Here is a 57,418-nt window from a genome sequence, read left to right as displayed (position 1 = left end):
GGTGCAGACGCACCTCGTCGAGACCCGCAAGAGCCGCGATCGGCTTGTTCCCGCCGGACGCGAGGAGGAAGGCAACCCCGACACCGACCACGCGCCGAGCAGCGACACCGATCGCCTGCGCAGAGCTCTCGTCGATCCACTCGGCGTCGTCCAGGACGCACAGGACCGGTTGCCCGGACTCCGACGCCATCCCGGCGAGCAGTGAGACCAGACCGAGACCGACAAGTGCCGGATCAGCGGCCGGCCCCGGGGCCAGCCCGAGAGCTGCGGCGAGAGCGGCCGCCTGGGGCGGGGGCAGGTCGGCGATTCGATCCACCAACGGACCACAGAGCTGCTGGACCGTGCCGAAGGAGAGACCGGACTCGACCTCGACCCCGGTGGAGCGGAGCACGAAGCAGTCCGACGCGTCAGCGACTGCGTCGTCGAGCAGGTGGGTCTTGCCGCTCCCACGGGCGCCGCGGACGACGATCGCACTCCCCCGTCCCTCGCGGGCGCCGGCGATCAACGCCGCCAATGCCGCTCGTTGTTCCTGGTGCCCGACCTGACACCCTCGGTACGTCCTCGCCGGCCGTGCCCCAGAGGGGGTCTCGGGACCGCGTCGTACCGTCGTCGGACTCGCCGTCATGGTCATGGTCATGGTTCGCCTCCGCAGCTGATGTGCACCCCATGCTGCGTTCCTGCGCGGCCCGGCCGAGTCCCGTGTTCGCGTAGTCCTGCGAGCGAGTGCACGTGGCCGCTGACTACGCGACCTGTACGCGCGACCTGGCGCCCTGCGCGACTCCGGACGGGGGTCGGACGACTCGTTCCCCGTGTACACACGGTTGCGTACACTCCCCGGACATGAGACAAGACTGCCGACTCGAGCGACGAACCGCGGTGTAGACGCGTGGAGCTGCTCGGCCGCGACGCGGAGCTCGGGCCACTCGTGGACCTTCTCGAGGCTGCCCGCGCGGGTCGAAGCGGCGCGGTGCTGGTGTGTGGCGAGGCCGGCATGGGCAAGTCGGCTCTCCTGGCGGCGGTGACGGAGCACGCCGAGACCGCAGGGATGCGCGCTCGGGAAGTTCGGGGGGTCGCCGGCGAGGCTGACTTCGGGTTCGCCGGGTTGCAGCGGCTCCTCATCCCTTTCATGGACGGGTACGGCGACTTGCCGGGACCACAGCGTGAGGCCCTCGGCGCGGCGATCGGGCTGACGGCCTCGAGCACACCGGACCGGTTCCTGGTCGGTCTGGCCACGCTCACCCTGCTGTCCGAGACCGAGCCCGGGCGCCCCAAGCTGTTCGTGATCGACGACGCCCACTGGCTCGACCAAGAGTCCGTCGCCACCATGGTCTTCGTCGCCCGCCGCCTCCAGGCGGAGTCGCTGGTGATCGTCTTCGGCGCGCGCCCCGAGGGTGCACCCTGGTTCGACGGGATCCCGACCGTCGCGCTGGCCGGGTTGTCAACGGAGGCGACGTGCGAGCTGCTCGCGCGCACCTCCGGCACGGCCGTCGGCGCCGAGGTCGGTCGTCGCGTGGCGACCAGCACGCAGGGGTGTCCCTTGGCCGTCATCGAGCTCGCCGCGGACCTCTCTCCGGCCCAGCTCGTCGGCACCGTCAGACTTCCCGATCCGCTGCCGATCGGCGATCGGCTCGAGGAGCTCTACCTCCAGCGCGTCCGTGCTCTCCCGACCGCGACGCAGCAGCTGCTGCTGATCGCCGCCGCCGACGCCGGAGCACGCTTGCCCACGGTGCTGTCCGCAGGTGCGGTCGCGGGTCTCAGCGTCGACGACCTGGACGCCGCGGAGGTGAAGGGTCTGGTGGACATCGGCGCCACCATCACGTTCCGGCACCCGCTCGTGCGGTCGGCCGTCTACCGAGGGGCGGCTCCGGTCGATCGCCGGCGGGCCCACGCTCTCCTGGCCGGAGTGACCGATCCGGAGGCCGAGCCCGACTCATGGGTGTGGCACCGGGCGCGCTCGGTCAGTGGCACGGACGAGGACGTGGCAGCCGCCTTGGAGGCCCGGAGCCGCGAGGCCGAGCGACGCGGGCGCTACTCGGCGTACGCCGCACTACTGTCGCGCGCCGCTGAGCTCACCCTCGACGCACGCACTCGCGCGCGGCGCACCCTCGCCGCGGCGAACGCCCACTCCCTCGCCGGTGCGCCGGGCGAGGCCAGCATGCTCCTCGAGACGGTGCGTCTCGAGCACAGCGATCCACTCACCCAGGCCCACGCCAAGCGGCTCCGGGCCAAGCTCACCTCGGCCCCCCGGCCAGTGGGCACACTGCCGATCCTGCTCGATGCCGCACGATCGCTCGAGACCGTGGACCCACCGCTCGCGCTCGAGACCTACGCAGAGGGCCTCTATCAGGCCGCCATCAGCTCTCACCTTGTCGACCGTGCCCTGGTCGAGCAGCTCACGGCGTCCGCGCTCGCATCCCTGGAACGCGACCCGTCCTCGGTCGTCGCCGACCTGATCCGGGCACTGGCCGCGCGTCTCGTCGGTGGCCACACCGACGCGGCCGGCCTGATGCGCACTGCGCTGCGATCAATGCGCACGGCGCTGCGACCAATGCGACGATCCGATGCGCCCAGCAGCTTCCACATCTGGACGTCGGTCGCCGCCATCCTGGCTGCAGAGCTGTTCGACATCGACGGGCACCGCGAGTTCATGGCCCAGAATGCTTCCCTCCAGAGGTCTCGCGGGGCTCTCCGCCCTCTGCGCACGACGTTGGAGGCACAGGTTCAGTCCGAGACGTGGTGCGGCAGGTTCGGGACGGTTGAATTCCTGTTGGCGGAGGCTGACGAGATCTCCCGCGCCATGGGTGACGACAACATCGTGTGGCGACAGCTCATCCGCGCGGAGTCCTCGGCCTGGCGTGCCGACGAAGCAGAGTGCCGAGCCATCATCGAGCTCATGCGCTCCCCCGCCGTCGAGGCGACGGGCAACGGGCTCATGGTCAACGCCGCCCACCTGACCCTGACCCTCCTCGAGAACAGCCTGGGCAACTACGCGGCCGCGCTGGAGGCCGCGTGGCCTCTCCTCGAACGAGGCCCGGTGGTGGACCTGCGTTCCTTCGCCGAGATCGTCGAGGCCGGTCACCGGTGCGGCCGGGAAGACGCTGCCAGTGAGGCTCTCCAACGGCTCGAGCGGATGTCGGCAGCCTGCGGCACCGCTTGGGCAGCCGGACTCCACGCCCGTGGGTCCGCGATCATGGCGGGTGACGACGCAGAGCCGCACTTCGCCCGCTCCATCGCGGAGCTCGGCAGCACTCCGGTCTGGCCCGACCTCGCCAGGAGCCGACTCCTCTACGGCGAGTGGCTGCGACGGCAGAACCGACGCAAGGACGCCAGGGTGGAGCTCACGGCGGCTCATGACATGTTCGCCGAGATGGGGACGACTCGCTTCGCCAACCGCGCGGCCAGGGAGCTCGCGGCGACCGGGGCCACCGTCCGGCGACGGGCCTCACCAGCGCGCACCGAGCCGCTGACGCCGCAGGAGGAAGCGATCGCGCAGCTCGCTGCCGGCTCGGCCACCAACCGGGAGATCGCCGCCAGCCTGTTCCTGAGCGCGAGCACCGTCGACTACCACCTCCGCAAGATCTACCGGAAGCTAGGCGTCAACTCGCGCAGAAAGCTGGCCGTCGCACTCGACGAACGTTCGGGCCGGTGATCTGCCCGGTCAACGGCCCGGCACGCGCACCGAGTGCGCTCCCACGACCAGAGCGTGTTGCTCGGGAAAGCTCCAGCCGAACCGTACGGCGAGCAGCCGGATGACGGTGGTCAGCACGACGCTCGCGATCGCCGCGTCAGACACTGCGGCGCCAGCCGCCACGAGTCCGACCAGCAGTGCGGAGCCCGCTGCCGCAGCAACCGCATAGAGGGAGCCGACGTGCAGCAGCGCAACCGGCAGGCCGAGCATCAAGTCACGCAGCACCGAGCCACCGACGGCCGCAACGGCGCCCACGAGCACCGCGGGAACGGCCGGCACCTCCAGGGTGAGAGCTTTCGATGTGCCGATCGCGCCGAAGAGTCCGATGGTCAGAGCGTCAAGCGGCAGGATGACCGGCTCGAGGCGAGCGAACAGCCGCTGCAGTGACATCCCTAGTAGGGCCGCCACGACAGCGACGAGGACGTACCAGTGGCCGCGGATGACGACCGGCGGCTCTCCGAGCAGGAGGTCTCGCAGCACGCTGCCGCCGAGGGCGAGCCCGACGCCGACCAGGACGGCGCCGAGGACGTCGATCCTGCGGTCGGTGACGGCGCCGGCGAAGAGCGCGCCCTGGAGCGCGCCGAGTCCCGCTGCGGCCAGCTCGGCCCACAGCGGGATTCCGAACAGCATGATCTCGGCCATCCGGTCTCTCCTCCTGCTCGGGTCCAGCTCGGTCAGCGAGCGGTCTTCTCCGCGGCCTCGAGGATGACGTCGGTGACGACCTGGGGCTGCGAGACCGTCACCGCGTGGGACGCCTGGACCTCGACCAGGTGGGCGCCCGCACGGTCGGCCATGAAGCGCGACAGCTCCGCCGGCACGGCGAGATCCTGCTCCGCCATCAGGACCCAGGACTCGATCGACTTCCACGCCGCCCGCGTCGAGGGCGCCTCGAACGCGGCCAGCGCGAGGGGCCTCTGGGTGACCGCCATCTGCTGAGCCACATCGGCGTCGACGTCGGCGCCGAACAGCGCGTGGAACCGCTCCTGGTCGATGTAGAGATCAGGAGCCGTCCCACCGTCCGGAGTGGGGTAGGGGACCGGCTGCGCGGCGTCGCCGAGCTGCGCGCCCGGGAACTTGGTGACGAGGTCGACCAGGGTCTCCCCCGGCTCGGCGAGGAAGCTCGCGACGTAGACGAGAGCGGTGACGTTCGGGTGGCCCTCGGCCGCGTGGCTCATCACCACACCGCCGTACGAGTGGCCCGCGACGACGATGGGGCCCTCGATGCTGTCGAGGACGCTGCGTACGTACGCGGCATCACCCTCGATGCTGCGCAGCGGGTTCGCCGCCGCGATCACGGGGTGCCCGGCCTCCCGCAGCGCCTTGATGGACCCGTTCCAGCTGGAGGAGTCCGCGTAGGCGCCGTGGACCAGGACGATGGTCTGCTTCTGTGCGGTGGTGTGCATGACACGTTCCTTTCGTTGAGAGGCGCTGGGTGCGCCCCAGGCTCAGTAAGGAGCGTTGCGCTGGTCGCCGGGCGCGGCATCCGGGTCATGCCCAGGGGGCTCCCGAGTCCACCCCCGTGCGCCCCAGGGCACGCGGGTGCGGACCGGGGGGTGCACGGGGGCGACCAGCGGCCTGGTCGAAGAGGCTCATGGCCTACGGAGGTCGTTCTCGAACCCCAGGCTGCGGAGTTCGTCCCCGCCACCGAGCACCACCACACAGGAGCAAGATCATGACCAGCAACCACCTGCCCGGATTCCTCGACCAGCTCCGGCGCGTCGGCTATACCGGGGCCGTGTCCTTCCCGGGCGACCACTCCTATCTGGAGGGCCGCACGGCCTGGAACCTGAGAGCCGACCAGCTCCCGGCCGCCGTCGCCCTCCCCGAAGATGCCGAGGACGTACGGCGCCTGGTGGTCGCTGCCGTCGCCGCCGGTCTGCGAGTGGCCCCACAGAGCACGGGTCACAACGCCACGCCCATGGAGTCGCTACACGATGCCGTCCTCCTCAAGACCGACAGGCTTCAGGACATCGTGGTTGACGCCGAGCGTCGTTCGGCGACCCTCGGCGCTGGCGTGCTGTGGGAGGACGTAGTGACTGCAGCCGGCAAGCAGGGGCTGACCGCACTGCATGGGTCATCACCCAACGTCGGTGTCGCGGGTTACCTCCTCGGTGGCGGACTCTCCTGGTTCGCCCGGTCCCACGGACTGGCGAGCAATCACATCGTGGGGATCGACATCGTCCTGGCCGATGGCAGCCACGTGCGCGCAGACACCGAGAGCAACGTCGAAGTGTTCTGGGCGGTGCGCGGTGGGGGTGGCAACTTCGGCGTCGTCACCTCCATCGAGATCGAGCTCATCGAGGTGGAGTCGGTGTATGCAGGCATGATGCTGTGGGACCAGGTCCATGCCGAACAGGTCCTACGAGCGTGGCGGGACTGGGCGGCCACCGCACCGGCGAGCGTCACCACGTCCTTTCGTCTGATGAACTTCCCGCCGCTCCCTGACATCCCCGACTTCCTCCGAGGGCGTCGCGTCGTGATCGTCGATGGCGCCGCACAGACCGACGAGACCCTCAGCTCCGAGCTGTTCGCACCGCTGCGTGACCTTCAGCCCGAGATCGACACGTTCGCCATCACCGCCACGGACGCCCTCGTCCGCCTCCACATGGACCCAGAGGACCCGCTTCCGGTGGTCTCCGACTCAGTCGTCCTGGCATCGCTCGGCGACGACGCGGCCAATGACCTGCTCGCCGTCGCTGGACCCGACGCGCCGCCTGCCCTGCTGATCGTCGAGCTCAGGCAGCTGGGTGGCGCTCTTGCTCACCCCCATGACGGCGGCGGCGCGCTGAACCACCTGCCTGGTGAGTTCCTGCTGTGGGCCGGGGCGGTTGTCCCGACAGACGAGGCGGCAGCCGCCGGGCGCAGAGACGCTCGAGCGGTCGTGGACGCGGTGTCGCGCCACGGTGTGCGAGCGCCATACCTGAACTTCGTCGAGAACCCCACCGACGTCCGGCAAGCCTTCGATCCACTCACCTGGCGCCAGCTCGTGGGGATCAAGTCCGCGATCGACCCCACCCCCGTCTTCGTCGCCAATCACCCCATCCCGAGACTCTTCGAGGATGGAGCACCGACGACCTGACGTGCTGCGGACCCCTCGGCCTGGGCCGACCCGCCCCGCGTGTGCCGCCCTCCAAGAACCAGGCCTGTGGCCCGACGCCGCGTGCACGGTCAGAAGGTGCTGGTGGGCCTCGTCCTGACCGGGCTCGACGAGGAGTACGCCACGGCGCTGCTGGACAAGAGAGTGGGCGCAGCCCGTGACCCAGCAGGCACCGCACGCCTCCTGGCCGGGACCGGCGGCAGCCCGTGGGTGTCCGCGCCGCTCAGCGCCCGGGTCCCCGTGCGCCTACTGCGAGTCCGCGACCTCGTCGGCGGTACGGCGCTCGGCGCTGAGCCGGAGGCGGTCGGACAGGGCCAGCACCTCGTCGCGCAGGGCCGCCGGGGTGATCACCTCGAAGTCCCAGCCGAGGCCGGCCAGCATGCGGGCCATCCCGTCCAGGCGCTCGGCACGCGTCTCGAGGAGTACGCCGCCAGGGTGCTCGCTCAGCCGGCCCATGGTCCGGGGCAGCCGCTCCCCCGCCTCCGCGAGGGTGGTCCGCAGGACGACCGAGACCTCGTGCGCCCACTGGACCGCCGCGATGCCCGACACGACCTGTGCCGTGGCATCGAAGTCGGCAGGTACGACGAAGGAGCCGTCGCCCTGCTCGACCGACGCGATGCGGTCCAGGCGGAAGGTCCGCACGTCGTCGCGGACGTGATCGTGTCCGCTGACGTACCACCGGCCGGAGTGGAAGACCAGGCCGTACACATCGAGCTCACGCCGCGATTCCCGCCCGTCCCAGGCGGTGTAGGTGATCACGACGGTGCGCTGCGCTCGCGCGGCCGAGGCGAGATCGAGCAGCGTGTCGACGCCAGCGGGAGCGGAGGCGCGCACCGGGGTCGTGAACTGCGCGGTCGACAGCAGACTGTCGAGCCGTTGGCCGAGGGCCCGCGGCAGGACGCGCGACACCTTCGCCAGCGCACTCGCCGTGGCTGCCTGTTCGGTGGTGCCGAGGCCAGCCCGTTCTGCGGCCCGCAGGCCGAGCACGACGGCGACCGCCTCGTCATCGGTCAGCATCAGCGGCGGCAGCTTGTAGCCCGCCGAGAGCCGGTAGCCGCCGTACCTGCCCCGCTGCGACTGGACCGGGATGCCGAGGTCAGCGAGGTGCTCGGCATATCGGCGGACCGTGCGCTCGTCGACGCCGAGCCGGGCAGCGAGCTCACCGACCGTGCGCTGTCCGCCCGCCTGGAGCAGCTCGAGCATGGCCAGCACGCGAACGGTCGGACGCGTCATGGACCCTCCTCGGTGCGCCGGAGACTCTGGACCAGCATTCTCTGAATACCGGGCGGGGACTGCCCGGAATACAACCTAGCGTCGAGGTCATGAACACCACCACCTACGTCCTGATCCCCGGCTTCTGGCTCGGCGGCTCGGTCTGGCGCGCCGTCGCGGACTCGCTGAGGGAACGCGGCCACGTCGTGTACGCCGTCGACCTGCCCGGCATGGGCGAGCGCGCCCACCTCGCCTCGCCCGAGACCGATCTGACCACCCACATCGACGACGTCGTGGACCTGATCGAGGAGCACGAGCTGCTCGACGTCGTGCTCGTCGGCCACAGCTACGGGGGCCTGGTGGCGACCGGCGCGGCGGATCTCGTGCCCGCGCGGGTCGCACGTCTGGTCTACGTCGACTCGGGCCCCCTGCCGAACGGCGTCGCGCAGGCCGACTTCGAGGGTCCCGAAGCGCGCGCCGCCAACCAGGAACTGGTGGCCACCCACGGCGAGGGCTGGAAGCTGCCGCCGCCACCGTGGGCAGCGCTCGCCGCCGACGTGCCCGAGGTCGACGACGCTGCGATCGCCGCGCTGGTCGAGGACTCCCGGCCCCAGCCGTGGCTCACCGCCACCGAGCCGGCTGCGGTCACTGGCGCCTGGAAGCAGCTGCCGCGAACGGGCGTGCTCTGCAGCTTCAGCCTCGAGCAGCTGCGGCAGCTGGCACCACGCATGCCGGTGCTCGCGGAGATGCTCGAGGGCGACTGGACCTACGTCGAGCTGCCGACCTGGCACTGGCCGATGGTGAGTCGACCGGCGGACCTGGCCGCGGTGCTGGACTCGCCCCGACACTAGGTGCTCGCCCACCAGTCGATCCATCGGCGGGCCGTTCTCCACGGTGTCGGGGCACCAGAAAGGGCACGGTCGAGAACGTCGTTCCCGACCGTGCCCCAACTCAGGAGCTGAGCTGTCGCTCACCACTCGCCGTTGCGCGGGACCACCCGCCACAGCGCCGTGGCTGCGGCGATCAGCGCGAACACCGCGAGCACGATCCAGCCCCATTCCGCGCCGGAGAGAGCCAACGCTCCAGCTCCAGCCATCCCGGCCGGGACGGTCCCCGGCACCAGGGTCGACGGGGTGTCATACATCAGCTACCACCTCCTCTCTCGACGAAGAACTGCATCCGCGTACGCCTTTGCGTGCACGACCTGCAGGAATATGTCGTAGCCGAGCTCGTACATCGTGCCCGCCAGCAGCATGTGCCCCGGGCCACGATCCTTGACGGTGACGATCCGCTCGACCACGAAGATCAAGGTGACGGCCAGCCAGAACGGCCGGACGTGTACCGCCCCGTACACCGCGAGCGACCAGAAGATGCTGCCCAGGTAGCAGGCAGTGACCACGATGCCGATCGCGGTGAAGAGCTGACGGCCCCAGTAGCGCCAGGTCACCCTGGTCACGCCGTACTGCGCGCAGTTCTCCAGGGCGCCCCGCTTCCAGCGCAGCCGCTGGTTCCACAACGCCCGCCAGGTCGGCATCACCTCGGTGGTCAGCGTGCACTCCTTGGGCGAGAGCACCTTGTAACCGAGGTGCTTCAGGGCGAAGGTGAGCTCGTTGTCCTCGGTCAGCACCGTGGTGTCGTAGATTCCACCGCTCCCGTCGCCGGGCGGGATCCGGCCCTCGAGCCGGGCCCGCGACACCTCGCGCAACGTCTGCACCCGCAGGACCGCGGCCGTACCGGTCACCACCAGGCACTTGCCCTTGAGGCGGCGTACGTCGCGGGCGTAGCGCGCGTACTCGTTGCGCTGCAGGTGACCGACGAAGGTGCGGTCCTCCCGGCCGCGGAAAGTACCACCGACGGCACCCAGGCGCGGATCCTCGTTCAGGTAGCGCACCGCGGCGGACAGGAAACCCTGGTCGAGGCTGCTGTCGGCATCCTGCACCAGGACTGCAACATCGTCCGGCAGGCAAGGCAGCAGCGCGGCGAGCGCCTGGTTCAGCGCACCGGCCTTCTTCGCCTTGTTCCCGACGGTCTCGATGACCTCCGCGCCATGCTCACGCGCGACCCGGGCGGTGTCGTCCGTGCAGTTGTCCGCAGCCACGACGATCCGCTCCGGGGCCGGGTCCTGGGCCTGCAGCCCGAGGATGGCCTCGGCGATCGTCTCGCCCTCGTTGTGAGCAGGGATCAGAGCCACGACCTGCCGCACGGCGCAGCTGAAGCCTGACACGTTCTTCGCTACCTCCTGGTACTCGATGGCGCCTTCTGGAGCCAGTTCCAGAGTCGCGGAACCGGGGCCGCCGGACATCGGTCCGAGGTCGCGTCCGCAGGTCTCTTGGTCGACTCCGCGACCCGACCAACGGATCGACCTTCGTCGCTCGACTCGCGACCTGCGGCCGAGGCGGCGAAGGCCCGCTCGGCGTGAAGATCGAGGCATGAAGAAGCTGCCACCGATCCAGTCAGTGCTCGGGACCCTGCTCAGCCTCGCGCTGCTCTTCGGCGTGCTGTCCCAGGTCCCCTGGGCCAGCCTCGGCGCCACGCTGGGGTGGGGACCGGCGACGTACGACGAGCAGGCCACTGCTCAACGCCAGGACGCTCCGGACGCCGGCTCGACCGGCACCGACAGGAACCTCCGGGACGCGCCCTCGACCCTGCACGTCGCGGCCTGGGGCCAGGACTTCGGGGTCCAAGGCGTGCGGCGAGACGACCGCGGGGCGCTGGTTCCCCCCGACGACGTGTCCACCCTGGGATGGTGGAACTGCGGGGCCCTGCCAGGGGACGGCAGCGGCGCCGTGGTGCTCGTCGTCCACCGGGACAGTGCCACCCAGGGACGCGGCCCGTTCGCGAGGCTCGAGGAGCTGACCGAGGGCACCCGCGTGAGCCTCGACGGCCACACCTACCGCCTGGAGAGCCTGAAGACCTACCGCAAGGACGCCCTTCCGTCAGAGAAGGTGTTCGGGCAGGACGGCTCCGAGCGACTGGTCATCGTGACCTGCGGTGGCCGCTACTCCCCCACGCGCGGGTGGGACTCCAACGTCGTCGCCACGTTCGAACCGGCCACCTAGGCTGATAGGCATGGCAACGAGGTGGGCCAGGTTCGTCACGTCGAGCCGGTTCCTCGACGTCGTCGCCATCGTGATCACCCTCGGGATCACCGTCATCGCGATTCGGAGAGCGGACCCCTTCGAGCCGGGCGTGCTCACCCTCGGCCTCGTGGCCCTGTCCTGCCTCGCCATCGTGGAGCGCCACCGCTTCCCCGAGCTGGCGCTCGGAATCAGCGTGGCCGCGCTCCTGGTGCTCGAGCAGCCCGCGCCGGTGATGCTCACCGCAGGCAATCTCGCCGCCGCCTACGGCAACCGAGCCCGGACCTGGGTCGCGCTTGCGATCGCTTCGGCGCCCGTTCTCCTGGGGATCGGGATCGAGGGGTACCAACCCGCGGGCCTGGCCCTGATCTGGGGCTCGTTGGTCATGCTTCCCGCGACCGTCGGCCTCTACGTCAACTCCCGCCACCGCGCCGTGGACGCGGCGAACGCCCGGGCCGAGGAGCTTGCGGCCGCGCAGGAAGTCCTCGCACGGGCGGCGAGGCGCGACGAGCGCACCCGGATCGCCCGGGAGATGCACGACGTCGTCGCCCACCAGGTCAGCCTGATCGCGCTGCAGGCCGGTGCCCTGGAGGTCACGGCCGAGGGGACCCCGGAGGCGGACTCCGCACGGATGATCCGGGAGACGGCCCGGCAGGCGCTCGAGGAACTGCGTAACGTCGTCGGTGTGCTGCGCACCGACGAGACCGCCGCTGAGCGAGCCCCTCAGCCGTCCGTCGACGCGCTGGAGGCCCTGGTCTCCCAGTGGCGGGACGCCGGGATGGACGTGACCCTGTTGGACCACATCCCGCCGCGCCTGCCGGAGACCGTGCCCAGGCAGGTCGGGATCACGGGGTACCGGGTGGTGGAGGAGGCGCTGACCAACGCCAGCAAGCACGCAGCCGGGTCGCGGGTCGAGGTGGCCGTCGCCGAGCGCGACGGCTGCCTGTCCCTGGTGGTGCACAACACCGCCCCGACCCGGGTCTCCTCCCGGGCCGCGACCGGGTCCGGCACCGGCCTCCACGGCCTGCGCGAGCGGGTCGAACAGGTGAGAGGCTCCCTCGAGGCCGGCCCCGACGGCGACGGCGGTTACCGGGTCTCGGTGCTGCTGCCGCTGAGCGGCGGCGAGCAGTGAGCACGAACGACGGGTCGGTTCCGGAGGACCGGATCCGCGTCCTCCTGGTCGACGACGAGGTCCTCGTGCGCACCGGGCTGCGGATGATCCTCTCCTCGGCGCCGGACCTGGAGGTCGTCGGGGAGGCCGCGGACGGGGACGACGTGGTGGACCAGGTCCGCGCGGCTCAGCCAGACATCGTGCTGATGGACATCCGGATGCCCAGGGTGGACGGGCTGCGGGCACTCACGCTCGTGCGTGCGCTCCCCCAGCCACCCCAGGTCGTCATCCTCACGACGTTCGACCTCGACGAGCACGTGTACGAGGCCCTGGAGAACGGCGCGGCCGGGTTCCTGCTCAAGGACACCCCGCCACAGGGGCTGATCCAGGCGCTGCGGACCGTCGCCACGGGCAACGCCATCCTCTCGCCCTCCCTGACCAGTCGGCTCTCGCGGACCTACGCACGCCAGGTGCCCGCGGAGCTCAGTCGCCAGATCGCCGGCCTGTCCGAGCGCGAGCGAGCGGTCCTCGCCCAGATCGGGCAGGGCCTCTCCAACGCCGAGATCGGCCGTGACCTCTTCATCAGCGAGGCCACGGTGAAGGCCCACGTCACCCACCTCCTGACCAAGCTCGGCGCCACGAACAGGGTGCAGCTCGCGATCGCGGCCAACCGCGCGGGGCTGGTCCACGAGGAGAGCTGAGCGCGCACACCGCGCCGTGGCGGCCCGCGTAGGCAACGCGTCAACGTGGCGTCGGGACGCGTAGGGATTTCGTCAGGATCCCCCGTCTGGGCTGACAGCGCCTCAGAACCGTGGCTTGAGTGGGCTCTCGGCCCGCCCGAAGAGTCAGGGCGGCCGTGCTCCCAGCCCGGAAGGATCCCCGTCCATGGCCGACCTCGGTCTCCTCGTCCTGACACTCCTGCTGTTCGGTGTGCTCGCCCTCTTCCTGAAGGGGGTCGAGCGACTGTGACCGCCGTGAACCTGGTCGGCCTGGTCCTGGCTGTCGGCCTGGGGATCTTCCTCCTCGCTGCCCTGCTGTTCGCGGAGCGATTCTGATGAGCGACTCCCTGGCCGCCGGGTTGTTCATCGCGACCCTGGTCGTCGCCTGGGCTGCGGCGTACCGGCTCTTCGGGGACCACCTGTTCCGTGTGGTGACCTCACAACGTCACCACCGGGTCGAGCGGGTCGTCCATCGCCTGATCGGTGTCGATGCGACCTCCGAGCAGAGGGCCGGCGCCTACGCCCGCAGCGTGCTGGCGTTCTCGGCGGTCTCCACCGTGCTCCTCTACGGGTTGCAGCGCCTCCAGGGCCATCTGTGGCTCGGCGCCGGCCTGCCCGGGGTGGAGTCGCACGTCGCCTGGAACACGGCGGTCAGCTTCGTCACGAACACCAACTGGCAGGCCTACTCCGGTGAGTCGACGATGACCCACCTCACCCAGATGAGCGGACTCGCGGTGCAGAACTTCCTCTCTGCCGCCGTGGGCATCGCCGTCGCGGTCGCGGTGATCCGTGGACTCACGCGCAGCCGCAGCAACCTGCTGGGCAACTTCTGGGTCGACCTCACTCGTCTGGTGATGCGGGTGCTCCTGCCGGTCGCGGCGCTCGGCACGATCGTGTTCATCGCGGCCGGCGTGGTGCAGAACCTCACCGCAGGCACGGAGATCACCGGCCTCACCGGCGGCTCGCAGACGGTGACCGGCGGCCCCGTGGCGAGCCAGGAGGTCATCAAGCAGCTCGGCACCAACGGTGGCGGCTTCTACAACGCCAACTCGGCCCACCCGTTCGAGAACCCCACGGCGTGGACGAACTGGCTGCAGATCTTCCTGATCGGGCTCATCCCGTTCGCGCTGCCGCGCGTCTTCGGCCGGATGGCGGGCGACAAGCGCCAGGGGCTGGCGATCGTGGCCGCGATGGGACTGATCGCCCTGGTGTCGGTGACCCTGCTCAACGTCGTCGAGCTGACGCACCCGGGCACGGTGCCGGGCGCCGCCGGTGCGTCACTGGAGGGTCGGGAGACCAGGTTCGGCACCGGCAACTCCGCCACCTTCGCAGCGATGACCACGCTCACCTCGACCGGTGCGGTGAACTCCTTCCACGACTCCTACTCCGGTCTCGGCGGGGGTCTCACCATGTTCAACATGATGCTGGGGGAGGTCGCACCCGGCGGTGTCGGCTCCGGCCTGTACGGGATGCTCGTCCTCGCGGTGATCACGGTCTTCGTCGCCGGGCTCATGGTCGGACGGACCCCTGAGTTCCTCGGCAAGAAGATCGGCGCCCGGGAGATCAAGCTGGCCTCGCTGTACTTCCTGGTCACCCCCTGCCTGGTGCTGGTCGGCACCGCGCTGGCGATGGCGAACGACGAGCAGCGCGCCTCGATGCTGAACACCGGCATGCACGGCTACTCCGAGGTCCTCTACGCGTTCACCTCCGCCAGCAACAACAACGGCTCCGCGTTCGCCGGGCTGACCGTCAACCTCTGGTGGTACGACGTCGCCCTCGGACTGTGCATGCTGCTGGGCCGGTTCCTGCCCATCGTGCTCGTGCTGGCCCTCGCCGGCAGCCTGGCGCGGCAGGCCCCCACTCCTCCGTCGGCCGGGACGATGCCGACCCACACCCCCTTGTTCGTCTCCATGCTGGTCGCGGTGACCGTGATCCTGGTCGCCCTGACCTTCCTCCCGGCCCTCGCCCTGGGCCCGATCGCGGAAGGACTCCTCTGATGGCTGCATCCGTGGCCCCGCCCACCCCGGCTCCGTCCACCTCACCCCCGCCCACGCCGGCACCGCCCGCTTCCAGGGTCGCCGGCGGCCTGTTCGACCCCCGCCAGCTGCTCAGGTCCCTGCCCGATGCGATACGCAAGCTGGACCCCAGGGTGATGTGGCGCAACCCGGTGATGCTGATCGTCGAGGTCGGCGCCGCCTTCACCACGGTGCTCGCCGTCCACGACCCCTCGGTGTTCGCGTGGCTGATCACCGCCTGGCTGTGGGCGACCGTGGTCTTCGCCAACCTCGCCGAGGCCGTGGCCGAGGGGCGCGGCAAGGCTCAGGCCGAGACACTGCGCAGGACCCGTCAGGGCACGGTCGCCCGCCGCGTCACCGGCTGGCGACCGGGCATGGCGATCTCCGACTCGGACCTGGAGGAGCTGCCCGCCCCCGGCCTCGCCAAGGGCGACGTGGTCGTGATCGAAGCGGGCGAGATCGTCCCCGGGGACGGCGACGTCGTGGAGGGCATTGCCAGCGTCGACGAGTCCGCGATCACCGGTGAGTCCGCGCCGGTCATCCGCGAGTCAGGTGGGGACCGCTGCGCAGTCACCGGGGGCACCAAGGTGCTGTCGGACCGCATCGTCGTCCGGATCACCCAGACCCCTGGAGCGAGCTTCGTCGACCGGATGATCTCCCTGGTGGAGGGCGCCGACCGGCAGAAGACGCCCAACGAGATCGCCCTGAACATCCTGCTCGCGGCACTCTCGGCCATCTTCTTGATGGCGGTGGCGACCGTGCAGCCGCTGGCGATCTACGCCAAGCAGGTCAACGCCGCCGCCCCCGACACCGCCGCCCTGGACGGCAGCGGCGTGTCCGGCGTGGTCCTGGTGGCACTGCTGGTCTGCCTGATCCCGACCACCATCGGCGCACTGCTGTCCGCGATCGGGATCGCCGGCATGGACCGGCTGGTGCAACGCAACGTGCTGGCGATGAGCGGCCGCGCGGTCGAGGCGGCCGGCGACGTGAACACCCTGCTGCTGGACAAGACCGGCACCATCACCCTCGGCAACCGGCAGGCAACGGAGTTCACGCCCGTCCCGGGGGTCGACATCGCCGACCTCGCGGACGCGGCGCAGCTCTCCAGCCTGGCCGACGAGACCCCCGAGGGCCGCTCGATCGTGATCCATGCCAAGCAGGCCCATGGTCTGCGCGAGCGGCGACCCGGTGAGCTCTCCGAGGCGGTCTGGGTGCCCTTCACCGCCCAGACCCGGATGTCCGGCGTCGACCTCGACGGACGGGAGATCCGCAAGGGCGCCGCGGCCGCGGTGATGCACTGGGTCCGCGAGAACGGCGGGCACCCCACCCTCGAGGCCGGCGCCATCGTCGACGCGGTCAGCGCCAGCGGTGGCACACCGCTCGTCGTCGCCGAGAAGGACGGTGACCAGCCGGCCCGGGCACTCGGCGTCGTCCACCTCAAGGACGTGGTCAAGGAGGGCATGCGCGAGCGGTTCGACGAGATGCGCCGGATGGGCATCAGGACCGTGATGATCACCGGGGACAACCCACTCACCGCCAAGGCCATCGCCGAGGAGGCCGGGGTCGACGACTTCCTCGCCGAGGCGACCCCCGAGGACAAGATGGCCCTGATCAAGGCCGAGCAGGCCGGTGGGCGGTTGGTCGCGATGACCGGCGACGGCACGAACGACGCCCCCGCCCTGGCGCAGGCCGACGTCGGCGTCGCGATGAACACCGGCACGTCGGCGGCCAAGGAGGCCGGCAACATGGTCGACCTCGACTCCGACCCGACCAAGCTCATCGAGATCGTCGAGATCGGCAAGCAGCTGCTGATCACCCGTGGCGCGCTCACCACGTTCTCCATCTCCAACGACATCGCCAAGTACTTCGCGATCATCCCGGCGATGTTCGCCGGCGTGTACCCGAGCCTGGACCGGCTCAACGTCATGGCGCTGTCCAGCCCGCAGTCGGCGATCCTGTCCGCGGTCGTCTTCAACGCCCTGGTCATCGTCGCGCTGATCCCGCTGGCGTTGCGCGGGGTGTCCTACCGCCCCGGCGGGGCGGCGGCACTGCTGCGCCGCAACCTGCTCGTGTACGGCGCCGGCGGGGTCGTCGCGCCGTTCATCGGGATCAAGCTCATCGACCTGCTCGTACAACTCCTCCCCGGGATGGCGTGATGCGTACCTCCAACCTGTTCGCGGCCCGTCATCTCGCCTCGGTTCGCGCTGTGCTCGTCTTCACCGCGCTGCTCGGGCTCGGGTACCCGCTCACCATGGTCGCGGTGGCCCAGCTGCCCGGACTCGATGCCCGGGCGGACGGCTCTTTCGTGCGCGCCGGCGGCGACGTGGTGGGGAGCCGCCTGGTCGGCCAGTCGTTCACCGATGCCGACGGTGCCCCGGTCCGGACCTATTTCCAGTCCCGGCCCTCCGCAGCAGGCGACGGCTACGACCCGACCTCCACGTCGGCCAGCAACCTCGGACCCGAGGACGTGGTCGACACCTCCGACCGACCCAGCCTCCTCACGCAGGTCTGCGCCCGCAGCCGCGCCGTGGGTGAGCTCGAGGGCGTCGACGGCAGCCGCCCCTACTGCGCCGGAGGCGTGGGAGCCGTCCTCGGTGTCCACCACAGCGATGGGCTGACCGGAGAGGTGACCCGCGTGGTCAGCCTGAACCAGCACGAGGGCACCCCGTTCCGCAGCGAGTACCGAGGGGTGCCGGTGGAGCTCGCGGTGCCGGGCGAGGACTACCCGGGAGCGACGGTGGTCCCGATCCGGGGCGAGGCACCCTCCGACCCGGCCGTGCCAGCAGACGCGGTCACGGCGAGCGGCTCCGGCCTCGACCCGCACATCTCCCCGGCGTACGCCCGGCTCCAGGCCCCACGAGTGGCGCGGGAACGCGGCATCGACCTCGCCGAGGTGCGATCGTTGATCGACGACCACACGCACGGCCGCACCCTCGGGATCCTCGGGGAGCCGGGGGTGAACGTCCTGGAGCTGAACCTGGAGCTCGACCGGCGCCACCCCAGCGGGTGAGCTCGTGACGATGGTGGAGAGGAGGTGGGCACGATGAGTCGCGGCAGGCTGCGCGTCTACCTCGGCGCCGCCCCGGGCGTGGGCAAGACCTACCGCATGCTCGCGGAGGGACACCGGCGCAAGGCACGCGGCACCGACGTCGTCATCGGCTACGTCGAGCCCCACGACCGACCGTTGACGCTCGAGATGGGCCAGGGCCTGGAGACGGTCCCCCAACGCCACCTGACCCATCGCGGCACCCTGTTCGGCGAGATGGATCTCGACGCCGTGCTCGCCCGGCGCCCGGCAGTGGCGCTCGTCGACGAGATGGCCCACACCAACGTCCCGGGCTGCCGCCACGAGAAGCGGTGGCAGGACATCGAGGAGCTGCTCGACGCCGGGATCGACGTCATCACCACCGTGAACATCCAGCACCTGGAATCCCTCAACGACGTCGTCGAGCAGATCACGGGCATCGTCCAGCGGGAGAAGATCCCCGATGCGGTGGTCCGCGGCGCGGAGCAGATCGAGCTGGTCGACATGACCCCCGAGGCACTGCGGCGACGGATGGCACACGGCAACGTCTACCGACCGGACAAGGTCGACGCCGCGCTGGGCAACTACTTCCGCGTCGGCAACCTCACCGCCCTGCGGGAGCTGGCGCTGCTGTGGCTGGCCGACAAGGTCGACGAGCAGCTCGACCGGTACCGACGCGACCACCACATCGAGGGCACCTGGGAGACCCGCGAACGCGTCGTCGTCGCAGTGACCGGTGGCCCCGAGGGCGACACGCTCGTACGGCGCGCCGGCCGGATCGCCGACCGGGCGCGCGGCGCGGACCTGCTCGCCGTGCACGTGATGCAGACCGAGGGCCTCACCGGCGCCGACCCGGTCCACCTCGCTCGCCAGCGCACCCTGGTCGAGAGCATGGGGGGCTCGTTCCACCAGGTCGTCGGTGACGACGTCCCCGGGTCGCTGCTGTCCTTCGCCCGTGGCGTCAACGCCACCCAGCTCGTCCTCGGTGCCAGCCGGCACGGTCGCTTCACCCAGCTGTTCTCCCGCGGCATCGGCGTGGCGACGGTCTCCGAGTCCGGGACCATCGACGTCCACCTCGTCACCCACGAGGAGACCCGGCGGCCGGTGTTCGGGCGCGGTCTGACGAGGAGCCGCGACGGGTCGCCCCGGCGCCTGCGGTGGGGACTCGGCCTGACGGCGATCCTGATGCCGGCCCTGACGATCGCGATGACCCCGTTCAAGAACGACCTCGCGTTCTCCAGCCTGATCCTGCTCTTCCTCGTCGCCGTCGTCGCGATCTCACTCGTCGGGCGCCTCTGGGCCGCCCTGACCGCAGCCGTGGCCGGTTCGCTGCTCCTCAACTACTTCTTCACGCCACCGGTGGGCACGTGGACGATCGCCGCGTCGGAGAACGTCCTCGCCCTGGTCGTCTTCGTGCTCGTCGCCGTCACCGTCAGCTTCATCGTCGACCTCGCGGCCCGTCGTACCCAGCAGGCCGCGCGGGCACGTCGGGAGGCCACCGCGCTGGCGGCGGTCGCCGGCAGCGTCCTGCGCGGTTCCCGGCCCCTGCCTGCGCTCCTGGAGCAGCTCAAGGAGTCCTTCGCGCTCGAATCGGTCACCCTCCTGGAGCGAGACCCGGACCTGCCGGAGACGCCGACCGAGCGCCGCAACCCGCGCCTGTGGACCGTGGCCGAGAGCGTCGGCACGCGCCCCTGCGCGACCCCCGGCGACGGCGACACCGAGGTGCCCGTCGACGACCACCTCACCCTGGTTCTCGTCGGTCGCACGCTGGACGCCACGGACCAGCGCGTGGTCGAGGCGTTCGCTTCCCAGGCCGCGTTGGCGCTGCGCCAACAGCGCCTCGCCGAACAGGCGGCCGCGGCTGTCCCGATCGCGGAGGCCGACAGGCTGCGGACCGCGCTGCTGCGCGCCGTCAGTCACGACCTGCGTGCCCCCCTGGCCTCCGCGAAGGCAGCGGTCCAGGGGCTGCGCACCCCCGACGTGGTCTTCGACGAGACCGACCGCCAGGAGCTGCTGGCCACCGCCGACGAGTCCCTGGACCTCCTCACCCACCTTGTCGAGAACCTGCTCGACATGAGCCGGCTCCAGGCCGGTGCCCTCGGCGTGCACCCGGAGCCGACCAGCGTCGCCGAGGTCGTCCCGCTGGCCGTCGACGAACTGGGCAGCGCCGCGGACGCTGTCTCGATCCAGCTGGCCCAGGACCTGCCCGAGGTGATGGCCGACCCGGCCCTGGTCCAGCGGATCCTCGCCAACCTGCTCTCCAACGCACTGAAGTTCTCCCCTGCCGGCACGTCGCCGACGGTCACCGCCAGTGCCCACGGAGGCCGGGTGCACATTCGGGTCATCGATCGCGGGCCGGGACTTCCCACGGGTGAGCGGGAGCGGGTCTTCCTGCCCTTCCAGCGTTCCGGTGACCGGCACGGCCCCCCTGGTATCGGCCTCGGCCTCGCCCTCTCGCGAGGACTCGCCGAGGCCATGGCCGGCGCCCTCGACGCCGACGAGACCCCGGGCGGGGGCCTGACCATGGACCTCGCCCTTCCGGCCGCGCCGCGCCGCGAGCCGGCTCCCGAGCGGCGCGAGGAGGCGACCACCTGATGCGCGTCCTGGTCGTCGATGACGAACCCCAGATCCTCAGGGCGCTGCGCATCAACCTGCAGGCCCGCCAGTTCGACGTCGTCGCCGCGGCCGACGGGGCCACCGCGCTCGAGGCCGCCAGGAACCAGCGGCCCGACCTCGTGATCCTCGACCTCGGCCTGCCCGACCTCGACGGCGTCGACGTCATCCGGTCGCTGCGGACCTGGACCGACGTGCCGGTCATCGTGCTCTCGGGGCGGGCCGGGAGCAGCGACAAGATCGTCGCCCTCAACACGGGTGCCGACGACTACGTCACCAAGCCCTTCAGCGTCGAGGAGCTCCTCGCCCGCATCAGGGCCGTCAGCCGGCGGCTCCGGCCCGAGACGACCGACGACGAGCCCGTCGAGATCGGTACGCACACGGTGAGCCTCGCCGAGAAGTGGGTCCGGGGGGCCGATGGCGAGCTCGTGCACCTCACCAGGACGGAGTGGGACCTGCTCGCCATCCTGGTGCGCAACCCGGGCAAGCTCGTCAGCCAACGCCAGCTGCTGCAGGACGTCTGGGGACCGACCTACCTCGAGGAGACCCACTACCTTCGCCAGTACCTCGCACAGCTGCGCAAGAAGCTGGAACCCGATCCGACCCGCCCCCGGCACCTCCTGACCGAACCCGGCATGGGCTACCGCTTCATGCCCTGACTTCATGCCCTGACTCGATGCCCTGACTCGATGTCCTGGGGCCCACCGGAGAACACGGCCAGATGCCACCTGGCCCGCTGCGCCCGGGCGCGACCTGGGATGCGACTCACACCCGATCGGCTTGCATGCCGACGCGGTGTCGGTATCTTTGAAACCATGATTCCGATGTCGTCAGGACAACGATGAAGTCCTCCTTCCTAGCCATCCGAGAGCTCAGCTTCGCCCGCGGCCGATTCGCCCTGATGGGCTCGGTCGTGGCCTTGATCGCGGTCCTGATGGTGCTGCTCAGCGGCCTGTCCGTGGGCCTGGTCAATGACGGTGTCTCCGGCCTCCAGCGGATGCCGGTCGACTCCGTGTCGTTCCAGAAGGACGTCGAGAAGAGCTCGGCGTACTCACGCAGCGTCGTGGGACCCGACGCCGTGAAGGCCTGGTCGGAGCGCCCCGACGTGGCCGACGCGGCCCCGTTCGGGAACACGCTCGTCAACGGCCGCACCGACAACGGGGTGGAGATCGACCTCGCCCTGTTCGGCGTCGAGCTCGGATCCTTCATCGACCCGGACGTCGAGGAGGGCAAGAACCTCGCCGGGGACGGGGAGATCGTGGTCTCCAGCACCGCAGCCGAGGAAGGCATCGACATCGGCGACACCGTCATCCTCGAGCCGAGCGGCATGGAGCTGAAGGTGGTCGGCGTCCTGGGCGACCAGCACACCTTCGGTCACGTCGACATCGGCTACCTCTCCATGCACAGCTGGCAGGAGGCGAAGGCCGGCGTCCGCCAGGGTGACGCCGTGCCGCCGCGGGTGTACGAGGAGTTCACCGCTGTCGCGGTCAAGGGCAAGGACGGTGACAAGGTCGACCTCGCCGCCGGCGACAAGGCCGCGGGCACCACGTCGATGACCCTCGAGGACTCGTTCGGGGCCTCGCCGGGCTACTCGGCCGAGACCTCGACCCTGCAGCTCATCCAGGGCTTCCTCTACGTCATCTCCGCACTCGTGGTCGGCGCGTTCTTCACCGTCCTGACCATCCAGCGCCGCGGCGAGATCGCAGTGCTCCGCGCCCTCGGCGCCAGCAAGCGCTACCTGCTGGGCGACAGCCTGATGCAGTCCATCGTGCTGCTGGTCGCCTCTGCGGGCATCGGAATCGGCGTCGGCGTCGGACTGGGCGTGCTCATCGACGCCACCGAGATGCCGTTCGCGCTCGAGGCAGGACCCATCGCGGGCGCCGCCATGCTGCTGCTGGTCCTGGGGGTCAGCGGCGCCGCCGTGGCCGTCCAGCGTGTCACCCGTGTCGATCCACTGACTGCTCTGGGAGGAGGCCGATGAACACCGCACTCGAACTGTCCGATGTCACCCTGACGCACGGGGACGGCGAGGAGACCGTGAAGGCCCTCGACACCGTCAGCCTGCGCGTCGAGCGAGGCGAGCTCGTGGCCATCGTCGGTCCCTCGGGGTCGGGCAAGTCCAGCCTGCTGGCCGTGGCCGGCGCGTTGACGACACCGACCTCCGGGGCGGTTCGCCTCGGCGACATCGACCTCGTCGCCGCCTCTCCCCGGGAGCGCGACACCGTACGCCGCGAGCGGATCGGCTTCGTCTTCCAGAGCAGCAACCTGGTGCCGGCACTGACTGCCCTCGACCAGGTGCGCCTGCCGCTGACCTTCGCCCGGCGGGAGAACCACCGCGACCCGATGGAGTTGCTCACCGAGGTCGGGATGGACCACAAGGCCAAGCGCCGCCCGCACGAGCTCTCCGGTGGGGAGCGGCAGCGGGTCGGTATCGCCCGGGCGCTCGTCACCGCGCCCGAGCTGCTGCTCGTCGACGAGCCCACTGCGGCACTCGACCGGCGACGGAGCCAGGAGATCGTCGGGCTGCTCGCCCGCGAGACCCACGGTCACGAGGTCGCCACGGTGATGGTCACGCACGACCACGAAGTTCTCCATCACTGCGACCGGGTGTATGAAATGGTCGACGGAAGGCTGGAGCTGCTCGGGGACCTGATGCAGACCCCGTGAAGGTAGGAGGTTGCGCCGATGCCGCGGATCGATGCCCCCACGGTCGCCGAGCACCGTGCCCGGCAGCACCGTGCGCTTCTCGACGCAGCGCGCGCGCTGCTCGCCGAGACGGGCAGCGCACCCTCGGTCGCGGCCGTGGGCCGGGCTGCCGGGCTGGCGCGGAGCAGCGTCTACCAGTACTTCACCTCGACCGACGACCTCCTGCGCGCGGTGGTCGCCGACGTCTTCCCCGAGTGGACCCGCCAGGTCCGGGAGCACGTCGCCGCCGCCGCGTCCCCGGGCGAGATGATCTGGGCCTACATCGAGGCGAACGTCAACCTGTTCGCCAGCTCCGAGCAGGCCGTGGCCCAGGCGCTGATCCGGGTCGTCGACCCGCAAGTCCTGCAGGGACCGATGGAGCAGTTCCATGCCGAGCTGCAACAGCCTCTGCGTGAGGCGCTCACCGCCTTCGGGGAACCGGAGGTCGACGCGGTCGCCGGCCTGATCGACTCCATGATCGTGCAGGCGTCGCGCACCGAGGGGCCCACCAACCCGGCGTGCGCAGCCCCGGCGAACCGTGCCGACCTGGCGCTTGCCCGACTGCGACGCCTGCTCGGGGGGTACGTCTCGGGGGCTGCTCCCTCCGGCCCCGCGACGTGAGCCGGTAGGTCGGGTCCGGTCCGGCCCTCAGCCGACCTTGCGGTACTTGCGGTGGATGGTCTGCTTGGTCACCCCGAGCAGGGTGCCGATCTCAGCCCAGCTCAGGCCCGAGTGCCGGGCCCGGCGTACGGCGACCTCCTCGCGGCGGGCCAGCTCGCGGCGCCGCTCCCGGACCGCCGCCAGCTCCCCCGTCACCCCGTCCCCGTCGTCGGTGCCCAGTGAAGTCCTCATCTCGTCAGCATGTGCTGACGGGGTGCTGTACGTCAAGGGTGGCGTTGGGAGTCGGTGGCGGTTTCCGCTAGCCCTCCCACTCCTCGGCCAGGAGCGCATAGCTGAGACCGTCGAGCCACTCCCCGCTGCGGTGGAGCGAGTCGCGGACGGTGTGCGCCTCGCGCCGCATGCCGAGGCGCTCCATCAGGCGCCACGAGGCGTCGTTGTCCGCGAAGCAGTTCGCCGTCACCCGGCGCAGCCAGAGGTCCTCGAAGCACACCTCGACGAGTGCGCGGACTGCCTCGGTGGCGTACCCGTGCCCGGCGTGGTCGGGGTGCAGGATCCAGCCGAGCTCGGCCTGGACCGCCCGGGCCCGGTCAGCGACCTCCGTCTGCGCCCAGCCGTCCTCCACCCGGAGCATCAGCTCGCCGATCACCACCCCGTCGAGCTCGATCACCAGGGTCCGGGCCAGCCTGGACTCCTCGCCGTTGTGGGCGAGGTGCTCCGCCAGGGTGCCGGGCGACTGGGTGACCCAGCGGCTCACGTCATCGAGGCGGCGGAAGGCCCAGGTGTCCTCCAGGTCGGCGGCGCTCGCAGGCCGGATCGCCAGCCGCTCGGTCCGCACCGGCCAGGTGATCGTGCTCAGCGGGTCACTCACGGACCCCATCATGGCCGCCACCGGGGATGGCCGCCGACGACTCGCCCGCGGCCGCAGCCGCGGGCGAGTCGTCCCCCCTCAGGGGCGCCCTGCGTGGGCCACGTCCACCTCGACGGCCAGCAACCGGCCCTCACGCTCGCTCTTGCGGGCCTCCTCGTGGAAGTCCGGCGCGGAGCACAGGAACAGCGTGCGACCGTCCTCGCCACCGAGCATGCACGCGAACACCCCGCTGCCCGGCTGGACGCTCTGCTTGATGCTGCCGCCCTCGACGACCCGGATCGCCTGTCCGCCCACCGCATCGGCGACCCACAGCGCACCCTCGGCGTCGAGCCCGCAGCCGTCCGGCGCGACGACCACCTGTGCGAGCAGCTTCTCGAGCTCGCGCTCGGTGGGAACCGGGCCGAACTCCGCCCACACGCGCCGGTTCTCGAGGGTGCCGTCCTCGGCGATGTCGAAGGCCGTGACCCTGTTGCCGAACGTCTCGCACACGAGGAGTACGCCGTCATCGGTGATCACGCTGCCATTGGGGAACAGCATGTCCTCGGCGGCGACGGTGACGGTCCCGTCTGGGTCGACGCGCAGCAGCCGGGCCGGCTCCAGCGCGGCACCGCCCATCAGGTCGAACCCGAACTCACCGACGTACGCGCGACCGCTCGAGTCGACCACCATGTCGTTCGGGTGTCCGCCCACGTGACCGGAGAGGTCGGCGTGGACGCTCAGCGACCCGTCGGTCTCGACACGCATGATCCGGGCGTCGCGCATGGAGACGACGAGCATCCGGCCGTCGGGCAGCCAGGCCAGGCCCGAGGGCTGTTGGGGCACCTCGAGCTCGACCCGCAGGTCAGTGCCGTCGGCGGCCGCGGAGTACACCGCGTAGGTGTAGAAGTCGGAGAACCAGATCCGGCCGTCGTGCCAGCGGGGGCACTCCAGGTAGGACAGGTTCTCGATCAGGGTGCGGGTCTCAAGGCTCATGGATACTCCGTTGCTGGATGGGATGGGTCGGTACTCACTTGTCAGCGGGCGACTTCGAGGAACCGCTCGAGCTCGCGCTCGACCTCGGACCCGCACGGCTGGAAGACGATCTCGGTGACGCCCTTGGCGCTGAGCTCCTGGAGCTTGTCGCGCACCTCGGCGCGGTTGCCGCTGAGCGTCACGTCGCGCAGCGTCACGTGCCCGCCGGCGTCCCAGGCGGCCTGGTCCGCCTCGTTGAGGCCGACGCAGTGCTGGGCGTGCACGGCCAGGTGCTGCTCCCCCGCCGGCATCCGTTCGACGACCTCGAGCCACGCCTCGCCACCGGGGAGCTCACGCACCGCCTCGGGACCACCGAACTCGTAGGCGCCGTGCAGCGACAGCGCCCACCCCGGACCGCCGGCCTCCCGGGCGTGCTCGGAGTCGTTGCTCTCATCGTCCTCGAGCACCGTGCCCCAGGCCAGGTAGGCCGACCAGTCGTAGTCGCTCGCGAACTCGGGCAGCTGCAGCGTGGAGTACAGCCCGTCCGCGAGGGCGGCGGTGACCTTGTTGCCCTTGGGGCCGAGCGCACTGATGATCATCGGGACCTCGACCGGTCGCTGCGGGGCATGCCCGTCGGGGTGCAGCATCCGCATCCGTGCGCCCTCCCACTCGATGACCTCGCCGCGCAGCAGGCCGCGGTAGGCGGTGATGTAGGACTCCATGAACGCCCACGTGACGGCCCCGTAGCCCATGGCACGGCGTCCGGTGAACCCGGTCCCGAAGGCCACCACGACCCGGCCGGGCGCGAGGGCGCACAGTGTCGCCGTGGCGGCGGCGTTGACCATCGGGTGCCGCAGACTCGGCACCAGCACCCCCGGCCCGATCTCGATCCGCTCGGTCCGCTCCGCGGCCAGGGCCAGGGTCATCCAGACGTCGGGGCTCTGCTGCGGAGTGTCATAGACCCAGGCACGTTCATAGCCGAGCTGTTCGGCCACCGCCATCCGCGCGGGTGAGTCCAGGGCTGTCGGAAACGCGCACGACACCTTCATCTTCAGGTCGCTCCTCTTCAGTGGGCGGCTTGTGGACGTTGCCTGCGAGGACCCGAGGTCTTGGCGTAGCGTTGTCAACTAAGCGCATAGTCACCCGCAGGCCCGCAGTGTGTCATGCGTCACCAAGAGCGGTCCACAACCCTGCGCTCCCCCCGACCGGAAGTGACCCCCTCGTGGCCAAACCCAGGCAGGCACGACTGACCGCCGAGCAGGTGCGCCTGCTCCCGGACCTCGACGATGAGTCCTCCCAGCTGTGGGACCCACAGCTGGGCGACGTCCCCCGCGGACTGCTCACCTCGGCCGTGCGCTGCTTCGCCACGAACGGCTTCCACGGCACCACCACCCGAGACATCTCCACGATGCTCGGGCTGAGCCCCGCAGCCCTCTACGTGCACTTCGCATCCAAGGAACAGGTCCTCTTCGAGGTGATCCGGACCGGGCACGAGAGAGTGCTCGAACACATCTCCACGCCCGAGATCACGGGCATCGCCGACGCCACCGGCGGGCTGGAGGCGATCGTGTCCGGCTACACCGAGTGGCATGCCCGTCACCACGTGGTCGCCCGGGTGTGCCAGTACGACCTCGCAGCCCTCACGGTCGAGCACTACGACGAGATCCTGGAGCTGCGGCACCGGACCAACACGGTGTTCCGTACGGCGGTCCGACGGGGCGTCGAGGACGGGACGTTCGCAGCCGTCGACGTCAACCGGACCGCGCGCGCCCTGCTGTCCCTGGGCATCGACCTGGTCCGGTGGTACCGCAGCGACGGTCCCGAAACACCCGCCCAGCTGGGCGCGTTCAACGCGATGCTCGCGGTCAAGCTGGTCAACTGATCGGTGGCCGCCCGTCGCGAAGATGGTGGCTGCCTACGCCGTACCGATGTCGCGGCGGCGAAGGGCGCCGAGCCCGAGCAGGACCAGGGCCGCCGCCAGGCCGAGCTCGACCAGCGCAGGCACCGGCGTGAAGGCGTCGACCGGCAGGCCGGGCAGGTGCGCGAACGGAGAGAGGTCGTCGACCCAGGACGGCAGCCTCAGGGTCTCACCGAGGATGACCTGCACGGCCACGAAGGCGACGACCGCCCAGGCCAGCTGGGACCACCGTGGCGCGAGACCGTGCAGCGCCACGCCCGCCGCGGCGACGAGCAGCACACCGGGCAGGTAGCTCACCTGCCAGCCCACCTGGGCAAGCGCCTGGCCCCACTCCCCCATGCCCAGTCCGTAGCCCACCGCCAGCCCCAGGCCCATCCCCACCGAGAGCAACGAGGAACCAACGGCGGCCACCACCACGGTGGCTCCGGCCCAGGAGAACCGGGTGACCCTGGTCGCCAGCAGCACCTCGGCCCGGCCCGATTCCTCCTCGCCCCGCAGGCGCAGTACCGAGGTCACGGCGAACCCGGTCGAGACCACGGCCATGAACACCATGATGTAGCGAAGGAACGCCTCGATCAGTGTCTGCTCCGCGTCGGCAAGCTGGTCGTGGGCACCGACGACCTGCGCGATGTCGGGGTTCGAGGCGACCATGTCGGGGACGCTGGGGATGACCGAGCCGTAGAGCAGGCCCAGGGCCGTCAGCCCGATCGTCCAGCCGACCAGGAGCCCCCGCTGCAAGCGCAGCGCAAGACCGATGGGCGTGCCGAGCAGCGGTGAGGACCGGGCGCGGCCCGGGCGCGGGTGCAGCACACCGCCGGCGAAGTCCCGATGGGCAGCCACCCACGCGGCCACCCCGAGCAGGAGGAGCATCGCCGCCAGGAGCAGCAGGGCGGGCCACCAGCGCTCGTCACCGAATGCGTCCATCGCCTGCGCCCAGCCGAAGGGCGATGCCCAGACGAGCGCGTTGTCCTGCATCGCTCCCAGGCCTCGGACCAGGTACCCCAGAGCGATGGCCGCGCCGGCGAGACCGAGCGCGCCCCGCGCCGAGGCCGAGAGCTGGGCGGCGACGAGGGTGACGGCCGCGTAGCAGAGTCCGAGAAGGCTCAGGCCGGCGCCGTACGTCACCGCACCCGTCGCGCCCGTCCCGGCGACCAGCATGGAGCCCGTCGTGACCAGCCCGATCGCCACGCTGGCCAGCACCGCGTACAGCAACGCGGCCAGGGTCGCGGCATGGCGGCCGAGCACGGTGGAGCGCAGCAGCTCGGCCCGCCCGGTCTCCTCCTCGGCGCGCGTGTGCCGGACCACCAGGAACATCACCATCAGGCAGGTGCCCAGCTGCGCGACCTGGGAGAGCTCGTTGGCCACGATCCCGCCCAGGGTGTCGACGCCGGACTGGCGCCCGGACATCAGATAGATCACCGGGCTGCTGCCGACCACGCGGGCGTACCCGGCGACCTTCTCCGGAGTGTCGTAGATCGAGGGCACCGCCAGCGCGCTGGCCGCGATCGTCCCCCCGAGCCCGACCAACCACAGGGAGAGGACCACCCGGTCCCGGCGCATGATCAGCCGCGCCAGGTGTGCCGTGCCGACCACGGGCGTGCTCACCCTGCTCACATCCGGGTTCCTTCTGGGGCCTCTTCGCCGTACTGGCGCAGGAACAGCTCCTCCAGCGTCGGTGGATGCGCGGTCAGGGACCGTACGCCGAGCGCGACCAGCGCCCCGAGCACGGAGTCGAGGTGCTCGGAGTCGACTTCGAAGGAGACCCGGCCATCGACCTCCCGGACGTCGTGCACCCCCTCGACCTGGCGGAGACCAGCTCCGGGCGCGACTGTCTCGGCCACGACCGTGGTGCGGGTCAGGTGACGCAGGTCGGTCAACGACCCGCTCTGCACCACCCGGCCGGCCCTGATGATGCTGACCCGGTCCGCCAGGGCCTCCGCCTCGGCCAGGATGTGCGAGCTCAGCAGCACCGTGGCACCGGCGTCCTTCAGCTCCAGGACGGCCTGCTGGAACTCGGCCTCCATCAGCGGGTCGAGTCCCGAGGTCGGCTCGTCGAACAGGTACAGCTCCGCACGGCTGGCGAGCGCGGCCACCAGGGCGACCTTCTGGCGGTTGCCCTTGGAGTAGGTGCGGGCTCGCTTGTGCGGATCGAGCTCGAAGCGCTCGAGCATCTCGGCACGGCGTGCTTCGTCGAGCCCTCCGCGCATCCGCCCCAGCAGGTCGATCACCTCGCCACCGGTGAGGTTCGGCCACAGGGCCACGTCGCCGGGGACGTAGGCGATCCGCCGGTGCAGCTGCGCGGCCTCGCGCCACGGGTCCCCGCCCAGCAGCGAGGCGCTGCCGGCGTCGACCCTCAGCAGGCCGAGGAGCACCCGGATCGCGGTCGACTTCCCCGCGCCGTTCGGACCCAGGAAGCCGTGCACCTCGCCCTGCTCCACGCTCAGGTCGAGGCCGTCGAGCGCCCGCACAGAACCGAAGGTCTTCACGACCCCGCGGAGCTCGATGGGCGGCACGCCGTCATGATGCCACCGGAGGCGTCCCGCCGTACCCCCCAAAAACCCCGCCGACCCGTCACATCTGAAACCCGAAACCCCGCCGAGACGTCGCGTCTGAAAGAGCAGACTTTTCAGATGCGACGTCTCGGCGGCCTCAGGAGTTTCAGATGCGACGTCTCGGCGGGTCCTGGGGCGGGGACCAGTCGCCAGTCCCGCACCTCCACCAACCGGCGCAGCTCCCAGTCGCGGAGCACCTCGGGCAGCGCCAGCACCACCGAGACCGCCAGCGCCACCAGCCAACCGGTGGCCGCCCCGTCACCGCGCTCGACGGCGTCCGCGGCCAGGAGCCCGACGAAGAAGGGCGGTACGACGAGCAGACCACCCGGCAGCAGCCGACGTACGGCCACCAGCTGCCGACTGAGCTCCGTGACCTGACGGTCCTGCTCGGCCAGCAGCTGGCCACGAGTCTCCACCGGCTGCTCCGTGTGCCTGCGGTTCATGCAGGGGTCACTTGATCTTGGCCGTGCCCTCCGCCTCGACCCGGCCGTCGTGCAGCAGGTCGCCCTTGGCGTCCACCGGCGTCATCCTCACCTTGAACTCGATCGCCGAGTCCTTCTGGTAGCGGAAGTTCTGCCCCCACGAGATCGACTGGCCCTTGCCGAAGGTGTAGACCGACGGGTCCTTGTAGGAGCCCGGCGCGAACGCGCTGTCGTTGACCTTCTGCTGCTCGAAGAGCGCCTTGTCCACGATGGAGTCCATGCCCTGCATGTAGGGCCAGTCGTCGTAACGCGCCTCGACCGCGACACCGCTGGAGCCGAGGTCGATGGCCTCGCCGTTGTTGGTGGCCACGTAGTTGACGAAGACAATCTCGTCACCCTCGGCGATGATCGGCTTGTTGTTCTTGGGGTCCACGAACTGGCCGGTCTTCGTCGCCTTCGCGGTGCCCACCTGGTAGACCTTCACGGTCACGTCGCCGGCCTTGATGGAGGCGATCTCCTCACCGGGCGTGGTGACCGGGTTGGCCCACTCCGGCTGGTCACCGCCTGCTGCCGGGGCCGCGTCCTCGGTCGGCGTGGGCTCTTCCGTCGGTGCCGTCTCCTCGCTCGAGGAGGACGCCGGCGGGGTGGTGTCCGCTTGCTTCTCCTCCTCCCCGCAGCCGGTCAGGCCGAGCAACGCGAACGAGGCGATGCCGGCCACCGTGGCTCGGGCCGAGACGGAAGGGGTACGGGTCTTGCGCATGGATCTCCCTCAGGTAGTCGAAGTTGACGGGGTCACCTTAGGAGCAATCGGGGCGTATCGGAGCTATGCCCATTTGGTGTGAAAGGTACTTCTTGGCGGGTTCTCAGGTTGGCCCACGAGCGGGCGCCCCGACCCGAGGTACGGCTGCAGTCACTTCCGCCTCGTCCCGCATCGAGAACGCCAAGATCAGCGCCCGCGGGACCGAGTCTTCTCCCCAGACGACCCGTCGCTCAGATCGCGGCGAGCTGCCGTACGGCGGACTCGATCTGGGCCGGCGAGAGCACGTGCTCGACCGCCATCGCGACCGCACCGCCGAGCGCGGCGCCTCCGCCCGTGCTGGAGGCGACGATCCGCAGGTGCTCGGTCGCGAGCGGCATCGAGCGCTGGTAGACCACTTCCCGGATCCCCGCCAGCAGGTGCTCCCCCGCGCCGGCCATCCGGCCGCCGATCACCACGACGGCGGGGTTGGTCAGGTTGACCAGGGTCGCGAGGACGTCACCGATGTGCCGCCCCGCCTGGCGGACGACCTGGATGGCTGCGAGGTTCCCGGCCCGGACCTGGTCGACCACGTCCTGCGGCGTCCGCGCCGTGACCCCGGCGAGGTTGAGGGCGGTCACCAGCGCCGGCCCGGCGGCCACGGCCTCGAGGCAGCCGCTGTTGCCGCACCGGCAGGGCACGTCGTCCGCGCCCGGCACGCGGACGTGCCCGAGGTCGCCGGCCGTCCCCTGTGCTCCCCGCTGGAGGGTGCCGCCCGAGATCAGTCCCGACCCGATGCCGGTGGCGACCTTGACGAACACGAGGTCCTGCACCGACTCGAAGGCCGCGCGGCGCTCCCCCAGCGCCATGATGTTCACGTCGTTGTCGATCAGCACCGGCACCGGGTGGTCGCGCTGGACCCGGCCCGGCACGTCGTACCGGTCCCACCCGGGCATGATCGGCGGATTGATCGGACGTCCGGTCGCGTGGTGCACCGGACCGGGCAGGCCGATCCCGATCGCCGCGAGCTCGCCCGGGGACCGACGCTGCCTCTCGAGCAGGCGGGTGACGCTCGCCGTGGCCCACGACAGCACCGCCTCGGGGCCCTCGGCGACCTCCAGCACCGTGGACACGGTGTCCAGGACCTCCCCGGACAGGTCCGCCAGCACGACGGCGACGTGGGTCGCGCCGACGTCGACGCCGGCCACCACCCGCGCCTGCGGGTTCAGCGAGAACAGCGACGGCGGCCGTCCCCCCGTCGAGGTGCCGCCCCCCACGGGAGCCACCAGGCCCAGGCGCATCAGCTCCTCGACCCGGGCGGCGACGGTGGACCGGGCGAGGCCGGTCGTCTGGGCCAGCTCGGCCCGAGTCCACGGACGCCCGTCGCGCAGCAGGGCGAAGACATCGGTGGCAGCGTGCACCGGCACATCCAACCATGACCAGACCACTTTGACGCTGGCTTGAGCAACTTTTGATTGGTCCTCGACAAAAGTATGTGACCGATGCCACAGTGACCGCGTGCACGCCGATGCCCCGCTCCCCCCGTCCACCACGGACGGCCCCGCGACGCCGGTACTGCGTGCGCGCGGGGTGACGAAGGCGTTCTTCGGCAACGTCGTGCTGGCCGACGCCGACCTCGAGCTGGTGCCGGGCCAGGTGCACGGGCTGGTCGGCGAGAACGGCGCGGGCAAGTCCACGCTGATGAAGGTGCTGGCCGGGGTCTACCCGCCCGACGCCGGGACCGTCGAGGTCGACGGGCGGGAGCGCACGTTCGGGCACCCGCTGCAGGCCCAGCAGGTCGGCATCTCCACGGTGTTCCAGGAGTTCAACCTGCTCCCCGACCGCACCATCGCCGAGAACGTCTACCTCGGCCGCGAGCCGCGGCGCGGGCCGTTCGTGGACAACGCCCGCATGCAGCGCGACACCGCCGACCTGCTCGCCGGCCTCGGAGTGGAGGGCCTCGACCCGGCCGAGCCCGTGCGCACCCTGACGGTCGCCGAGCAACAGGTCGTGGAGATCGCCAAGGCGATCAGCTACGACGCGCGCGTCATCTCGATGGACGAGCCGACAGCAGCACTCGCCGACCACGAGGTGGCCCTGCTCTACAGCATCATTCGCCGCCTCACCCAGCGCGGCGTGGCGATCCTCTACGTCTCCCACCGGCTGCGCGAGGTCTTCGACCTCTGCGACACCATCACGGTGCTCAAGGACGGCCTGGTGGTCGCGTCCCGGCCCGCCGCCGAGCTCGACGAGTCCACGCTGGTGCGGCTGATGGTCGGCCGCACGATCTCGGCGTTCTTTCCCGACCGGCTCCCCGGCACCGAGGTCGGGCAGGTGCGCCTGCGGCTGCGCGGCGCCGGCAACGGGTACGTCGACGGCATCGACCTCGACGTGCGCAGCGGCGAGGTGGTCGCTCTCGCAGGGCTCCAGGGGTCCGGCCGCACCGAGCTCCTCGAGGGCATCTTCGGGGTCCGCCCGTTCTCGCGGGGACAGGTCGAGGTCGAGGGCCAGCAGGTGAGGGTGCGCAGCCCGCGTTCCGCCGTACGCGCCGGGCTCGCGATGGTGACCGAGGACCGCAAGGCGACCGGGCTCGCCCTGAACCAGACGGTCGCGACCAACGCCCTCGGGGTGGTCCGGGCCGTCTTCCCCCGGCGCACCGCCCAGGCCCGGGCGGCCGTGCCCAGCCTGCTCTCCTCGCTGGAGGTCTCGGCCCGCAGCATGGACCAGGAGGTGCAGTTCCTCTCGGGAGGCAACCAGCAGAAGGTGGTGCTGGCCAGGTGGCTGGGCACCGATCCCCGCGTGGTGCTGCTCGACGAGCCCACGCGCGGCATCGATGTCGGCGCGAAGCGCGCGATCTACGAGGTGGTCCGCGAGCTCGCCGGCCGCGGGCTCGCGGTGCTGATGGTCTCCAGCGAGCTGCCCGAGGTGATCGGCCTGGCCGACCGCATCGTGGTGATGCGGGACGGACGCATCGCCGGCGAGCTCCCGGCCGGGTCCGGCGAGGTCGAGATCCTCAGCCTGGCCACCGGGGCCACGTCCAACGATCACTCCCCCGGCCGTGCAACCGACCAGCCATCCGGCTCCCCCGGCTCGCTGGAGGCGGAGTCGTGAGCGCCGCGGCCCCGACCCGGGCCCAGGACCGGACCACCGCGCACGCCTCGCGCCCGGGCCGGCGGGTCGGCACGACCGGCCTGGTCTACCTGGCCCTGCTGGGCGTGGTCGTCGTGGGCGCGCTGCTGACCGAGACCTCCGGGCGCAGCTTCTTCAGCACCGGCAACATCGTCTCCATCCTCACCCTGACCAGCACCCTGGGGTTCGTGGCCATCGGGCAGACCCTGGTGGTGATCGCCGGCAGCCTGGACCTCTCGGTGCCCTACGTGATCAGCCTGGCCAGCATCGTGGGCGGCGGCGTGATGGCCGGGCAGAGCAGCAACATCGTCACCGGGGTGCTCGCGGCCCTCGGCGTGTGCGCGGCCATCGGGCTGGTCATCGGGCTGATCGTCACCCGTCTCGGCGTGCACGGGTTCATCGCCACCCTCGGGATGGGACTGATCGTCAGCGGCTACCTCGCGACGAACTACCAGGGCAACTACGGCTCGGCCCCGCGCGACTTCCAGACCGTCGGCATCACCTTGTTCGGGCCGGTCCCGCTGAGCACGCTGATCATGCTCGCCTGCGCCGGACTGGGCGTGCTCCTGCTGACCCGCACCCGGTTCGGCCACCACCTCTATGCCGTGGGCGGCAGCCGCGAGGTCTCCAGGCTCTCGGGCGTGCGCGCGGACGTCCCGGTCGTGCTCGCCCACGTGCTCTGCTCCGTGCTCGCCGGCTTCGCGGGACTGCTGCTGCTCTCGCGCACCAGCGTGGGCAGCCCGACGATCGGCAGCCAGGGCGGCTACGACCTGATGTCGATCGCGGCCGTGGTCCTCGGCGGAACCCTGCTGGCCGGGGGCCGGGGGTCGATCGTCGGGACCATCGGCGGCGTCGCGATCTTCGCGGTGCTCGACAACGTGATGAGCGGGCTCGGGCTCAACTCCTTCCTCCAGGACGTCGTCCGCGGCCTGGTGATCGTCCTGGCGGTCGCGGTCTACGCCCGGCGGGCGATCCCGCGCAGGCCCACCCGGTTCGCGGAGGGCACCCGGCTCGAGGTGGCGCCGTGAGCGCGCAGGGCGCCGTCGCGCCCACCCGCCGGGGCCCGCTGCCGGAGCGGCACGGATCGCTGCTGCGCCGCTTCCTCGGCGGGGTGCTCACCCCCGGCGGCGCGGTGTTCGTCCTCGCCCTGGGCCTGCTGCTCGCCGTGGTCGCGTCGAACCCGAGCTTCGGTGAGCCCGACCGGCTGGTGCGGTTCCTGGCCCGCTCCGCACCGATCGCCATCGTCGCCATGGGCCAGTACTTCGTGATCGTCTCGGGCGAGTTCGACCTCTCCACCGGAGCCGTGATCACCACCCAGGTGGTGATGTCGGGGAACCTGATCGGCGACGACCCCGGGCGGATCCTGCCGGTCACGCTGGCGATGCTGGCCGTGGGCGCGCTCGTCGGGCTGGTCAACGGGATGGCGACGACCCTGCTCGGCGTCCCGAGCTTCATCGTCACGCTCGGGACGATGCTCAGCCTGTCCGGGCTGGTCTTCTACCTCACCGGCGGCGCCGCCACCGGCAACCCCACGGACAGCTTCCGCGACATCGGCCGTGGCGGGATCGAGGGCGTCCCGGTCGTCGGCCTGCTCCCCTACCCGCTGCTGATCCTCCTCGCGATCGCCGCGTTCTCGGTCTGGCTGATGGGCCGCCCGTTCGGCCGCACCCTGCTCGCCACCGGCGACAACCCCGCGGCCGCGGCGAGCAGCGGCACCACCGTGTGGTGGGTCAAGACGCAGGCGTTCATGCTGTCGTCGATGTCGGCCACCGTCGCCGGCATCATCCTGGTGGGCCAGGCCGGCGTACACCCCTCGGTGGGCCGTGGCTACGAGTTCATCGCCATCACCGCGGTGGTCCTCGGCGGCGTCGTCCTCGGCGGCGGCCGGGGTTGGGTGCTCTCCGCGGCCGCGGGTGCGATCGCACTCGACCTGCTGTTCACGCTGCTGAACTTCAACGACGTCCCCAGCACGTGGCGCGACTCCGTGCAGGGTGTGATCATCATCGTCGCCGTCGCCCTGGCCGGTCGTGCCTGGACCTCCGGCAACCGGCTCCCCCGGATCCTGCGCCGTCCCGAGGCCGATCCCGAGCCCGCCCCCACAGCTGTTACGGCCCGTCCATCTCAACCACCCGCCCGCCCGGGCACGAAACAGGAGTACTGACATGTCCATACGCACCTACCTGTCGCCACTGGCAGCGGCGGCCGTCGCCTGCCTGGCCCTCACGGCCTGCGGGTCGACCGACGAGTCCGCCAAGGTCGACTCGGACGGCTCGGGCGCCACGGGGACCGACCAGAAGAAGGGCGAGTCCGGAGCCGACTCCAAGTGGTTCGACCAGGCCGTCTACGACGAGCAGGACCAGCAGCGCAGCGCCACCTTCGAGGGTGATCCCGAGAAGCCCTACCTGCAGTACATCGACGGGGAGATGCGCGACACCTCGAAGTTCAAGTCCACCGGCGCCAAGAAGGCCTGCTTCGCGAACGCCTCGATCAGCAACCCGTGGCGCCAGACCGGCTGGATCACGATGAACCAGCAGCTGAAGGTGCTGGTGGACCAGAAGGTGCTCTCCGGCATGGAGACCCGCGACGCCGAGGACGACGACAACAAGCAGATCGCCGACATCGACTACTTCATCAAGGAGGGCAAGTGCGACGTCTTCATCATCTCCCCCAACTCGACGGCGGCGATGACCCCTGCCGTTGAGCGTGCCTGCAAGACGGGCAAGCCGGTGATCGTCTTCGACCGCGGTGTGGAGACCGACTGCGCCACCACGTTCATCCACCCCATCGGCGGGTTCGCGTGGGGCATCGACACCGCGAACTTCCTCGCCGACAACCTCGAGAAGGGCGACCGGGTCGTCGCGCTGCGGATCCTGCCGGGCGTCGACGTCCTCGAGAACCGCTGGGCCGCCGCCGACAAGATCTTCGAGGAGAAGGGGATCGAGGCAGTCGACTACTTCACCGGCGCGGACCCCGCGGAGATCAAGAAGCTGATCTCCGACGAGCTGGCCAAGGGTGACGTCAAGGGCGTCTGGATGGACGCCGGCGACGGCGCGTCCGCGGCGATCGAGGCCTTCGAGGACGCTGGCGTCGACCTGCCGGTGATGACCGGCGAGGACGAGATGAGCTTCCTGCGCAAGTGGAAGGACACCGGCCTCACCGGCCTGGCTCCGGTCTACTCGAACTTCCAGTGGCGTACGCCGCTCCTCGCCGCGCAGAAGATCTTCGCCGGCGAGGAGGTCCCGGTCGAGTGGGTGCTCCCGCAGAAGCCGATCACCGAGGACGAGCGCGACACCTACCTCAGCGAGAACGACGGCATGCCCGACGGCCACTACGCCAAGTTCGGCGGCGAGGACCTGCCCGGCTACCCCGAGGTGTGGCAGAAGCGCGTCATGCCCTAGGGCCACCGCGTGGGGCCGGCCGGTCGGAAGGGAGCCGGCCGGCCCCGCGCAGGCAACCGTTCCTCCAGTGACTTCTCGCAGTCACCGGGTCCGACCCGACAACCGCTTCGAGAGGAGGTGTCGCATGCGAGCCCTCGGCGTCAACACCTGGGTGTGGACCTCCCCACTCACCGACGCGAACGCCCCAGGCCTGATCGAGCACGTGGCCGAGCTCGGCTTCGACGCCGTCGAGCTGCCCCTCGAGCAGGCCGGCGACCTCACCGCCGCCGCCCTGCGTCCGGCGCTGGCGGCGACCGGCCTGGTGCCCTGCGTGGTGGGCGCGATGGCCCCCGGCCGCAACCTGGTCAGTGCCCCGCCCGCTGAGGTCCGGGCCACCCAGGACTACCTGCGTTCCTGCATCGACCTGGCCCACGACATCGGAGCGGCCGCGGTGTGCGGCCCGTTCTACGCGGCGACCGGGCGGGTGTGGCGTCTCGACGACCCGGAGCGCCGCGCGGCGGGGGCCGAGCTGCGGGAGAACCTCGCTCCCGTGGTGGAGCACGCCCGCGCGGCCGGCGTACGCATCGGGATCGAGCCGCTGAACCGCTACGAGACCTCGCTGGTCAACACCGTCGCCCAGGGACTCGACCTGCTCGGCGACCTCCTCCAGCCGCACCTCGGGCTGGCGCTGGACAGCTACCACCTCAACATCGAGGAGCGGAACAGCGCCGACGCCGTACGCCTCGCCGGGGAGCACCTCGTGCACGTCCAGGTGTGCGGCAACGACCGTGGTGCCCCGGGGGGCGACCAGACCGACTGGGTCGCGCTGGTCAAGGCGCTCGACGAGGTGGCGTACGACGGCCCGCTGGTGATCGAGAGCTTCACCGCGGACAACGCCTCGATCGCCACCGCGGCCTCGATCTGGCGACCCCTCGCCGCGACCCAGGACGACCTCGCGGTCGACGGGTTGCGCCACCTGCGCAGCCTGTCCGCTGCCGTGAATCGGGAGACCCGATGACCTCCTCCGTTGTGCCGAAGGACCGCACGGCGACTGGTGCCCTGGGGGTCGCCGTCGTGGGCCACTCCTTCATGGGCAAGGCCCACTCCAACGCCTGGCGCAACGTGCACGCGTTCAACCCGGGCCTTCCGGTCGTCGTCCCCCGGGTCCTGGTCGGACGCGACCCGGAACGCGTCTCGGCCGCCGCCGAGCACTACGGCTGGGCGGAGTCCTCCACCGACTGGCGCTCGGTGCTGGAGCGTGAGGACGTCGACGTCGTCGACATCTGCACCCCCGGTCACCTGCACGCCGAGATCGCGCTGGCGGCCCTGGCCGCGGGCAAGCACGTGCTGGTCGAGAAGCCCCTGGCCAACAGCGTCGCCGAGGCCGAGGAGATGGCCGCCGCCGCGCAGGCGGCCGCATCGCGAGGCGTGGTCTCCATGGTCGGCTTCAACTACCGCAGGGTGCCCGCTCTCGCGCTCGCGCGGCGGCTCATCGCACAGGGCCGCATCGGGGAGGTCCGGCAGGCCCGCGTCAGCTATCTCCAGGACTGGCTCGCGGACGCCGAGGCGCCGATGAGCTGGCGGCTGCGCCGCGAGACCGCCGGCTCCGGCGTGATCGGCGACCTCGCCTCGCACGCGGTCGACCAGCTCGGCCACCTCCTCGGACAGCAGATCACCTCGGTCAGCGGCCACGTCGCCACCTTCGTCCCCGAGCGTCCCGGCGACTCCGGTCCGGAGCAGGTGACGGTCGAGGACGCCGCGTGGGCGACGCTGCGCACCGACGGCGGCGTGGTCGCCTCGCTCGAGGTCTCCCGGATGGCGACCGGGCGCAAGAACGCACTGCGGCTCGACCTGTTCGGCACGCAGGGGTCCCTGTCCTTCGACCTCCAGCGACTCAACGAGCTCCAGGTGTACGACGCAGCGGACCGGGCCGGCACCACCGTGACCGCCGGGGACGCCACCGTTCTCGTGACCGAGCCCGAGCACCCCTACCTCGGGGCGTGGTGGCCGCCGGGCCACGTGCTCGGCTGGGACCACACGTTCACCAACCAGGCCGCCGACTTCCTCTCCGCGATCGCCACCGGCACCCAGCCGCGGCCCTCCTTCGCCGACGGCCTGGCGGTGCAGCGGGTGCTCGCCGCCATCGAGGAGAGCGCAGCCGAGCAGGGCCGGACCGTCCCCGTGCCACACTCCCCCGACCACGAGCCCGCCTGACCCGAGGAGGTCACCATGTCCCGCTCGTTCACACTCTTCACCGGCCAGTGGGCCGACCTGCCGTTGGAGGAGGTCGCCGGGCTCGCCGCCGGCTGGGGGTACGACGGCCTGGAGATCGCTGTCTCCGGGGAGCACCTGGACGCCTGGCGCTGGGAGGACGACGACTACATCGAGGAACGGCTGGGGATCCTGGAGCGCCACGGGCTGAAGCTGTGGGCGATCTCGAACCACCTCAAGGGGCAGGCGGTCTGCGACGACCCGATCGACGAGCGCCACCGCGACCTGGTCGGCTCCCGGGTGTGGGGCGACGGCGACCCCGAGGGGGTGCGGCAGCGGGCCGCCGAGGAGCTGCAGCACACCGCCAGGCTGGCGAGGCGGCTCGGCGTGGACACGGTGGTCGGCTTCACCGGCTCCTCGATCTGGCCCTACGTCGCGATGTTCCCGCCGGTCTCCGCAGACCGGATCGCGGCGGGCTACCAGGACTTCGCCGACCGCTGGAACCCGATCCTCGACGTCTTCGACGAGTGCGGCGTCCGCTTCGCCCACGAGGTGCACCCCTCGGAGATCGCCTACGACTACTGGTCGACGGTCCGGGCGCTGGAGGCGATCGACCACCGCCCGGCCTTCGGGCTGAACTGGGACCCCAGCCACATGGTCTGGCAGGGCCTGGACCCGGTCGCGTTCATCACCGACTTCGCCGACCGGATCTACCACGTGGACTGCAAGGACACCCGGATGCGGATGGGCGGCGGGCGCAACGGCATCCTCTCCTCGCACCTGCCCTGGGGCGATCCCCACCGGGGCTGGGACTTCGTCTCCACCGGTCGCGGTGACGTGCCGTGGGAGGACTGCTTCCGCGCGCTGGCCTCGATCGGCTACGCCGGGCCGATCTCGGTGGAGTGGGAGGACGCCGGGATGGACCGGCTGCACGGCGCCCCGGCCGCGCTCGCCTACCTCAAGGAGCTGGACTTCCCGCCCGCCACGGCCTCCTTCGACGCGGCGTTCAAGCAGGACTAGAGGCGTCCGCGGGTGAGCCCGATCAGCCGGTCGAGCACCTGCCCGCCACCGCTGCGCAGCCCGTTGTGGAGGTACTCGTCGGTGACCCACCGGCGCATCCCGGGCAGCAGGGCGGCCGTCTCCAGCGACAGCTCCAGGTCCACGAACGGGTCGTCGACGTAGATCGACGCGGCGCAGGGAACCTCGACCGAGCCGAGCACCTTGGCGTCGTACAGCCGCGGCCAGGGGTGGTCGGCGATCGTGGCCGCGACCTCCCGGTAGGGGCGCAGGTCGGCGCAGTCCTCGAAGTGCCACCTGAAGACGTGCTCCCCGGTGAGCAGCAGCGAGCCCTCACCGAAGTCCTCCGGCTGCATCCGCTCGGCCGACCACGCCGTGGCGCGGCCGTCGGCGTAGGAGGACTCGTGGATCACCGCGTAGAGCGGGTTGCGCCCGTTGAACGGCACCATCGACGCCAGGTCGTGGGCGAACGCCGGTGACCGCGGGTCGCGCTCGAGCAGGTAGTGCACCGCCTCCGCGCCGCCGTCCATCCCGAGCTGGTTGCCGATCGTGCGCACCAGCCGCGCGGTGACCGGCTCCCCGTCGCGACCCGGCACCTCCCCCGCGTCGCAGAGCTCGAGCAGGCGGGCCAGCCGGTCCCGGTCCGCGGGGAACTGCCGGTGGTAGCGCGCGTTCAGCTCGCGCATCGTCCGGTACGTCGCCGCGTAGACCTCGTCCACGGACCGGCCCACCGGCGGCAGCCCGCCGGTGAAGAACACCTCGCGCAGGCTCTGCGACGCAACGGTGAGGTAGTGCAGCGAGCAGAAGCCGCCGAAGGACTGTCCGAGCAGGCTCCACCGCTCCACCCCGAGGTGCTCGCGGAAGCACTCCGCGTCCTGCACGATCGAGTCCGCCCGGAAGTGGGTCAGCCGCTGCGCGTCGTCCGGCCCGACCCCCGGTCCGCCGTACGGCGTCGAGCGCCCGGTGCCGCGCTGGTCGAGCATCAGCACCCGGAAGTCGCGCAGCGCACGCTCCAGCCACACCGGGGAGCTGCCCTTCCCGCCGGGCCGGGGTGCCTCCTGCCCGGGACCGCCCTGCAGGAAGAGCAGGAACGGCCGGTCCGCACCGTCGGGGGCCGCGACCTCGCGGGCGAACACCTCGATCTGCTCGCCGTCCGGGCGGGCGTGGTCGAGCGGCAGCGAGAGCACATGGTCGGTCAGCACGAGCCCGGGGATCGAGAAGGTGGAGGCCATCCTCCGAGGCTATCGGCCGGTCGACGAGAACCTGTTCTACTCTGCCTGGATGCAGCTGACCGTGCACGTGGCAGCCGGCACCACCACCGTCGAGGCCGAGCCCCGGGGCGAGGACCTCGTGCTCACCCGCGACGCCGTGGCCCGCGCCACCGGGTGGGAGCCGAAGGACCACGGCCTGTGCCGCGGCAGGTGGGAAGCACCGAGCGGAGACCTCAGAGATCGGACGCGTAGTGGTAGCCGAGGAACGCCAGGGCGACGCCCAGCACCAGGACCCCGACGCCGTAGAGCGTGGCGAGGCCGTATCGATTCTGGCGGATGAGGTGGACGGTCTCGTAGCTGGCCGCGCTGAAGGTCGTGTAACCGCCCAGGAATCCGGTCCCGAGCACGACGCTCACCTCGGTGGAGGCGATCCTGCTCGCGACCAAGCCGGTGAGGAAGCCCATCACTGGCGAGCCGGTGAGATTGATGATCGCGGTCGACCAGGGAAAGGACGACGCCGAGGTCCTGGCCTTGAGCATCCCGTCAAGGACGTAGCGCACGCTGGCGCCGGCCCCACCGGCCAGCACCAGCGCGACGAAGAGCGCGGGCATCATCCGCGGGTCTCCGCGGTCGCGCGAGCCGCAGCCTGCCTGGCCGCGAGGGCAATTCCCGCGATCGTGGCCAGGACGCCGAACAACAGCGTCCCGAGGGCGTATGCCGCACCGACGCCGAAGCGGGAGTCCGAGAGGAGCACGGCGGTGTCTGTCGCCAGCGAGCTGTAGGTGGTGAGGCCACCGCAGAAGCCCGCGCCGACGAGCGCCCTCATGCGGGAGGTCGTGGCAGGAGCCGGGTTATTGCGGGTGAGCGCCTCGAAGAGATAGCCCAGCACGAAGGCGCCGACCAAGTTCATCACCGGGACGACGACCGGGATCCCGTCGGCGTTCGGGATCGCCAGCCTCAGTCCCTCGCGGGCCGCGGCTCCGACGACGCCGCCTGCGAAGACGAGACCGATGGCGGCCGCCTGCAGGTACGTGGGGCGGGCGCTCACGGAGGCAGGCTAGCCCGGCTCTCTCTCCAGGTCGATCCCGTTGCGGGCAGCGGCGCCCGTACCCGCGGGTTCACCCTCACAACAGTGGCGAACGCCTTGGTGCAGCTGCTGCTCTAGACCGCGCAGCGCTCGGATTGGAGCGTCCTTGTCGATCGGAACCGCCCGCGTAGCCTGATTTAGACGACACAGTTTTGCTTCTCGGGGGCCGATCCTTCATCAGGAGGTCTGCAAGACATGCAACTGACACCACCACGTGAGATCGACAAGAAACTCGTCTCCTGCCACGACGTCGCGGCAGCCTGACCGATGTTCACGCCGAGTTCAGTTGCCCTGCGTCACGACTCCCGGCACGCACACAACCACGTCGACCCGCCCAGACCTGAGCTAGAACGGTCGGCCGTCGAGCAGCGCACGTCTCCTGGTGCCACGGAGGAGCACCAGGCCTGAACGGCGAGCGCCCCGAGCGGGCGCGTCGTCCACTGCCGGCCGGCCCGGCGGATCGCCCAGTGCCGGGCGAACGCACACCCGCGTCCACCCGCGCACACGCACGCACCGATGAAGGGCAGAACACATGTTGGGGACTCCCGAGCACCACCGTGACGACGCGGAGATGGAGATCAACGCCGGTCGAGGGAGGGGCACCCCCACCACGACCCCGGTACTTGAGTTGCTCGCGAGCCTCCAGCTCTCCGACTCCGCCTTCCCCAGGGGCTCCTACAGGATGTCGCACGGGCTCGAGGGGTTCAGCCAGACGCACGCCGTGGACCAAGGCCGTGTCGAGGAGCTGCTGTGCGGACTGCTCCTGCACTCAGTGGGTCCAGGCGACGCCACCGCGCTCGCCCGGGCTCATCAGTCCGTCCTGAGCGGCGACTGGACCAACGTGCGCCTCGCCGACCAGATGCTGTTCGCCACGAAGCTGAACGCCGAGCTGCGTGGTGCGTCCGTCCGCAGCGGTCACCAGCTCACCGAGTTCGCACTCTCGGCATTCGGTGGGCCGGAGCTCAAGGAGTGGCAGCGCGCGATCACGAGCAAGGAGACGCCGGGCTGCCAGCCGGTCGCGACAGCGGTGGCGTACGCGGCGTCGGGAGTGAGCACCGAGCACGCCGTCGCCGCGGATCTGTTCGCGTTCGCCACGAGCTTCCTCGGTGCGGCACTGCGACTGGGGTTGACCGAACACCGGCACCTGCAGGTGGTGCTGCACGCCGTGGCTCCGGTCATTGCCCAAGCGACCACCGAAGCAGTCGGCCGCAACCTCGCAGACATGGGCGGGTTCGCCCCCATGGCCGACGTCATGTCCGCCGACCACGAGCGCGCACCGGCACGGCTCTTCCCAAGCTGAGAAACCACCACGCCGGTGTCGGAACCCAACGAAAGACAAGGTGGACCAATGAGCGAGAAACGTGTTGCGGATCGGCATCAGGGGCCCCATGAGCTCCCGCGAGAGCGTGTTGACCTAGGCACTGGTGCCACGCTGGCTGGCCGCGGGCCGGGGGTCGTGATGAGGACCGACCGGTTCCCGGGGACCGACCAGTCGCCCGAGCTTCCGGCGCAGGACCCCGAGGACGTGTCCCCGAACGACGGCCATCGTCTCGTCTCGACGCACTACGAGCCGGACCGGATTCCCCTCCAGGTCGCGCGGTACGTCGGTGGCACGGCCGCGCTTCCCGCCGGCAACCCGGGAAAGGTCGGACTGCTCGAGCTGGAGTTCGGCCGGACTCCGCACGGGACCGAGCTTGTCGAGCACCACCAGAAGGCCCCCTTGCAGATCATGCAGCCTCTCTACTACGACCCGGCGCGACCTGACATGCCCTACACCTACCTGATGTTGAAAGGAGCCGGCATGATGCAGGGCGACCGGCTGCGCACCGACATCGCCTTCGGCGCGGGTTCGTCGGGAAGTATCACGACCTCGGCGTGCACGAACGTACTCGGGATGGAGCGAGACCTGGCCGTCTCCCAGACGAACATTGCCCTCGGAGCGGACGCCTACGTGGAGTACCTGCCTGAACCCGTGGTGCTCTTCGCCGACGCGCGTCTCTACCAGCGCACGTGCCTGACCTTGCCTCCGTCGGCTACTGCGATCATCGCCGAGACGCTGGTCGCCGGGCGACTGGCCCGGGACGAGCGCCATCAGTACACGGTCCTTGCCTCCGACATCGAGGTGAGCCGGCCGGACGGCTCCGTGGTAGCGATCGACCGGATGCGCCTGAGCCCGGCCGACGGGAGTCACAGTGCCCTCGCCGTCCTCGACGAGCACGACGTAATCTCCAGGATGTTCGTGCTGACCACGACCACCTCGGTCCGCGAGGTCAGGGACCTGCTCCATGAAGTGCTGACACCTTGTGCCGAGACCGGAGTGGTGTTCGGACTCAGCGCCCTACCGGCTGACTCCGGCGTGTGGGTGAGACTCCTCGGCGACGACACCCGGTCCGTGACGGACGCGGTGACGGCGGCCTGGCAGTCACTGAGACTTCTGCTGACCGGCAACGAGGCACCCCTCGTCCGGAAGAGCTGATCGGACTCAGCATGAGGACACCCGGAGTGCACCCCCGACCTCATGCCCTGCGGCGCCCACCCGCTCCCACGCCAGCCAAGACGTGACGTAGTGCCGCTCGTACTCGACGACGTGCGGGTCATCGGCCGACGGGGGCCACTTCTCGAGCTCGAGCACCTCGACCTCGACGCCGGCGAGTGCGTCCTCATGGCCGGCGAACCCGGCCACGGTCACTCGGCGCTGGCCCTGACGGCGACCGGACGGCTCCGCCCCGAGTCCGGACGGATCAGGCTGGTTGCCGACGACGGGAGCGAGCGCCAGGTGATGGCGGAGCTGCGCAGGGTCTCCGCCGTGGTGGACCTGCCCGAGGTGTCCGCACCCGACGACGCGATGCCGGTCGGCACGGTCACCGCCGAGGACCTCGCACTGGCCCGCAAGGGGGCGACCCCTGCCGCGGTCACCCGGTGGCTGGAGCGGCACGCCCTGGGCCAGGTCCGGGATCACCGGGTGGACGCACTCACCGGCGCGGTCCGCACCAGCCTGCTCACCGCCCTGGCGGTGGAGCGCCGGGGCGTGCGCTTCCTCGTGCTCTCCCTTCCCGATCGTCACGGCGGGGAACCGTACGGGTGGTGGGGCATCGCCCAGTCCTACGCCGCACTGGGTTACGGCGTGCTGGTCCAGTGCGGCCGGTCCTCGGCCCGGGACCTCGGCGCCGACATCGCCCCGGCCCGTGAGAGTACGGCGGCGCGATACACCCCGGAGGAGGCACTGCGCGTGCGTCCCTCGATCGACGTCTCCAGCCTCGGCGTCCCGGTGTCACCTCCGCAGGACCAGTCCGAGGAGACCCGCCGACTGGACCTGCTGGGCTCCGGCGACCAGCGACAAACACCCCCACCGCAGGAGAGCAGGGAAGATCGATGATCGCGATCCGTCTGGCTGTCACCGAGCTCCGGCGGATCACCGCCGGGACGCTGCCCAAGCTGGCGATCCTCGCCATGGTCGTGATCCCGACGCTGTACGCCGGCCTCTACGTGTTCGCCAACGAGGATCCCTACGGCTCGCTCGACCGGGTCCCGGCCGCGCTGGTGATGCAGGACCAGGGCGCCACGCTGGTCGACCCCGTCACCCGGACCTCCAAGGAGGTGCACTACGGCCAGCAGGTGGCCGACCGCCTCCTCGACGGCAACGGTGGATTCGGCTGGCAGGAGACCTCGCAGCAGGAGGCCGAGTCGGGGGTGCGCACGGGCCGCTACGACGCGGTGCTCGTCATCGGCCCCCAGTTCTCCGAGGACCTCACCTCCGTTGCGCGCTACCAGCCCCACCAGGCGAGCCTGGAGCTGATCACCAACGACGCCAACAACTACCTCGCCACCACCCTGGCCAAGACGGCCGCCGAGGACGTGCGCAACGCGATCGCGCGTCAGGTCGGCACTACGTCGGCGGACACCTTCCTGCGTGGGCTCGACGTGGTCCACACCGATCTGCAACGAGGGGCGAGAGGCGCGCAGCAGCTGGTCGCAGGAAGTGTCCGGCTCACTCGGGCGACCGACGAGCTCGTGGGCGGGACCGCCAGCCTGGCCAGCGGCGCCGGTGAGACGGCGAGCGGGGCGAGCGGCCTCGCGGCGGGGGCCGACCGGCTCTCCGGCGCGAGCTACGAGCTCAGCAACGGCACCGCGACCCTGGCCGACGGGCTCGACACCCTGCAGCGGCGTACCGCCGTGCTGCCCTCCGACACGCGACGGCTGGCCAACGGAGCAGCACAGGTGGCCGCGGGCAACGCCCGCGTCGCCGCGATCGGGAGACAGTCCGCCGCCGCCGTGCGCGCCGTGGTGGGCCAGCTCGACGGCTCGATCGCCGAGCTGGTCTCCGGGCTGCAGCTCCTGGTCCGGCAGGGCGCCCTCACCCAGGCCCAGGCGGCAGAGCTGTCCCGGCTCTTCGAGGACACCCGCGCCGGCGCGGCAAACGCGGTGGGGACCGCGGACAGCGCGGCGAGCGAGCTCGGCGCGCTGAGCACGGGCTCGCAGCAGGTCGCCAGCGGCGCGGACCGGTTGGCCGACGCTGCGCCGACCCTCGCGCGGGGCGTCGCCACCGCTGCGTCGGGTGGCTCCCGGGTCGCGTCCGGCAGCTCACAGCTGGCGAACGGGGCGAGCACCCTGGCCGGCGACAGCGCCCGGCTCGCCTCCGGCACGGCACAGGTCTCCGAGGGCGCGCGTCGCCTCGCCGGGTCGAGCATCGCCCTGCGCGACGGCAGCCGCCGGCTGCAGGCCGGCATGACTCAGCTCGGCAACGGGCTCCGCGCGGGCGCGCAGAAGGTGCCGGACCTCTCCGCGTCGACCCAGCGCGCCACGGCGCGCACGATCGCCGACCCCGTCGGGGTCCGCGACGACACCCTCGCCCGCGCCGGTTCCTACGGTGCCGGGCTCGCGCCCTTCTTCATGTCTCTGGCCACGTGGATCGGCGCCTACATGCTGTTCCTGCTGGTGCGCCCGCTCTCGAGGCGCGCCCTCGCGGCGAACGGCCCCTCGGGCAGGACGGCGCTGGGGGGCCTGCTCCCCCCGGTGGTCGTCGGCATCCTCCAGGTCGCGGTCATGTTCGCGATCGTCGGGTTCGCGCTCAGGATCGACCCGGTCGACAAGCTGTTGACCGCGCTGCTCCTGCTGGTGGCCTCGGCGACGTTCGTGGCGATCCTGCAGGCGCTCAACGCCTGGCTCGGCACGGTCGGGGAGTTCCTGGGCCTGGTCCTGATGCTGGTCCAGCTGGTCACCGCAGGGGGCACCTTCCCGTGGGAGACGATCCCCGAACCGCTGCGATCACTGCACTGGGCCCTGCCGATGAGCTATGCGGTCAACGGGCTGCGCCAGACCCTGTACGGCGGGCAGGCCCTGACCGTCGCACGGGACCTGGGAGTGCTGTTCGGCGTGTTCCTGCTCGCCCTGCTGGCGACCGCCGTCGCCGCCCGCCGCCAGCGGGTGTGGACGCCGAACCGCCTCCAGCCGGAGCTGGTGCTGTGACCGTCCCGGCGCCGCGCTGCTAGCGGGCGAGCAGCGCGAGGGCGCTCAGGCCCACCAGCCAGCTGACGAAGCTGCCCACCAGGAAGTACTCCGTGAGCCGGTGGATCCACTGCTGCTCGGACCTGGAGTGCAGCTCGGGCCACCGCAGCAGCCCCTTGGCCGCGATCACGATGCTGGCGGCGGTCAGCTGGCCCGAGAGACCCAGCCCGAGGATGAGCAGCCGTTCCATCGGGCCGAGCAGGCGTCCCCCCTTGAGCCGCTGCCCGGGGTCCTCGACCGTGTCCTGCACGGCCGGGTTCACGGTGCCGGTGACCGCCAGCACCAGTCGCACCACCACGTTGCCGGTGCTCAGCTGCACCAGGAACGCCCCGGTCAGGAGCAGCGCCCGGTCGGCGCTGGTCCCGTGCACGGCGGGCAGCTGGGTCTGGGCCAGCCACTCCCCCAGCAGGCCGCCGGCCTGGCCGGCCCACGCCGAGGTGAACAACCCGAGCAGCAGCGAGCCACCGAGCACCGTCAGCGGGACCCACGCCCGCCCCCGGTGGCGGGACCGGTCCACGGTCTGGCCCCAGAGCACCACCAGGGCCGTGATCACGACCAGCGCGCCCACGTCGGCCGGAGTGGTGAGCCCGGCGAGGAGGCCGACCCCCACCGCCACCGCGGCAGCGGCGCACTCGTTGACCACCGGGACCGGACGCACCGAGCGGGCGAGGTCGCACACGGCCACCCCGATCAACAGCACCGCGATCCAGCTCACGTGACACCTCTCAGCAGCTGGCCGGCCGCGAGGATCACGGCCAGCCCGTCGTTGCGCACCCGCTGCGACACGGCCGAGGCGGAGATGCCCTCGAGGTCGGCGAGCTCGGCCTGGCTGTGCCCCTCGAGGGCTCCTCGGAGCAGCCGCAGCGATCGCTCCGAGACGGAGCCAATCATCTGGTCCTGACACATCAGGGCCGCGTTCACCGCATCGGGGTCGGGTCCCGCGGTGCGGTCGGCGCGGCGGTACGCCGTACGCAGCAACCGGGTACCCGGCCTGGAGGCGTCGGTCCTGACCTCGTCGATGGCTCCGCGGGCGGCCCACCAGCCCGGCCCATCCTCCACCCGGGGCGAGTCGGCGAGGACCGCCACCGGCCCCCACCCCACACCGTGGCGCACGTCGAAGGGCAGGTGCAGCCGCAGCCACAAGGTGGCGTGCAGCGCCTCCCCCACGGTCTCGAAGCATCCCTGGTACTCGTCGCCGACCGTGATCCGCAGGGGCACCGCCGGGTCAAGGACCGCGTTCGCCTGGTCCAGGACCGAGACGAGCCCGGCGTGCAGCTGCGGGCGGTCGGTCACCTCGCGCGAGCCCACCACGTCACCGATCAGGGCCGCCAGTGAAGTTCCGGGCTTCAGATCCTGCATCTGAAGATATTAACTTACTTTCGCTGAACTGAAGGCCATCTCTTCAGGACCAGAACACCCGGTCCACGATGCCGCGCGCCCGCCGCGCGGAGCGGAGGTAGTCGTTGACCATCTCGTCGGACTGACCGGGCTCGTACTGGAGGATGGCGGCCACCGCAGCCCGCTCCCGGGCATCGCGCGGCAGCTGGTCGGCGGGCTTCCCACGGACCTGGACCGTCGCGTTGCGAGCCCTGCTCGCGAACCTCCACGCCTCGGCGAGCCCGTGGGCGTCGCTCACCTCGAGGAGGTCGTGCTCCACGGCCACCTCCAGCGCCTCGAGGGTCTTGGTGGTGCGCAGCTCGGGAATCCGGCCCGCGTGGCGCATCTGGAGCAGCTGCACGGTCCACTCGACGTCGGAGAGTCCCCCGCGGCCGAGCTTGAAGTGGGTCGCCGGGTCGGCCCCGCGGGGCAGCCGCTCGTCGTCGACCCGGGCCTTGATCCGCCGTACCTCGATGACGTCGTCGCTGCTGAGCCCGCCCTCGGGGAAGCGCAACGGGTCGATCAGCTGGCGGAAGCGCTCGCACAACCCGGCGTCGCCGACGATCGGCGCCGCCCGCAGCAGCGCCTGGGCCTCCCATACGGCCGACCACTTGGCGTAGTACGCCGCGTAGGAGTCGAGGGTCCGGACCAGCGGCCCCTGCCGCCCTTCGGGCCGGAGCCCCGTGTCCACCTCGAGTGCCGGGTCGCGGGCCTGCGCCGAGAGCAGGGAGCGCACCTCGTTGGCCACCGACTGCGCCATCGACGCGGCCAGCTCGGGATCGGCGCCCGGCAGCGGCTCGTGCACGAACATCACGTCCGCATCGCTGCCGTAGCCGAGCTCGTAGCCCCCGTAGCGCCCCATGGCGATGATCGCCATCCGGGTGGGCATCGACACCCCGCGCGTGCGCTCGACCCCCCGGATCACCGCAGCCAGGGAGGCCTCGAGGGTGGCGCTGGTGATGTCGGTGAGCGCGTAGCCCACCTCGGCCACCCCGAAGGGGACGCACAGGTCGGCCACGCTGATCCGGAGCAGCTCGCGCCGCCGGATCGCCCGGATGGCGACCACGGCGTCCGCGGCGCTGTCCCGGCGGGCGGCCGCGGCCTGCATCTCCTTCTGCACCGTCTCGCGGGAGAGCGGCTCGAGGCGCTCCTGCTCCCCGAGGATGGCCACGCCCTGCGGCTCGCGCTGGAGCAGGTCGGTGGCGTAGCGGCTCGTCGCCAGCACCGTGGCCATCCGCTGGGCCGCCTCCCCCTCGTCGCGCAGCAGCCGCAGGTACCACGGGGTGGTCCCGAGCGCTTCGGAGATCCGGCGGAAGCCGAACAGCCCGGCGTCCGGGTCGGGCGCATCGGCGAACCAGCGCAGCATCACCGGCAGCAGCGTGCGCTGGATCTGCGCGGTGCGCGAGACCCCGGCGGTCAACGCCTCGAGGTGGCGCAGGGCGGCCTTCGGGTCCTGGTAGCCCAAGGCCGCGAGCCGGGCCTGGGCGGCACCGGGGCTCATCCTGACCTCGTCACCGCTGATCCGGGCCACCGCGGAGAGCAGCGGGCGGTAGAACAGCTTCTCGTGCAGCCGGCGCACCTCCCTCTGGTGGAAGTGCCACTGGTCGTCCAGCTCACGCACCGGGTCCCGGGTGTAGCCCAGCGAACGACCCAGGCGGCGCAGCGACTTCTCGTCCTCGGGCATCTCGTGGGTCCGGCGCAGCTTGTACAGCTGGATCCGGTGCTCGAGGGTGCGCAGGAAGGCGTAGGCGTCGTGCAGCGAGCGGCCGTCCTCGCGACCGACGTAGCCGCGTTCGGTGAGGCTCGCCAGGGCGCTCAGGGTGGCGGGCTGGCGCACCTCCTCGTCGGTGCGGCCGTGCACCATCTGCAGCAGCTGTACGGCGAACTCGACGTCTCGCAGGCCACCGGAGCCGAGCTTGAGCTGTCGCTCGGCGTGGCTGGCCGGGATGTGGTCGAGGACGCGGCGGCGCATCGCCTGGACCTCCTCGACGAAGCCGTCACGCTCCGCAGCCGACCAGACCAGGGGCCCGATCACCTCGGCGTACTCCCGGCCCAGCGCGTGGTCGCCCGCCACCGGGCGTGCCTTGAGCAGGGCCTGGAACTCCCACGTCTTGGCCCAGCGCTCGTAGTAGCCGCAGTGGCTGGCCAGGGTGCGCACCAGCGGGCCCGAGGAGCCCTCGGGACGCAGGTTGGCGTCGACCGGCCAGATGGTGCCCTCGCGGGTGTGCTCGGAGCAGACCTGCATCAGCACCGAGGCGAGCTGCGTGGCCGCGCGCATCGCCACGTGATCGTCGTGGCCCTCGACCGGCTCCGCGACGTAGACCACGTCCACGTCGCTGACGTAGTTGAGCTCGTGCCCCCCGCACTTGCCCATCGCGATCACCGCGAACCGGCAGGACCCGGCCGCCTCGCCCACCTTGGCGCGGGCCACTGCGAGGGCGGCCTCGAGGGTGCCGGCGGCGAGGTCGGCCAGCTCGGCGGCCGCGTCGTCGACGCGGAGGTGGTGTGCCAGGTCGCGGGAGGCGAGCCGCAGGAGCTGGCGCCGGTAGTCCACCCGCAGGGCATCCATCGCCTCGGCGTGGGGCAGGGTCGCGACCGGTTCGGCCTCGTCGGGGTCCCCGCCCACGGCCCGGACCAGCGAGGCCCGCATCGCGTACGCCGCCGGACGCGTCGACCCCAGCGAGGGGTCGCACAGCTCGTGCCAGTGCTCGGGATGACGGCGCAGGTGGTCAGCGAGCGCCTGGCTGGCCCCGAGCACCGAGAGCAGCCGCATCGAGGTGCCCTCGTCGTCGGCCACCTCCGCCAACAGCCGGTCGCGATCCTCGACCGCGTCGGCGAGGTCGATCAGGGAGGCGAGCGCCTGGTCAGGGTCCGCACTGCGCCCGATCAGCGGGATGATCGGGGCGCTCACCTCGCCGAGCTGCCCGATCAGCGTGCGGGCGCGGTCGGGATCGAGGAAACCGAGACGGACGAGCTGGCCCTGGGTGAAGTCGGCTCGAGGGGTCATCCGGGGAACCTATCCTCACCGCACCCGTGCTCAGATGACCGGAAGCATCCGGTCGCGCTCGTAGGCCGAGACCTGGCCGCGGTAGTCCTCCCACTCCGCCCGCTTGTTGCGCAGGAAGAACTCGTAGACGTGCTCGCCCAGCGTGTCGGCCAGCAGCTCGGAGTCCTCGGCGATCTTGATGGCCTCGTAGAGGGTCTTGGGCAGCTGCTCGAGCCCGAGCGCCTTGCGCTCGCGGTCGGTCAGCGACCAGACGTCGTCCTCGGCCTCACGCGGGAGCTCGTACTCCTCCTCGAGCCCCTTCATGCCGGCAGCGAGCACGACCGCGTAGGCGAGGTAGGGGTTGCACGCGGCGTCGATGGAGCGCAGCTCGATGCGCGTCGACTGGCCCTTGTTGGGCTTGTACATCGGCACCCGCACCATCGCGGAGCGGTTGTTGTGCCCCCACGACTTGTACGACGGGGCCTCGCCGCCGCCGATCAGCCGCTTGTAGGAGTTCACCCACTGGTTGGTGACGCAGGTGATCTCGCTGGCGTGCCGCAGGATGCCCGCGATGAAGTGACGGGCGGTCTTCGAGAGCTGGTACTCCGCGCCGGCCTCGAAGAAGGCGTTGGTGTCGCCCTCGAAGAGCGAGACGTGGGTGTGCATCCCGGAGCCGGGGTGGGTGGTGAACGGCTTGGGCATGAAGCTGGCCCAGATGCCCTGGCTCAGCGCGACCTCGCGCACGACGGTGCGGAAGGTCATGATGTTGTCGGCCGTGGAGAGCGCGTCGGCGTAGCGCAGGTCGATCTCCTGCTGGCCGGGACCGCCCTCGTGGTGGCTGAACTCCACCGAGATGCCCATCGACTCGAGCATGTTGATCGCCTCGCGGCGGAAGTCCGAGCCGCGTGACTGCGCGGTGTGGTCGAAGTACCCGCTGCGGTCGACCGGGACCGGCTCCTCGCCCATGCCGGGGCGCCCCTGGAAGAGGTAGAACTCGATCTCGGGGTGGGTGTAGAACGTGAAGCCCTTGTCGGCCGCCTTCTGCAGCGTCCGCTTGAGCACGTAGCGCGGATCGGCGTACGACGGGGAGCCGTCGGGCATGAAGATGTCGCAGAACATCCGCGCGGTCGACGGGGTCTCGCCGCGCCACGGCAGCAGCTGGAAGGTGGCCGGGTCGGGGTGGGCCAGCATGTCGGCCTCGGTCACCCGGGCGAACCCCTGGATCGCGGAACCGTCGAAGCCGATGCCCTCGGAGAAGGCGTTCTCCAGCTCCGCCGGCGCTACCGAGACCGACTTGAGGTAGCCGAGCACGTCGGTGAACCAGAGTCGAACGAACCGGACATCGCGCTCTTCGAGTGCGCGCAGTACGAAGTCTTCCTGCTTACCCATGGGTCGAGCCTAGGGCAGAGCCGCGAAGGCCCGTGCGAGCGGGCGCCAACCGGCTGCCAACTCGTTGCGCGCGGCGGCGACGGTGCGCAGGACCTCCTCGAGGTGACCCTCGTCGTAGCGGTCCCGATCGTCCTCGGCCCAGGTGGCCAGGATGCTCTCGTCGACCTCCGGGTGCAGCTGCACACCCCACACCGTCGGGGCGAACCTGGCGGCCTGCAGCTCGCCTGCGGGGGTCTCGGCCAGCACCACCGTTCCCTCCGGCGCGCGCAGCACCAGGTCGTTGTTCCAGTGCACCCCGAAGCGGGTGCCCACCAGGGACGCGGTGAGGTCGTCGGTGGCCGCGGCGTCGGTCCAGCCGATCCGCAGCAGCCCCAGCTGCTGGCCGCGCGGGTTGGGCCCCGCCTCGCCACCCAGCGCCACCGCCACCAGCTGGTGCCCCAGGCAGATGCCCAGGGTGGCCACGCGACGGCGGGCGGCCTCACGGACCAGCTCCCGGGTCGGCGCCAGCCACGGATGGGCGGCGTCGTCGTTGGCACCCATGGCGCCGCCGAGGACCAGCAGCGCGTCGTACCCGTCGAGACCTGGCGGCAGCGACGTCCCGGTGTAGGGGCGGTGCACCTCGAGGGTGCAGCCCAGCTCGACGAGCCAGTCCCCCACCCACGCCGGCGGGCAGTCCTCCTCGTGCTGGACGACCAGGATGCGCTCGACCATCAGGACCGTGGCACGTTCTCGAGCTCGGCCAACCAGGCGGCCGCGCCCGCGTCGCTGGGCATCCGCCAGTCGCCGCGAGGCGACATCGTCCCGCCGGCGCTGACCTTCGGGCCGTTGGGCAGGGCGGAGCGCTTGAACTGGCTGGCGAAGAAACGCTTGATGAACACCTCGAGCCACTCCCGGATGTCGCCCAAGTGGTACTCGGGCCGGTTCTCCTCAGGGTAGTTCGGGGGCCATTCCCCCGCCTCGGCGTCAGACCACGCGTGCTCGGCGAGGAAGGCGATCTTGCTGGGCCGGAACCCGAATCGGAGGACGTGGAACAACGTGAAGTCGTGCAGGGCGTAGGGCCCCACCGAGTCCTCGGTCGACTGCGCCTTCTCCCCCTCGCGGGTCGGGATCAGCTCGGGAGTGATCTCCTGGCCGACGATGTCGGTGAGCAGCTGGTTCACCTCGTCGTCGCTGTCCCCGAGCTGCTCGCTGCTGACGACCCAGCGGATCAGGTGCTGCACGAGCGTCTTCGGCACGCCGGAGTTCACCGTGTAGTGGGACATCTGGTCGCCGACGCCGTAGGTGCACCAACCCAGGGCGAGCTCGGAGAGGTCACCGGTGCCGAGCACGATGCCCCGACGCTGGTTGGCGATCCGGAACAGGTAGTCCGTGCGCAGGCCGGCCTGGACGTTCTCGAAGGTGATGTCGTAGACCTCCTCGCCCTTCGCGAACGGGTGGCCCATGTCGGTCAGCATCTGCCTGGCGGCAGGCTGGATGTCGATCTCCTCGAACGTGGTGCCGAGGGCGTGCGAGAGCCGGGTCGCGTAGGACTTGGTGGTGTCGCCGGTGGCGAACCCCGGCAGCGTGAACGCGAGGATGTCGCTGCGTGGCCTCCCGAGCCGGTCCATCGCCTTGGCGGCCACGATCAGGGCATGGGTCGAGTCGAGTCCGCCCGAGACGCCGATGACGACCTTCGGCTGGCCGATCGCGCGCAGCCGCTGCTCAAGCCCGGAGACCTGGATGTTGTAGGCCTCGAAGCAGTCCAGTGCCAGCCGCTCCGCGTCGTCGGGGACGAACGGGAACCGGTCGACCTTGCGCCGCAATCCGATGTCACCGGTCGGCGGCGCCAGGGTCAGCGCGATCTCGCGGAAGTCGCCGCCGTCGACGCCTTCCGATCGCCGGTTGTCGTCGAAGGTGCCCTGGCGCATCCGCTCCTGGCGGATCCGGTCCAGGTCGACATCGGCGATCGTGCGGCGCGGGCCGTCGGGGAACCGGTCCCCCTCGGCGAGCAGGCCGCCGCACTCGTAGATCATCGTCTGCCCGTCCCACGACAGGTCGGTGGTGGACTCGCCCTGGCCCCCCGCGGCGTACGCGTAGGCGGCCGAGCAGCGCGAGCTGGCCGAGCGGACCAGCTGCTTGCGGTCCTCGGCGCGGGCGATGGTGATCGGGGACCCGGAGAGGTTGACCAGCACCGTGGCCCCGGCCAGCGCGGCGTGGGCGCTCGGCGGCACCGGGACCCACATGTCCTCGCACACCTCGACGAACAGGCTCAGGTCGGGCAGGTCGGTGGCACGGAAGATCAGGTCGGGGCCGAACGGCACCGTCGCGCCCGCCAGGTCGATGTACTCCCCCCGCTGGTCCTCGCCCGCGGCGAACCAGCGGGCCTCGTAGAACTCGCGGTAGGTCGGCAGGAACGACTTCGGCGCCACGCCGAGCACGGCGCCCCGGTGGATCACCACCGCGCAGTTGTAGACCCGGTTCCCCTTGCGCAGCGGAGCACCGACGACCAGCACTGGACGCAGGTCCTCGCTGGCCGTGCAGATCTCCCCGATGGCCTCCCGGACCGCCTCGAGCAGGGTGTCCTGGAGGAAGAGGTCCTCGATGGAGTACCCCGTCAGGCACAGCTCGGGGAAGATCGCGACGGCGACACCGTCGTCGTGGCACTCGCGTGCCTGCTCGATCACCGTCGCGGCATTGGTGGCTGGGTCCGCGATCGTCACCGGCACCGTGCAGGCGGCGATCCGGGCGAACCCGTGGGCATAGGCCGAGTTGAAGTCCACGGGTCGCAGTCTTGCACCCGGCGTGAGCAGCAACACAGGGGCGTTCTCGCCGTTGCGGGT

The 57,418-nt window shown here is 71.0% G+C and carries 51 protein-coding genes (1 of these 51 running past the window's edge); 27 read left to right on the top strand and 24 right to left on the bottom strand.

All coding sequences use genetic code 11. The annotated features are described in order from the left end of the window. Positions 1-625, bottom strand: partial view of an AAA family ATPase gene (locus tag AC4BGC_RS06680; protein WP_490555723.1) — the start only. 2,126 nt of this gene lie to the left of the window's left edge; only the first 625 of its 2,751 coding nucleotides appear in the window; its start codon is at positions 623-625; the stop codon falls past the left edge of the window. Between the two features lie 261 nt (positions 626-886). On the opposite strand from AC4BGC_RS06680, the gene AC4BGC_RS06675 reads away from it, so the two are divergent. After that, complete coding sequence (locus AC4BGC_RS06675) at positions 887-3,649, top strand: ATP-binding protein (protein ID WP_490554903.1); 2,763 nt, start codon at positions 887-889, stop codon at positions 3,647-3,649. Between the two features lie 9 nt (positions 3,650-3,658). Here the strand turns inward: AC4BGC_RS06675 and AC4BGC_RS06670 are convergent, their stop codons facing one another. Beyond that, on the bottom strand, positions 3,659-4,330 hold the full coding sequence (locus tag AC4BGC_RS06670; protein ID WP_490544813.1) for a trimeric intracellular cation channel family protein: 672 nt from the start codon (positions 4,328-4,330) through the stop codon (positions 3,659-3,661). Between the two features lie 32 nt (positions 4,331-4,362). Further along, complete coding sequence (locus AC4BGC_RS06665) at positions 4,363-5,091, bottom strand: alpha/beta fold hydrolase (RefSeq protein WP_490554902.1); 729 nt, start codon at positions 5,089-5,091, stop codon at positions 4,363-4,365. A gap of 269 nt (positions 5,092-5,360) precedes the next feature. Here AC4BGC_RS06665 and AC4BGC_RS06660 point away from each other — a divergent pair, with 269 nt between their 5' ends. Continuing rightward, positions 5,361-6,767 (top strand): FAD-binding oxidoreductase, encoded by a 1,407-nt coding sequence (locus AC4BGC_RS06660; protein WP_490554901.1) that lies wholly within the window; start codon positions 5,361-5,363, stop codon positions 6,765-6,767. Between the two features lie 264 nt (positions 6,768-7,031). Here AC4BGC_RS06660 and AC4BGC_RS06655 read toward each other — a convergent pair whose 3' ends face one another. Further along, positions 7,032-8,018: a helix-turn-helix transcriptional regulator gene (locus tag AC4BGC_RS06655; protein ID WP_490554900.1), complete on the bottom strand. Its 987-nt coding sequence runs from the start codon at positions 8,016-8,018 to the stop codon at positions 7,032-7,034. Between the two features lie 89 nt (positions 8,019-8,107). Between AC4BGC_RS06655 and AC4BGC_RS06650 the strand changes: the two genes are divergently transcribed. Continuing rightward, complete coding sequence (locus AC4BGC_RS06650) at positions 8,108-8,848, top strand: alpha/beta fold hydrolase (RefSeq protein ID WP_490554899.1); 741 nt, start codon at positions 8,108-8,110, stop codon at positions 8,846-8,848. A gap of 119 nt (positions 8,849-8,967) precedes the next feature. Here the strand turns inward: AC4BGC_RS06650 and AC4BGC_RS06645 are convergent, their stop codons facing one another. Both AC4BGC_RS06645 and AC4BGC_RS06640 read right to left on the bottom strand, forming a co-directional pair. Further along, positions 8,968-9,141 carry a hypothetical protein gene (locus AC4BGC_RS06645; protein WP_490544823.1) on the bottom strand — a complete coding sequence of 58 codons (174 nt, stop codon included), beginning with the start codon at positions 9,139-9,141 and terminating at the stop codon, positions 8,968-8,970. 3 nt (positions 9,142-9,144) lie between these two features. Further along, positions 9,145-10,221 (bottom strand): glycosyltransferase family 2 protein, encoded by a 1,077-nt coding sequence (locus AC4BGC_RS06640; RefSeq protein WP_490554898.1) that lies wholly within the window; start codon positions 10,219-10,221, stop codon positions 9,145-9,147. A gap of 205 nt (positions 10,222-10,426) precedes the next feature. Between AC4BGC_RS06640 and AC4BGC_RS06635 the strand changes: the two genes are divergently transcribed. The 12 genes from AC4BGC_RS06635 (at position 10,427) to AC4BGC_RS06580 (ending at position 23,863) form a co-directional block, all read left to right on the top strand. Continuing rightward, positions 10,427-11,056, top strand: coding sequence for a class F sortase (locus AC4BGC_RS06635; RefSeq protein ID WP_490554897.1), 630 nt, complete (start codon positions 10,427-10,429; stop codon positions 11,054-11,056). A gap of 10 nt (positions 11,057-11,066) precedes the next feature. Further along, the gene (locus AC4BGC_RS06630; RefSeq protein WP_490554896.1) at positions 11,067-12,206 is read left to right on the top strand and encodes a sensor histidine kinase; all 1,140 of its coding nucleotides are present in this window, start codon (positions 11,067-11,069) and stop codon (positions 12,204-12,206) included. Beyond that, positions 12,203-12,886 (top strand): response regulator, encoded by a 684-nt coding sequence (locus AC4BGC_RS06625; protein ID WP_490544830.1) that lies wholly within the window; start codon positions 12,203-12,205, stop codon positions 12,884-12,886. Before AC4BGC_RS06630 ends, AC4BGC_RS06625 begins: the two co-directional genes overlap by 4 nt. Before the next feature lie 264 nt (positions 12,887-13,150). After that, on the top strand, positions 13,151-13,240 hold the full coding sequence (gene kdpF / locus AC4BGC_RS06620) for a K(+)-transporting ATPase subunit F (protein ID WP_490544832.1): 90 nt from the start codon (positions 13,151-13,153) through the stop codon (positions 13,238-13,240). Further along, positions 13,240-14,901 carry a potassium-transporting ATPase subunit KdpA gene (kdpA, locus tag AC4BGC_RS06615; RefSeq protein WP_490554895.1) on the top strand — a complete coding sequence of 554 codons (1,662 nt, stop codon included), beginning with the start codon at positions 13,240-13,242 and terminating at the stop codon, positions 14,899-14,901. The genes kdpF and kdpA overlap by 1 nt, the downstream gene beginning before the upstream one ends. Continuing rightward, on the top strand, positions 14,901-17,075 hold the full coding sequence (kdpB, locus tag AC4BGC_RS06610) for a potassium-transporting ATPase subunit KdpB (RefSeq protein ID WP_490554894.1): 2,175 nt from the start codon (positions 14,901-14,903) through the stop codon (positions 17,073-17,075). The genes kdpA and kdpB overlap by 1 nt, the downstream gene beginning before the upstream one ends. Continuing rightward, on the top strand, positions 17,075-17,929 hold the full coding sequence (locus AC4BGC_RS06605; RefSeq protein WP_490554893.1) for a potassium-transporting ATPase subunit C: 855 nt from the start codon (positions 17,075-17,077) through the stop codon (positions 17,927-17,929). Before kdpB ends, AC4BGC_RS06605 begins: the two co-directional genes overlap by 1 nt. Positions 17,930-17,962: 33 nt before the next feature. Further along, complete coding sequence (locus AC4BGC_RS06600) at positions 17,963-20,539, top strand: sensor histidine kinase (protein ID WP_490554892.1); 2,577 nt, start codon at positions 17,963-17,965, stop codon at positions 20,537-20,539. Continuing rightward, complete coding sequence (locus tag AC4BGC_RS06595) at positions 20,539-21,216, top strand: response regulator (protein ID WP_490544840.1); 678 nt, start codon at positions 20,539-20,541, stop codon at positions 21,214-21,216. The genes AC4BGC_RS06600 and AC4BGC_RS06595 overlap by 1 nt, the downstream gene beginning before the upstream one ends. A 182-nt stretch (positions 21,217-21,398) precedes the next feature. Further along, complete coding sequence (locus tag AC4BGC_RS06590; RefSeq protein WP_490554891.1) at positions 21,399-22,538, top strand: ABC transporter permease; 1,140 nt, start codon at positions 21,399-21,401, stop codon at positions 22,536-22,538. Then, complete coding sequence (locus AC4BGC_RS06585) at positions 22,535-23,224, top strand: ABC transporter ATP-binding protein (RefSeq protein ID WP_490554890.1); 690 nt, start codon at positions 22,535-22,537, stop codon at positions 23,222-23,224. The genes AC4BGC_RS06590 and AC4BGC_RS06585 overlap by 4 nt, the downstream gene beginning before the upstream one ends. A gap of 18 nt (positions 23,225-23,242) precedes the next feature. Continuing rightward, positions 23,243-23,863: a TetR/AcrR family transcriptional regulator gene (locus AC4BGC_RS06580; protein ID WP_490554889.1), complete on the top strand. Its 621-nt coding sequence runs from the start codon at positions 23,243-23,245 to the stop codon at positions 23,861-23,863. A gap of 27 nt (positions 23,864-23,890) precedes the next feature. Here the strand turns inward: AC4BGC_RS06580 and AC4BGC_RS06575 are convergent, their stop codons facing one another. The 4 genes from AC4BGC_RS06575 to AC4BGC_RS06560 form a co-directional block, all read right to left on the bottom strand. Beyond that, positions 23,891-24,094, bottom strand: a complete 204-nt coding sequence (locus AC4BGC_RS06575) for a hypothetical protein (protein ID WP_490544847.1) — start codon at positions 24,092-24,094, stop codon at positions 23,891-23,893. A 67-nt stretch (positions 24,095-24,161) separates the two neighbouring features. After that, positions 24,162-24,740 carry a GNAT family N-acetyltransferase gene (locus AC4BGC_RS06570; protein WP_490555721.1) on the bottom strand — a complete coding sequence of 193 codons (579 nt, stop codon included), beginning with the start codon at positions 24,738-24,740 and terminating at the stop codon, positions 24,162-24,164. Positions 24,741-24,809: 69 nt separating this feature from the next. Continuing rightward, complete coding sequence (locus AC4BGC_RS06565) at positions 24,810-25,703, bottom strand: SMP-30/gluconolactonase/LRE family protein (RefSeq protein WP_490554888.1); 894 nt, start codon at positions 25,701-25,703, stop codon at positions 24,810-24,812. 41 nt (positions 25,704-25,744) lie between these two features. Then, entirely contained in the window at positions 25,745-26,677 is a 933-nt protein-coding gene (locus AC4BGC_RS06560) for an LLM class flavin-dependent oxidoreductase (protein ID WP_490554887.1), read from the bottom strand. 227 nt (positions 26,678-26,904) lie between these two features. Here AC4BGC_RS06560 and AC4BGC_RS06555 point away from each other — a divergent pair, with 227 nt between their 5' ends. Next, complete coding sequence (locus AC4BGC_RS06555; protein WP_490554886.1) at positions 26,905-27,564, top strand: TetR/AcrR family transcriptional regulator; 660 nt, start codon at positions 26,905-26,907, stop codon at positions 27,562-27,564. A 33-nt stretch (positions 27,565-27,597) separates the two neighbouring features. On the opposite strand, the gene AC4BGC_RS06550 is transcribed toward AC4BGC_RS06555, so the two are convergent. The 5 genes from AC4BGC_RS06550 to AC4BGC_RS06530 form a co-directional block, all read right to left on the bottom strand. After that, on the bottom strand, positions 27,598-29,214 hold the full coding sequence (locus AC4BGC_RS06550) for an ABC transporter permease (protein WP_490554885.1): 1,617 nt from the start codon (positions 29,212-29,214) through the stop codon (positions 27,598-27,600). Continuing rightward, a complete protein-coding gene (locus AC4BGC_RS06545; protein ID WP_490554884.1) occupies positions 29,211-30,113 on the bottom strand; it encodes an ABC transporter ATP-binding protein in 903 nt (300 codons plus the stop codon). Before AC4BGC_RS06545 ends, AC4BGC_RS06550 begins: the two co-directional genes overlap by 4 nt. 113 nt (positions 30,114-30,226) lie before the next feature. After that, a complete protein-coding gene (locus AC4BGC_RS06540; protein WP_490554883.1) occupies positions 30,227-30,595 on the bottom strand; it encodes a hypothetical protein in 369 nt (122 codons plus the stop codon). 7 nt (positions 30,596-30,602) lie between these two features. After that, a complete protein-coding gene (locus AC4BGC_RS06535) occupies positions 30,603-31,334 on the bottom strand; it encodes a hypothetical protein (RefSeq protein WP_490554882.1) in 732 nt (243 codons plus the stop codon). Between the two features lie 230 nt (positions 31,335-31,564). Further along, complete coding sequence (locus tag AC4BGC_RS06530) at positions 31,565-32,731, bottom strand: ROK family transcriptional regulator (protein WP_490554881.1); 1,167 nt, start codon at positions 32,729-32,731, stop codon at positions 31,565-31,567. 97 nt (positions 32,732-32,828) lie between these two features. Here AC4BGC_RS06530 and AC4BGC_RS06525 point away from each other — a divergent pair, with 97 nt between their 5' ends. The 7 genes from AC4BGC_RS06525 (at position 32,829) to AC4BGC_RS06495 (ending at position 41,047) form a co-directional block, all read left to right on the top strand. Further along, entirely contained in the window at positions 32,829-34,421 is a 1,593-nt protein-coding gene (locus tag AC4BGC_RS06525) for a sugar ABC transporter ATP-binding protein (protein ID WP_490554880.1), read from the top strand. Continuing rightward, a complete protein-coding gene (locus AC4BGC_RS06520; RefSeq protein WP_490554879.1) occupies positions 34,418-35,467 on the top strand; it encodes an ABC transporter permease in 1,050 nt (349 codons plus the stop codon). Before AC4BGC_RS06525 ends, AC4BGC_RS06520 begins: the two co-directional genes overlap by 4 nt. Next, on the top strand, positions 35,464-36,600 hold the full coding sequence (locus AC4BGC_RS06515) for an ABC transporter permease (protein ID WP_490554878.1): 1,137 nt from the start codon (positions 35,464-35,466) through the stop codon (positions 36,598-36,600). The genes AC4BGC_RS06520 and AC4BGC_RS06515 overlap by 4 nt, the downstream gene beginning before the upstream one ends. Before the next feature lies 1 nt (position 36,601). Next, positions 36,602-37,837, top strand: a complete 1,236-nt coding sequence (locus tag AC4BGC_RS06510) for a substrate-binding domain-containing protein (protein WP_490554877.1) — start codon at positions 36,602-36,604, stop codon at positions 37,835-37,837. Between the two features lie 124 nt (positions 37,838-37,961). Beyond that, positions 37,962-38,834 (top strand): sugar phosphate isomerase/epimerase family protein, encoded by an 873-nt coding sequence (locus AC4BGC_RS06505; protein ID WP_490554876.1) that lies wholly within the window; start codon positions 37,962-37,964, stop codon positions 38,832-38,834. After that, a complete protein-coding gene (locus AC4BGC_RS06500; protein ID WP_490554875.1) occupies positions 38,831-40,030 on the top strand; it encodes a Gfo/Idh/MocA family protein in 1,200 nt (399 codons plus the stop codon). Before AC4BGC_RS06505 ends, AC4BGC_RS06500 begins: the two co-directional genes overlap by 4 nt. 15 nt (positions 40,031-40,045) lie before the next feature. Then, on the top strand, positions 40,046-41,047 hold the full coding sequence (locus AC4BGC_RS06495; protein WP_490554874.1) for a sugar phosphate isomerase/epimerase family protein: 1,002 nt from the start codon (positions 40,046-40,048) through the stop codon (positions 41,045-41,047). Here AC4BGC_RS06495 and AC4BGC_RS06490 read toward each other — a convergent pair. The 3 genes from AC4BGC_RS06490 to AC4BGC_RS06480 form a co-directional block, all read right to left on the bottom strand. After that, positions 41,044-42,276, bottom strand: a complete 1,233-nt coding sequence (locus AC4BGC_RS06490; protein ID WP_490554873.1) for an alpha/beta fold hydrolase — start codon at positions 42,274-42,276, stop codon at positions 41,044-41,046. The genes AC4BGC_RS06495 and AC4BGC_RS06490 overlap by 4 nt on opposite strands. Positions 42,277-42,488: 212 nt before the next feature. Then, a complete protein-coding gene (gene crcB / locus AC4BGC_RS06485; protein WP_490554872.1) occupies positions 42,489-42,869 on the bottom strand; it encodes a fluoride efflux transporter CrcB in 381 nt (126 codons plus the stop codon). After that, positions 42,866-43,303, bottom strand: coding sequence for a fluoride efflux transporter FluC (locus AC4BGC_RS06480; protein WP_490554871.1), 438 nt, complete (start codon positions 43,301-43,303; stop codon positions 42,866-42,868). Before AC4BGC_RS06480 ends, crcB begins: the two co-directional genes overlap by 4 nt. Before the next feature lie 571 nt (positions 43,304-43,874). Here AC4BGC_RS06480 and AC4BGC_RS06475 point away from each other — a divergent pair. The 4 genes from AC4BGC_RS06475 to AC4BGC_RS06460 all read left to right on the top strand — a co-directional run bounded on the left by AC4BGC_RS06475 (position 43,875) and on the right by AC4BGC_RS06460 (position 48,808). Beyond that, the gene (locus tag AC4BGC_RS06475) at positions 43,875-44,642 is read left to right on the top strand and encodes an urease accessory protein UreF (RefSeq protein ID WP_490554870.1); all 768 of its coding nucleotides are present in this window, start codon (positions 43,875-43,877) and stop codon (positions 44,640-44,642) included. A 159-nt stretch (positions 44,643-44,801) separates the two neighbouring features. After that, on the top strand, positions 44,802-45,818 hold the full coding sequence (locus AC4BGC_RS06470; protein WP_490554869.1) for an urease accessory protein UreD: 1,017 nt from the start codon (positions 44,802-44,804) through the stop codon (positions 45,816-45,818). Between the two features lie 90 nt (positions 45,819-45,908). Continuing rightward, positions 45,909-46,718 (top strand): ATP-binding cassette domain-containing protein, encoded by an 810-nt coding sequence (locus AC4BGC_RS06465; protein WP_490554868.1) that lies wholly within the window; start codon positions 45,909-45,911, stop codon positions 46,716-46,718. Then, the gene (locus AC4BGC_RS06460; RefSeq protein WP_490554867.1) at positions 46,715-48,808 is read left to right on the top strand and encodes a YhgE/Pip domain-containing protein; all 2,094 of its coding nucleotides are present in this window, start codon (positions 46,715-46,717) and stop codon (positions 48,806-48,808) included. The genes AC4BGC_RS06465 and AC4BGC_RS06460 overlap by 4 nt, the downstream gene beginning before the upstream one ends. A 19-nt stretch (positions 48,809-48,827) precedes the next feature. On the opposite strand, the gene AC4BGC_RS06455 is transcribed toward AC4BGC_RS06460, so the two are convergent. From AC4BGC_RS06455 to AC4BGC_RS06430, 6 genes are read right to left on the bottom strand one after another with little or no spacing between them, the layout of a single operon-like run. Continuing rightward, positions 48,828-49,562: a hypothetical protein gene (locus AC4BGC_RS06455; RefSeq protein WP_490554866.1), complete on the bottom strand. Its 735-nt coding sequence runs from the start codon at positions 49,560-49,562 to the stop codon at positions 48,828-48,830. After that, entirely contained in the window at positions 49,559-50,206 is a 648-nt protein-coding gene (locus AC4BGC_RS06450) for a SatD family protein (RefSeq protein WP_490554865.1), read from the bottom strand. The genes AC4BGC_RS06455 and AC4BGC_RS06450 overlap by 4 nt, the downstream gene beginning before the upstream one ends. 43 nt (positions 50,207-50,249) lie before the next feature. Next, positions 50,250-53,231 carry a bifunctional [glutamine synthetase] adenylyltransferase/[glutamine synthetase]-adenylyl-L-tyrosine phosphorylase gene (locus AC4BGC_RS06445; protein ID WP_490554864.1) on the bottom strand — a complete coding sequence of 994 codons (2,982 nt, stop codon included), beginning with the start codon at positions 53,229-53,231 and terminating at the stop codon, positions 50,250-50,252. 30 nt (positions 53,232-53,261) lie between these two features. Continuing rightward, entirely contained in the window at positions 53,262-54,599 is a 1,338-nt protein-coding gene (gene glnA, locus AC4BGC_RS06440) for a type I glutamate--ammonia ligase (protein WP_490544895.1), read from the bottom strand. 9 nt (positions 54,600-54,608) lie between these two features. Then, positions 54,609-55,310, bottom strand: coding sequence for a type 1 glutamine amidotransferase (locus AC4BGC_RS06435; protein WP_490554863.1), 702 nt, complete (start codon positions 55,308-55,310; stop codon positions 54,609-54,611). After that, positions 55,310-57,358 (bottom strand): NAD(+) synthase, encoded by a 2,049-nt coding sequence (locus AC4BGC_RS06430; protein ID WP_490554862.1) that lies wholly within the window; start codon positions 57,356-57,358, stop codon positions 55,310-55,312. Before AC4BGC_RS06430 ends, AC4BGC_RS06435 begins: the two co-directional genes overlap by 1 nt. Between the last annotated feature and the right edge of the window lie 60 nt (positions 57,359-57,418).

The organism is Nocardioides sp. Z38_18 (genome assembly GCF_058215695.1).
This window is presented reverse-complemented; position numbering and strand designations above follow the sequence as displayed.

Bases quoted from the DNA above. Each gene is read 5' to 3' on its own strand.
- AC4BGC_RS06670 (WP_490544813.1), bottom strand. From the start codon at position 4,330: ATGGCCGAGATCATGCTGTTCGGAATCCCGCTGTGGGCCGAGCTGGCC.
- AC4BGC_RS06665 (WP_490554902.1), bottom strand. From the start codon at position 5,091: ATGCACACCACCGCACAGAAGCAGACCATCGTCCTGGTCCACGGCGCC.
- AC4BGC_RS06660 (WP_490554901.1), top strand. From the start codon at position 5,361: ATGACCAGCAACCACCTGCCCGGATTCCTCGACCAGCTCCGGCGCGTC.
- AC4BGC_RS06655 (WP_490554900.1), bottom strand. From the start codon at position 8,018: ATGACGCGTCCGACCGTTCGCGTGCTGGCCATGCTCGAGCTGCTCCAG.
- AC4BGC_RS06650 (WP_490554899.1), top strand. From the start codon at position 8,108: ATGAACACCACCACCTACGTCCTGATCCCCGGCTTCTGGCTCGGCGGC.
- AC4BGC_RS06645 (WP_490544823.1), bottom strand. From the start codon at position 9,141: ATGTATGACACCCCGTCGACCCTGGTGCCGGGGACCGTCCCGGCCGGG.
- AC4BGC_RS06635 (WP_490554897.1), top strand. From the start codon at position 10,427: ATGAAGAAGCTGCCACCGATCCAGTCAGTGCTCGGGACCCTGCTCAGC.
- AC4BGC_RS06630 (WP_490554896.1), top strand. From the start codon at position 11,067: ATGGCAACGAGGTGGGCCAGGTTCGTCACGTCGAGCCGGTTCCTCGAC.
- kdpA (WP_490554895.1), top strand. From the start codon at position 13,240: ATGAGCGACTCCCTGGCCGCCGGGTTGTTCATCGCGACCCTGGTCGTC.
- kdpB (WP_490554894.1), top strand. From the start codon at position 14,901: ATGGCTGCATCCGTGGCCCCGCCCACCCCGGCTCCGTCCACCTCACCC.
- AC4BGC_RS06605 (WP_490554893.1), top strand. From the start codon at position 17,075: ATGCGTACCTCCAACCTGTTCGCGGCCCGTCATCTCGCCTCGGTTCGC.
- AC4BGC_RS06600 (WP_490554892.1), top strand. From the start codon at position 17,963: ATGAGTCGCGGCAGGCTGCGCGTCTACCTCGGCGCCGCCCCGGGCGTG.
- AC4BGC_RS06595 (WP_490544840.1), top strand. From the start codon at position 20,539: ATGCGCGTCCTGGTCGTCGATGACGAACCCCAGATCCTCAGGGCGCTG.
- AC4BGC_RS06590 (WP_490554891.1), top strand. From the start codon at position 21,399: ATGAAGTCCTCCTTCCTAGCCATCCGAGAGCTCAGCTTCGCCCGCGGC.
- AC4BGC_RS06585 (WP_490554890.1), top strand. From the start codon at position 22,535: ATGAACACCGCACTCGAACTGTCCGATGTCACCCTGACGCACGGGGAC.
- AC4BGC_RS06580 (WP_490554889.1), top strand. From the start codon at position 23,243: ATGCCGCGGATCGATGCCCCCACGGTCGCCGAGCACCGTGCCCGGCAG.
- AC4BGC_RS06575 (WP_490544847.1), bottom strand. From the start codon at position 24,094: ATGAGGACTTCACTGGGCACCGACGACGGGGACGGGGTGACGGGGGAG.
- AC4BGC_RS06570 (WP_490555721.1), bottom strand. From the start codon at position 24,740: ATGGGGTCCGTGAGTGACCCGCTGAGCACGATCACCTGGCCGGTGCGG.
- AC4BGC_RS06565 (WP_490554888.1), bottom strand. From the start codon at position 25,703: ATGAGCCTTGAGACCCGCACCCTGATCGAGAACCTGTCCTACCTGGAG.
- AC4BGC_RS06540 (WP_490554883.1), bottom strand. From the start codon at position 30,595: ATGAACCGCAGGCACACGGAGCAGCCGGTGGAGACTCGTGGCCAGCTG.
- AC4BGC_RS06535 (WP_490554882.1), bottom strand. From the start codon at position 31,334: ATGCGCAAGACCCGTACCCCTTCCGTCTCGGCCCGAGCCACGGTGGCC.
- AC4BGC_RS06510 (WP_490554877.1), top strand. From the start codon at position 36,602: ATGTCCATACGCACCTACCTGTCGCCACTGGCAGCGGCGGCCGTCGCC.
- AC4BGC_RS06505 (WP_490554876.1), top strand. From the start codon at position 37,962: ATGCGAGCCCTCGGCGTCAACACCTGGGTGTGGACCTCCCCACTCACC.
- AC4BGC_RS06500 (WP_490554875.1), top strand. From the start codon at position 38,831: ATGACCTCCTCCGTTGTGCCGAAGGACCGCACGGCGACTGGTGCCCTG.
- AC4BGC_RS06495 (WP_490554874.1), top strand. From the start codon at position 40,046: ATGTCCCGCTCGTTCACACTCTTCACCGGCCAGTGGGCCGACCTGCCG.
- AC4BGC_RS06490 (WP_490554873.1), bottom strand. From the start codon at position 42,276: ATGGCCTCCACCTTCTCGATCCCCGGGCTCGTGCTGACCGACCATGTG.
- crcB (WP_490554872.1), bottom strand. From the start codon at position 42,869: ATGATGCCCGCGCTCTTCGTCGCGCTGGTGCTGGCCGGTGGGGCCGGC.
- AC4BGC_RS06475 (WP_490554870.1), top strand. From the start codon at position 43,875: ATGTTGGGGACTCCCGAGCACCACCGTGACGACGCGGAGATGGAGATC.
- AC4BGC_RS06470 (WP_490554869.1), top strand. From the start codon at position 44,802: ATGAGGACCGACCGGTTCCCGGGGACCGACCAGTCGCCCGAGCTTCCG.
- AC4BGC_RS06460 (WP_490554867.1), top strand. From the start codon at position 46,715: ATGATCGCGATCCGTCTGGCTGTCACCGAGCTCCGGCGGATCACCGCC.
- AC4BGC_RS06450 (WP_490554865.1), bottom strand. From the start codon at position 50,206: ATGCAGGATCTGAAGCCCGGAACTTCACTGGCGGCCCTGATCGGTGAC.
- AC4BGC_RS06445 (WP_490554864.1), bottom strand. From the start codon at position 53,231: ATGACCCCTCGAGCCGACTTCACCCAGGGCCAGCTCGTCCGTCTCGGT.
- glnA (WP_490544895.1), bottom strand. From the start codon at position 54,599: ATGGGTAAGCAGGAAGACTTCGTACTGCGCGCACTCGAAGAGCGCGAT.
- AC4BGC_RS06435 (WP_490554863.1), bottom strand. From the start codon at position 55,310: ATGGTCGAGCGCATCCTGGTCGTCCAGCACGAGGAGGACTGCCCGCCG.